Annotated in this window: 48 protein-coding genes and 3 pseudogenes (2 of these 51 only partly in view); 33 read left to right on the plus strand and 18 right to left on the minus strand. The window is 62.6% G+C overall.

The annotated features are described in order from the left end of the window. Window positions 1-161: the final stretch of an enoyl-CoA hydratase/isomerase family protein gene (locus IVB40_RS11400; protein ID WP_247290355.1), read on the plus strand. Its footprint begins 622 nt before the window's first position; 161 of the gene's 783 nt are visible here — the last part of the coding sequence; its start codon lies off the left edge, out of view; its stop codon occupies window positions 159-161. A gap of 398 nt (window positions 162-559) precedes the next feature. Here IVB40_RS11400 and IVB40_RS11405 read toward each other — a convergent pair whose 3' ends face one another. The 4 genes and pseudogenes from IVB40_RS11405 to IVB40_RS11420 all read right to left on the minus strand — a co-directional run. Next, the gene (locus IVB40_RS11405; RefSeq protein WP_247290353.1) at window positions 560-2,116 is read right to left on the minus strand and encodes an AAA family ATPase; all 1,557 of its coding nucleotides are present in this window, start codon (window positions 2,114-2,116) and stop codon (window positions 560-562) included. Window positions 2,117-2,281: 165 nt separating this feature from the next. Beyond that, window positions 2,282-3,244 carry a hypothetical protein gene (locus IVB40_RS11410; RefSeq protein ID WP_247290351.1) on the minus strand — a complete coding sequence of 321 codons (963 nt, stop codon included), beginning with the start codon at window positions 3,242-3,244 and terminating at the stop codon, window positions 2,282-2,284. A gap of 111 nt (window positions 3,245-3,355) precedes the next feature. After that, the gene (locus IVB40_RS11415; protein ID WP_247290349.1) at window positions 3,356-3,529 is read right to left on the minus strand and encodes a hypothetical protein; all 174 of its coding nucleotides are present in this window, start codon (window positions 3,527-3,529) and stop codon (window positions 3,356-3,358) included. A 442-nt stretch (window positions 3,530-3,971) separates the two neighbouring features. Further along, window positions 3,972-4,138 (minus strand): annotated as a pseudogene (locus IVB40_RS11420) (heme-binding protein); the annotation flags it as partial. 162 nt (window positions 4,139-4,300) lie between these two features. Here IVB40_RS11420 and IVB40_RS11425 point away from each other — a divergent pair. The 3 genes from IVB40_RS11425 to IVB40_RS11435 all read left to right on the plus strand — a co-directional run bounded on the left by IVB40_RS11425 (window position 4,301) and on the right by IVB40_RS11435 (window position 7,255). After that, a complete protein-coding gene (locus IVB40_RS11425; RefSeq protein ID WP_247818900.1) occupies window positions 4,301-4,723 on the plus strand; it encodes a tripartite tricarboxylate transporter permease in 423 nt (140 codons plus the stop codon). A gap of 328 nt (window positions 4,724-5,051) precedes the next feature. After that, on the plus strand, window positions 5,052-5,663 hold the full coding sequence (locus IVB40_RS11430) for a DUF3102 domain-containing protein (RefSeq protein ID WP_247818901.1): 612 nt from the start codon (window positions 5,052-5,054) through the stop codon (window positions 5,661-5,663). A gap of 188 nt (window positions 5,664-5,851) precedes the next feature. Beyond that, window positions 5,852-7,255, plus strand: coding sequence for a hypothetical protein (locus tag IVB40_RS11435; RefSeq protein ID WP_247818902.1), 1,404 nt, complete (start codon window positions 5,852-5,854; stop codon window positions 7,253-7,255). A 65-nt stretch (window positions 7,256-7,320) separates the two neighbouring features. Here the strand turns inward: IVB40_RS11435 and IVB40_RS11440 are convergent, their stop codons facing one another. Both IVB40_RS11440 and IVB40_RS11445 read right to left on the minus strand, forming a co-directional pair. After that, on the minus strand, window positions 7,321-7,749 hold the full coding sequence (locus IVB40_RS11440) for a heme-binding protein (protein ID WP_247290341.1): 429 nt from the start codon (window positions 7,747-7,749) through the stop codon (window positions 7,321-7,323). After that, window positions 7,742-10,753 carry an FAD-binding and (Fe-S)-binding domain-containing protein gene (locus IVB40_RS11445; protein WP_247290338.1) on the minus strand — a complete coding sequence of 1,004 codons (3,012 nt, stop codon included), beginning with the start codon at window positions 10,751-10,753 and terminating at the stop codon, window positions 7,742-7,744. Before IVB40_RS11445 ends, IVB40_RS11440 begins: the two co-directional genes overlap by 8 nt. Before the next feature lie 230 nt (window positions 10,754-10,983). Between IVB40_RS11445 and IVB40_RS11450 the strand changes: the two genes are divergently transcribed. From IVB40_RS11450 to IVB40_RS11470, 5 genes are all read left to right on the plus strand, one after another. Beyond that, window positions 10,984-12,183, plus strand: coding sequence for an aminotransferase class V-fold PLP-dependent enzyme (locus tag IVB40_RS11450; protein ID WP_247290336.1), 1,200 nt, complete (start codon window positions 10,984-10,986; stop codon window positions 12,181-12,183). 44 nt (window positions 12,184-12,227) lie between these two features. After that, window positions 12,228-13,025 (plus strand): enoyl-CoA hydratase/isomerase family protein, encoded by a 798-nt coding sequence (locus tag IVB40_RS11455; RefSeq protein ID WP_247818903.1) that lies wholly within the window; start codon window positions 12,228-12,230, stop codon window positions 13,023-13,025. Window positions 13,026-13,170: 145 nt separating this feature from the next. Further along, window positions 13,171-14,145 carry a tripartite tricarboxylate transporter substrate-binding protein gene (locus IVB40_RS11460; RefSeq protein ID WP_247290334.1) on the plus strand — a complete coding sequence of 325 codons (975 nt, stop codon included), beginning with the start codon at window positions 13,171-13,173 and terminating at the stop codon, window positions 14,143-14,145. 177 nt (window positions 14,146-14,322) lie between these two features. After that, entirely contained in the window at window positions 14,323-14,865 is a 543-nt protein-coding gene (locus IVB40_RS11465; protein WP_247290331.1) for a tripartite tricarboxylate transporter TctB family protein, read from the plus strand. Window positions 14,866-14,877: 12 nt separating this feature from the next. Beyond that, on the plus strand, window positions 14,878-16,395 hold the full coding sequence (locus tag IVB40_RS11470; RefSeq protein WP_247290329.1) for a tripartite tricarboxylate transporter permease: 1,518 nt from the start codon (window positions 14,878-14,880) through the stop codon (window positions 16,393-16,395). 88 nt (window positions 16,396-16,483) lie between these two features. Here the strand turns inward: IVB40_RS11470 and IVB40_RS11475 are convergent, their stop codons facing one another. Both IVB40_RS11475 and IVB40_RS11480 read right to left on the minus strand, forming a co-directional pair. Beyond that, a complete protein-coding gene (locus IVB40_RS11475; protein ID WP_027566732.1) occupies window positions 16,484-17,677 on the minus strand; it encodes a CoA transferase in 1,194 nt (397 codons plus the stop codon). A 134-nt stretch (window positions 17,678-17,811) separates the two neighbouring features. Further along, window positions 17,812-18,126, minus strand: coding sequence for a hypothetical protein (locus tag IVB40_RS11480; RefSeq protein WP_247290327.1), 315 nt, complete (start codon window positions 18,124-18,126; stop codon window positions 17,812-17,814). A 199-nt stretch (window positions 18,127-18,325) separates the two neighbouring features. On the opposite strand from IVB40_RS11480, the pseudogene IVB40_RS35885 reads away from it, so the two are divergent. The 3 genes and pseudogenes from IVB40_RS35885 to IVB40_RS11490 all read left to right on the plus strand — a co-directional run. Next, a pseudogene (locus IVB40_RS35885) lies at window positions 18,326-19,939 on the plus strand (M10 family metallopeptidase C-terminal domain-containing protein); the annotation flags it as partial. A 54-nt stretch (window positions 19,940-19,993) separates the two neighbouring features. Continuing rightward, a pseudogene (locus IVB40_RS35890) lies at window positions 19,994-21,586 on the plus strand (CARDB domain-containing protein); the annotation flags it as partial. Between the two features lie 120 nt (window positions 21,587-21,706). Further along, entirely contained in the window at window positions 21,707-23,230 is a 1,524-nt protein-coding gene (locus tag IVB40_RS11490) for a hypothetical protein (protein WP_247290321.1), read from the plus strand. Between the two features lie 42 nt (window positions 23,231-23,272). Here IVB40_RS11490 and IVB40_RS11495 read toward each other — a convergent pair whose 3' ends face one another. The 3 genes from IVB40_RS11495 to IVB40_RS11505 form a co-directional block, all read right to left on the minus strand. Further along, window positions 23,273-24,490, minus strand: a complete 1,218-nt coding sequence (locus tag IVB40_RS11495; protein WP_247290319.1) for a glycosyltransferase — start codon at window positions 24,488-24,490, stop codon at window positions 23,273-23,275. Between the two features lie 437 nt (window positions 24,491-24,927). Next, the gene (locus IVB40_RS11500) at window positions 24,928-26,106 is read right to left on the minus strand and encodes a glycosyltransferase (RefSeq protein ID WP_247290318.1); all 1,179 of its coding nucleotides are present in this window, start codon (window positions 26,104-26,106) and stop codon (window positions 24,928-24,930) included. Between the two features lie 4 nt (window positions 26,107-26,110). Then, the gene (locus IVB40_RS11505) at window positions 26,111-27,388 is read right to left on the minus strand and encodes a hypothetical protein (RefSeq protein WP_247818905.1); all 1,278 of its coding nucleotides are present in this window, start codon (window positions 27,386-27,388) and stop codon (window positions 26,111-26,113) included. A gap of 227 nt (window positions 27,389-27,615) precedes the next feature. On the opposite strand from IVB40_RS11505, the gene IVB40_RS11510 reads away from it, so the two are divergent. From IVB40_RS11510 to IVB40_RS11545, 8 genes are all read left to right on the plus strand, one after another. Next, on the plus strand, window positions 27,616-28,677 hold the full coding sequence (locus tag IVB40_RS11510) for a Gfo/Idh/MocA family oxidoreductase (RefSeq protein WP_247290314.1): 1,062 nt from the start codon (window positions 27,616-27,618) through the stop codon (window positions 28,675-28,677). 26 nt (window positions 28,678-28,703) lie between these two features. After that, entirely contained in the window at window positions 28,704-29,141 is a 438-nt protein-coding gene (locus tag IVB40_RS11515; RefSeq protein WP_247818906.1) for an acyltransferase, read from the plus strand. A gap of 3 nt (window positions 29,142-29,144) precedes the next feature. Beyond that, window positions 29,145-30,245 carry a DegT/DnrJ/EryC1/StrS family aminotransferase gene (locus tag IVB40_RS11520; protein ID WP_247290310.1) on the plus strand — a complete coding sequence of 367 codons (1,101 nt, stop codon included), beginning with the start codon at window positions 29,145-29,147 and terminating at the stop codon, window positions 30,243-30,245. A gap of 208 nt (window positions 30,246-30,453) precedes the next feature. Next, window positions 30,454-31,452 carry an NAD-dependent 4,6-dehydratase LegB gene (locus tag IVB40_RS11525; RefSeq protein WP_247290308.1) on the plus strand — a complete coding sequence of 333 codons (999 nt, stop codon included), beginning with the start codon at window positions 30,454-30,456 and terminating at the stop codon, window positions 31,450-31,452. A 5-nt stretch (window positions 31,453-31,457) separates the two neighbouring features. Further along, a complete protein-coding gene (locus IVB40_RS11530) occupies window positions 31,458-32,678 on the plus strand; it encodes a LegC family aminotransferase (RefSeq protein WP_247290306.1) in 1,221 nt (406 codons plus the stop codon). Beyond that, window positions 32,678-34,066, plus strand: a complete 1,389-nt coding sequence (locus IVB40_RS11535; RefSeq protein ID WP_247818907.1) for a hypothetical protein — start codon at window positions 32,678-32,680, stop codon at window positions 34,064-34,066. Before IVB40_RS11530 ends, IVB40_RS11535 begins: the two co-directional genes overlap by 1 nt. 62 nt (window positions 34,067-34,128) lie before the next feature. Further along, the gene (locus IVB40_RS11540) at window positions 34,129-35,454 is read left to right on the plus strand and encodes a polysaccharide biosynthesis C-terminal domain-containing protein (RefSeq protein WP_247818908.1); all 1,326 of its coding nucleotides are present in this window, start codon (window positions 34,129-34,131) and stop codon (window positions 35,452-35,454) included. A gap of 57 nt (window positions 35,455-35,511) precedes the next feature. Beyond that, window positions 35,512-37,080, plus strand: coding sequence for a hypothetical protein (locus IVB40_RS11545; protein WP_247290300.1), 1,569 nt, complete (start codon window positions 35,512-35,514; stop codon window positions 37,078-37,080). 2 nt (window positions 37,081-37,082) lie between these two features. Here the strand turns inward: IVB40_RS11545 and IVB40_RS11550 are convergent, their stop codons facing one another. Beyond that, window positions 37,083-38,042: an NAD(P)-dependent oxidoreductase gene (locus IVB40_RS11550; RefSeq protein WP_247290298.1), complete on the minus strand. Its 960-nt coding sequence runs from the start codon at window positions 38,040-38,042 to the stop codon at window positions 37,083-37,085. Window positions 38,043-38,207: 165 nt separating this feature from the next. Here IVB40_RS11550 and IVB40_RS11555 point away from each other — a divergent pair, with 165 nt between their 5' ends. Next, window positions 38,208-39,005, plus strand: a complete 798-nt coding sequence (locus IVB40_RS11555; RefSeq protein WP_247290296.1) for an FkbM family methyltransferase — start codon at window positions 38,208-38,210, stop codon at window positions 39,003-39,005. 2 nt (window positions 39,006-39,007) lie between these two features. On the opposite strand, the gene IVB40_RS11560 is transcribed toward IVB40_RS11555, so the two are convergent. The 3 genes from IVB40_RS11560 to IVB40_RS11570 form a co-directional block, all read right to left on the minus strand. Next, window positions 39,008-40,162, minus strand: coding sequence for a hypothetical protein (locus IVB40_RS11560; RefSeq protein WP_247290294.1), 1,155 nt, complete (start codon window positions 40,160-40,162; stop codon window positions 39,008-39,010). Window positions 40,163-40,252: 90 nt separating this feature from the next. Continuing rightward, window positions 40,253-41,446, minus strand: coding sequence for a UDP-N-acetylglucosamine 2-epimerase (neuC, locus tag IVB40_RS11565; RefSeq protein WP_247290291.1), 1,194 nt, complete (start codon window positions 41,444-41,446; stop codon window positions 40,253-40,255). Beyond that, window positions 41,443-42,189, minus strand: a complete 747-nt coding sequence (locus IVB40_RS11570; RefSeq protein ID WP_247290289.1) for an acylneuraminate cytidylyltransferase family protein — start codon at window positions 42,187-42,189, stop codon at window positions 41,443-41,445. Before IVB40_RS11570 ends, neuC begins: the two co-directional genes overlap by 4 nt. 182 nt (window positions 42,190-42,371) lie before the next feature. On the opposite strand from IVB40_RS11570, the gene neuB reads away from it, so the two are divergent. From neuB to IVB40_RS11610, 8 genes are read left to right on the plus strand one after another with little or no spacing between them, the layout of a single operon-like run. Further along, complete coding sequence (gene neuB, locus IVB40_RS11575; RefSeq protein ID WP_247818909.1) at window positions 42,372-43,454, plus strand: N-acetylneuraminate synthase; 1,083 nt, start codon at window positions 42,372-42,374, stop codon at window positions 43,452-43,454. Next, on the plus strand, window positions 43,451-44,071 hold the full coding sequence (locus tag IVB40_RS11580) for a NeuD/PglB/VioB family sugar acetyltransferase (protein ID WP_247290285.1): 621 nt from the start codon (window positions 43,451-43,453) through the stop codon (window positions 44,069-44,071). The genes neuB and IVB40_RS11580 overlap by 4 nt, the downstream gene beginning before the upstream one ends. Window positions 44,072-44,083: 12 nt before the next feature. Next, window positions 44,084-45,124: a nucleotidyltransferase family protein gene (locus IVB40_RS11585; RefSeq protein ID WP_247290283.1), complete on the plus strand. Its 1,041-nt coding sequence runs from the start codon at window positions 44,084-44,086 to the stop codon at window positions 45,122-45,124. Continuing rightward, window positions 45,121-45,933, plus strand: a complete 813-nt coding sequence (locus IVB40_RS11590) for an SDR family oxidoreductase (RefSeq protein ID WP_247290281.1) — start codon at window positions 45,121-45,123, stop codon at window positions 45,931-45,933. Before IVB40_RS11585 ends, IVB40_RS11590 begins: the two co-directional genes overlap by 4 nt. A 37-nt stretch (window positions 45,934-45,970) precedes the next feature. Next, window positions 45,971-47,152 carry an N-acetyl sugar amidotransferase gene (locus IVB40_RS11595; protein ID WP_247290280.1) on the plus strand — a complete coding sequence of 394 codons (1,182 nt, stop codon included), beginning with the start codon at window positions 45,971-45,973 and terminating at the stop codon, window positions 47,150-47,152. A 47-nt stretch (window positions 47,153-47,199) separates the two neighbouring features. Next, window positions 47,200-47,838, plus strand: a complete 639-nt coding sequence (gene hisH / locus IVB40_RS11600; protein ID WP_247290278.1) for an imidazole glycerol phosphate synthase subunit HisH — start codon at window positions 47,200-47,202, stop codon at window positions 47,836-47,838. A 10-nt stretch (window positions 47,839-47,848) separates the two neighbouring features. Beyond that, complete coding sequence (locus IVB40_RS11605) at window positions 47,849-48,625, plus strand: imidazole glycerol phosphate synthase cyclase subunit (RefSeq protein ID WP_247290276.1); 777 nt, start codon at window positions 47,849-47,851, stop codon at window positions 48,623-48,625. A 4-nt stretch (window positions 48,626-48,629) separates the two neighbouring features. Beyond that, window positions 48,630-49,295 (plus strand): hypothetical protein, encoded by a 666-nt coding sequence (locus IVB40_RS11610; RefSeq protein WP_247290274.1) that lies wholly within the window; start codon window positions 48,630-48,632, stop codon window positions 49,293-49,295. Here IVB40_RS11610 and IVB40_RS11615 read toward each other — a convergent pair whose 3' ends face one another. Then, on the minus strand, window positions 49,296-50,609 hold the full coding sequence (locus IVB40_RS11615) for an aminotransferase class III-fold pyridoxal phosphate-dependent enzyme (protein ID WP_247290265.1): 1,314 nt from the start codon (window positions 50,607-50,609) through the stop codon (window positions 49,296-49,298). Window positions 50,610-51,569: 960 nt separating this feature from the next. Here IVB40_RS11615 and IVB40_RS11620 point away from each other — a divergent pair. From IVB40_RS11620 to IVB40_RS11635, 4 genes are all read left to right on the plus strand, one after another. Then, window positions 51,570-52,787 carry a class I SAM-dependent methyltransferase gene (locus IVB40_RS11620; RefSeq protein ID WP_247290263.1) on the plus strand — a complete coding sequence of 406 codons (1,218 nt, stop codon included), beginning with the start codon at window positions 51,570-51,572 and terminating at the stop codon, window positions 52,785-52,787. A gap of 62 nt (window positions 52,788-52,849) precedes the next feature. Continuing rightward, the gene (locus tag IVB40_RS11625) at window positions 52,850-53,236 is read left to right on the plus strand and encodes a cupin domain-containing protein (protein ID WP_247290261.1); all 387 of its coding nucleotides are present in this window, start codon (window positions 52,850-52,852) and stop codon (window positions 53,234-53,236) included. Further along, the gene (locus IVB40_RS11630) at window positions 53,236-54,360 is read left to right on the plus strand and encodes a DegT/DnrJ/EryC1/StrS family aminotransferase (RefSeq protein WP_247290259.1); all 1,125 of its coding nucleotides are present in this window, start codon (window positions 53,236-53,238) and stop codon (window positions 54,358-54,360) included. Before IVB40_RS11625 ends, IVB40_RS11630 begins: the two co-directional genes overlap by 1 nt. After that, window positions 54,357-55,130 (plus strand): class I SAM-dependent methyltransferase, encoded by a 774-nt coding sequence (locus tag IVB40_RS11635; protein ID WP_247818910.1) that lies wholly within the window; start codon window positions 54,357-54,359, stop codon window positions 55,128-55,130. The genes IVB40_RS11630 and IVB40_RS11635 overlap by 4 nt, the downstream gene beginning before the upstream one ends. Window positions 55,131-55,192: 62 nt before the next feature. Here IVB40_RS11635 and IVB40_RS11640 read toward each other — a convergent pair whose 3' ends face one another. Then, window positions 55,193-56,860 carry a hypothetical protein gene (locus IVB40_RS11640; RefSeq protein WP_247290257.1) on the minus strand — a complete coding sequence of 556 codons (1,668 nt, stop codon included), beginning with the start codon at window positions 56,858-56,860 and terminating at the stop codon, window positions 55,193-55,195. 49 nt (window positions 56,861-56,909) lie between these two features. Beyond that, on the minus strand, window positions 56,910-57,671 hold the 3' portion of the coding sequence (locus IVB40_RS11645) for a lysylphosphatidylglycerol synthase transmembrane domain-containing protein (protein ID WP_247818911.1). Its footprint extends 216 nt past the window's final position; the window shows 762 of its 978 coding nt (coding positions 217-978); its start codon lies off the right edge, out of view — the gene reads right to left on this strand; the stop codon is at window positions 56,910-56,912.

Genomic DNA, 57,671 nt, shown 5'->3' on the forward strand with positions numbered 1-57,671 from the left:
GCCGCGGCAAATACGCCATGCGCGCGATTGCATCGATGTCCTTCGACGAGAGCATCGCCTACACCGAAAGCCAGATCGCACTGCTGGCGATGACCGAAGATGCCAAGGAGGGGCTGAAGGCGTTCAGCGAGAAGCGCAAGCCGGTCTGGATGGGGAGATGAGAGCTCGCGGATTCCACGCAAGCAGCATCCGTTGTTTAAACGAGATTAAGCAGGGCAGCGCACCGGCCGTGGGTACCGAAGACGATGGAGAGATGATCGCCGTGCTGAGGGATGCGGTGTCCGCGTTCCTACTACTCGCCCGCTCGGGTGGATGGTCAGACCGGAGCTCGATATGATGCAAGCCGCGGCGAAGATCGTCGTGCCGCAGAAGGACATTCCGCCGAACATTGAGATCGCGCAGAACGGGGACATCGAAGATGCGCGAGTTTCCGGCTGGAATCTTGGTGACGGAAGTTCATTGCGGGGCCGCGGAAAGCGTCCTCAGACGCAGGCCGATCCCGCGGCGGGACTTTGGATGACAACGTCTTTTGTAGCACCGGGCGAGCGGGCGCTATCGTTCAATGGCGGCTTGCGTTGCCTTCGCGCTGGCGCAACACGATCTCGACGAGGCGGCGGAGCCGTCGCACCGATCCGCCGCGCCAATGGTGCGCGATGGCGGTGGTTTCGCTCGGGCTCAGGCCCTGCATCCAGCGCCGGTCCATCCCCTGGTCGCGCAGGATATCGGAGACCACCACGGGGATTAGAGCCGGAAGGTCCGCCTCCGTCGGCTTGGGAAAGTCTATCTTGCGGAAGCGATCGAGCAAAGGAGAGGGCAGGTTGTCGATGAAATTCGCCGTTGCAACGTAGCAAACGTGCCGCAAGTCAACGGTGGTCTGCAGTGCGGGATCCGGATATTGCCGCGCCGAGTCGATTTCGAGGAAGCCAAGAAGGCAGTCAAACAAACGGCCATGGTCTCGCCCCGTCGCGGCCTTGTCGAGCTCATCAAGCAGGATAATTACGTTGGCATGCCGAGCGCGGGCGATCGCCAGAAGGGGATGGCACGGCTGCGCGGTCGCCCATCTGCGGTCGGTCCCGGAGAACGCGGCGCCATCGGCTCCACTTGAATCCGTCCGCCACATGCCCACACCGAGCAGCTGCTGCAGTCGTTGCGCGAAACGCGTCTTCCCGCTCCCGGGCGGACCCACCATCAGCAGGGGGCCGAAAGCGATCGTGGGGCGACCGACGAGATCGGATAGCACGAAATCGACGACATCGGCCGCGTAACTGAATTCCGCCATCAACTGGCGGCGCACTTCCCCAAGCGCCGGTGTCTTGATCAGCGGCAAGGGTACATCGATCAGGCCTTTCAAGGGCGTGATGATCTCCTTCGATTTATAGCCGGTCATAGTGACCGGATCCGTTCGCACCACGACGACATGCCCCTCGGGAACGTCCGGCAGCGGCCTTTCGGTATTGGCGTCGCTGTGCATGGCCTCCCGCTCGTCGGCTTTACGCAGACGCTCCCGCGAGCGGGCGAATGCCGTCTCCTCGGCTTCATCGATCCTGCGCCGCGCCATGCGGGCGCCGAGCATCGCCGCTGCCTGGATTGCAGGCGTCTGGAAGGCGCCCACCACATCGTGCGCGCAGACCGGCAGTGCCGCCCACCCATAAACTACGGCCTCCACCTCTGCGGCGAGCTCGAGGGAGATGGACTGCGGAAGTTTGCGAAAGGCAGCAACAAGCGCGCCGGCGACACGGCGGTGCTCTTCGCCGAGCCCCCTGTCGCGAGGTAGCGCCAGCGAGATGAGCCGCACGCAATCCGCAAGGCTCCGGCATTCGGACTTATCTTCGCGGACAGCCCGATGGTCGAGCTCGACGGCAAGCGCGCATCCGCTTCCGGCATCGGGCGTGTCGATCCATGTCTCCGTCAGAGTGATGTCGGGGCAGACCGTCTCGATTTCGGCGGCGAGGCGCTGGTAGACCGAAGGGTCGGCGCGCGAGGCCAGGACCGCGTAGCGCAGCACGCGCGGCAAGCTGGCAGTGGCTTGCTCTCCGGATGCGGAATCCTCGGCGGCGCCCGCGATGACATCTTCATCGAGGTCGCTCGGCCGCTGGTCATCCAGATCATCGATCATGAGATTGCTCGGTCGCGTCGGCGCCAAAACAGGGCGGCAGGCGTTCCTACTGCGAAAAATCGCGGATCGCTCTTGCCATTGCGGACGAGAACAAGGCCGCGCCCACGCAAACGACGAACATGGACGCCGCGGAAAACCTTCTGCGGCGTCCAGTCGCGCTTCGGTCTAGATCTGCATCACCGGGCGCTGCGTCGGATCGACCGGCCGCCACTTCGAGCTATCGACATGCGCCCCGCAGACGGCCTTGGCGGCGGTCGCCATCGAGGGAAAGGCGATGTCCACGGTGATGCGCATACGATCGATGGCGCCCGGGATCGGCGTCAGCACGCCGGCCTCGAACAAGGCGGCTCGACGCGCCCGGGTCACCGGGCTCGCGCTCGGATTGGTGGCGATGCGGAAATCCGAGCCGGCCGCCACGACGAAACGGTCGTTGGCGGGATAGCCGCGCGCCCAGATCGTCTCATCATAACGCAACTCGAACTCCGCGCCGCCAGGCGCCAGGTGCACATCGATCTCCATCGGGCCGCTCTCCACATCGTCAGTCGCCTCCGGCGACAGCGCCGGCGCGTCCACCTGCGGCACGCCGCCCGGCAGCGGTTCGAAGGCGGTCACTCCGGCATCGAACAGCAAGCGTTTGGCGTCTTCGAGCATCCGCTCATGCAGCGGCAGGTCCAGTGGATCGATCTCGGGCATCCGCGGCGGGCTGCCCGCGACCACCTTCATGACGCCGCAGCGATCGGCCGCATGCGTCAGCCAGAACTGCAGGTAGGCCGCGGTCTCCTTCGTGAAGCGCACCTCCTTCGATGTCCCGCGCACCACGACCATCAGGCGGGCCCACGCCTTCTGCGGATCGGCAAGGTGTTCGCCCAGCCGCCGGCTGAAGCAATTCGTCTCGCCGAGATAGATCGGAACGCTGCCGTCCTGAGCGTCGCCGGTCATGGCATAAAAGGCCGGGCAGGCGAGTTCGCTCGCGACGAGCTTGGGACCGAGGCTCATGGGGAAGACCAGAACCCTGACATGGGCGGCGCGGTCGATGATTTCGCGAACGTCTGCAACACCTCCATACGGGCGGTGCACATGGCTCGTGGTGCGCGTGCTGATGAGCGGCTTGTCCTTGAAGTAAGACATGTTGAAGAACTCCTGTTCGATGGAATGTCCGTTGAAATCCGAACCGCATGAGCCCTTGACACCTCAAGTGCCGAGAAGCTGTGCCGTTCGGAAAGCTCGATGGGACGAAGGCTAGCGGATCGCGATCCACGATAGCGAATGGCCGCCGTCCGTGCGCGCCGGACGGCCCAACGCGCCCATGAGCTCCCAGCGCGCTTGGCGCGACGGGACAGCCATCCGAGAGGGAACAGGAAGATCAAAAGCGAAATTCGCCGACGAATCGGCAATATACTGGCTGACAGCCATTGGTAGACTCCTTCACAGTCTGCTGTGGTTAGGTCGCCGTCCGATCTGATCCATCGGCGGCGGCCGCCCTGCGCTTCATCGCGCAAGCCGGACAAATATAGAACAAAATGTGGCCGTGCGCCACCGCAAAGTGAAAATTCGTTGATTTTCCCGAAATCGTCCCGGGCGATTTGCCTCGTCCTCGAACTGCGCAGCTCGCTCGACGAGGCGACATCCCGCTACCGGCCGGCCTTGGGATAGTGGGATCTTGGTCCGAGATATCTTTGCTCGCAATAGTGAAGACCGCGAACGAAGCTTTGAACGGCCATCCATCGCAATCACGATGGGCCCAACGACTCAGACAAGTCGAGCGGCCGGTCGCCCACCCGGCAGGAGTGGTAAACTCCCTTGAGGCAGGGGGAGGAGCTAGCGTCGTCTCGGCAAACTTTATCTGTGAAGTTTTTTAGTGTGTGCAGCGCTCGAGGGGACATCGCCACTCCGCGTTGGCCTCAAGGGCCGCGGCTTGGATGCCTGCAACGCACACGCCTCGTCATTGTCGGAGGAGTCGCCGGAGACGCCAACGGCGTCGAGGAGCGTGATGCCGTCCATGATCAGCACGCCGCCGGGCACGGCACAGCGCTAGTCCGAAGACGGTGAAGGACTTCATCGCGGCCGCAAAGGCGGCGAACGCGCCGTTCAAGATGGGTGGCACCCGCTCGCGACATCCTCCTTGGGCTATAATCTGGCCAAGCGTTTCGCCAAGCCCCCCGAGAGCTTCGGCAAGGGCCGCACATGGAGGGCGTGTTCGCGCCGGAGACGGCGGCACATGCCTCCTGCAGCTCGGCGCTGCTGCCGATGCTGGCGCTCGGCATTCCTGGCCTCCACCACGCCGCGATCCTGCTCGGCGGGCTGATGGTGTGGGAGCTCAATCTGGGGCCGCTGCTGTTCGTCGAGCACAAGGAACTTCGTCTGGGGCCTGATCGCCTCGATGTATCTCGGCAATGTCGTCGGCCTCGTGCTGGTGCTCACGACGTGCCGATCTTCGCCTCGATCATGGGCGTGCCGTTCGCTTCCGTCGCGCCGATGATCGTGTCCTGCGCGATCCGCGCCTATGCCATCCAGAATGCGATGTTCGACATCTGGCTGATGCTCGGCTTCGGGGTGGTCGGCTACGTCTTCAAGAAGATCGGCACTCCGTGGCGCCGCTCACGCTAGCGCTCGTGCTCGGTAAGCGTACCAAGGACGCCATACGCCTGTCGATGACCGGCTCCGGTGGCGACCCTTCCGGATCGGAGCTGTGTTGGCGGGCCAAATACGAAACGGTTTCGCTTTTGACGGCTTCCGGGTGATGGCTGGCGATGGTTATTTCGCTCACGCATTTAACCCTTGCAAGTTGGGATTTTATTCGGCAGCCTCTAATCGAGAGCTGCCTGCCAAGCGCTTCTCGTCGTGGTGTCGTAGGCGCGTTGTACCCCCGTAATTGCCTGTTTTTGCAGCGTCCCGCGGATTTTCCGCGTTGCAGCAGGCTCAGCGAGAGGTTGCCATGGGCACCACATTCGACTACTCGGCGATTTCGCCGAGCGACGCCGCAGATCTGCGGAAGATCGCAGCGGAAGTACGCGAGCTCGTAAACCGCATGACGCCGCTGCTCATCGATATTGGGGAGCGGTTGATTTCTGCAAAGGCGAAACTGCCCCACGGTACGTTCGGAACATACTGCCGGGCCGAAGCTCGGGTGAACCCCCGCAGAGCGCAGCTGTGCATGCGGCTCGCGCGCTTCGCGCGCTCGCACTCCCAGACCCATGCGTTCGCGGCACGGACGGGCTACATGCTGGCAAAGACGAACACGCCCCCGCAGGTGATCGCAGAGGTGATGACGGAAGCGTGCGCGGGGCGGCCGCCGAGTCACAGCGATGTCGAATCGCGTATCGCGGCCACTAAGTCCGAAAAGTCGTCCTCCTCCGTCCTGGATGTCGATAAGCTCGCAGCGCGCCTTTTGGACGCACTCGACGAGGACGATGTTCGTAATGTTATCCTCCTGGTCGGCAAGGGGACCAGAGCAATCACCTCGCTGTTCTGCGAGCGTCTCCGGGCTGGCCTGCAACAGCAGCGCAGCACCGATACCTCTGAAGTGACTTCGCAGAGCCCGCACTAACCCTGCGTCGCTCAATTGGACTTCGACGGCACAATCGCAACACGCCGATTGCGCCGTCGACACACACACTGCCGGGAAACTAGACTTCCTTCGCCTGACCTTACAACTGTTGCAAAAGGGGGGAAGTAACGGGGGGTGTCGATCCGAATGCGCCTACTCTACGTGCCCGTTGAAACCCTTGGCGTCAGATGAGCGAGCAGGAAACTCCCAAAAATCGCGACTTGCGGCTCCCCCCGCGACCGGTCGAGCCCCTGAGGCAAGCGCTCAATCTGCAGAAGTTTCCCAAGCCGACAGAGAATGATGCCGTTGGCACCCCCGCGGGGCAGCAGCTTGCTACTGCAAGCGAATTTACTTGGGAGCCATTTCCGACACCCATGGATTCCATATCCAATCCCGCCATCGCCTTGCCAGCGTGTCGATCCGTTCGCGATCACGTCAAACCTTGCGGTCCCCATCCTGAAGAGCTGAAGATGGTTGTGACTGCTATCACGCAGCGAAATTTGCGGCGGCGCGCTTCATGGCGCCTGCGCAATCTCGACCTAGGCGAAGAGGCTCAGGAAAATCAGGACGGACTTCTTGCCGGCGAGGGCCGAGTGAGTGAGGCGAAGCCCGATACTTACGCAGGATATCTGAGCCGCGGAATTGGACTGCTGGCGCGCTACAAACATGAGCTAAATATTCGTGCGCCAACCGAAGACGTCGACCCGCGTATTTTCGCCAATTGGGTCCTCGCATCGAAGTCCACATCGACCGCGGGGACATGGCGCAACTATCGTCAGGCGGCAGTAGCTGTCATTCGCACCATCCCTTCGATCCATATCGAGGAAGCGATTGGGTTGCTGAATGAAGATCTTCAGGTCGGAGCGGATGAAGGGCGTTCGCGGACCCCTTTGGACGGCGAGACCGACGGATGCTTCGCCAAGCGAATGGACCGCTTGCACTTCTTGCGGCTGAGGCAGGCGGCCCTTGATTTGAAGCCCAGCAAAGTGCGCTTCGCTTTGTGGAATTGGCTGAATGCCGGCATGCACACCGGCCTCCGACCGATGGAATGGGAAACGGCGTTTATCGAGAGGATCGCTCACAAAGACGGTTCGCAGATGTGGTTGCATGTCGTAGCCCTGCGAGGCGACGAGGAAGAGCATGCCTACCGGTCGTTGGATATCACGACCTTCAGTTCCGAAGCACAGCAAGCTGTCGAGCGTATGGTCGAGCTATCCAGGAGCTGGACCTCATTCAATCGATTCGCCATTTGGCAGAGAGAAGTAGCGAAGTTGCTGGGTTCGATCTGCGACGAGATCTTCCCACGGATGGCTCTGCCTTACACGCTCTGGAGCTTGCGTTACCAGTTTATCGCGAACATGGCATCGCGTTACGACCGCGAGGAGGTTGCTGCGTTAACCAACTATGTTCCTAGTGACAAAAAAGCCAAGCATTACCAGAAACGGCGTCCTTACTGGCTCAAGAACGAAATAGAGGAAGTGCCGGCTCCCTTGCTCGAACAGGTTACGCGCATCAGGAGCCGGTTGCAACTTGCCGACGAGAGACAGGCCATCAAGTCGATGAAACAGGCTGCAGCCAGGAGCAGGCGATAGTTCACGCTGCCGGTCTCGTGGCATTCGAACCTTCAAACAGGCCGGTGCTTCGATTTGGAGAACAGCTATCCCGCGTTGGCCTTCAGCCCCGCGGCCTGGATGCCTGCCACCGCACAGGCTTCATCATTGTCGGAGGTATCGCCAGAAATGCCGACGGCGCCGAGCAAGGTCGTGCCGTCCATGATCAGCACGCCGCCGGGAACCGGGACCAGCGCGCCCTTCGCAATCGTGTTCACGGCGTCGATGAAATAGGCCTGCTCCTGCGCGCGCTGGAACAGGGCGCGTGAACCCATGCCGAGCGCGAGCGCGCCATAGGCTTTGCCGTGGGCGATCTCAGCGCGCATCAGGCTGGTGCCGTCCTGCGCCGCGGCGATCTTGAGCACCCCGCGGGCGTCGAGGATGGTGACGACGAGCGGCTTCAGCTTCAGCTCCGTGGATTTCGCGAAGGCGGCGTCGAGGATCTTGCGGGCGGTGTCGAGGGTAAGGTCAGCCATGACTGGTTTCCTTTGCAAGGGGAGGGGTTGTGGATTGGGTCTGCGCACGATCGAGGCTCATCGCCAGCACGCGGGCGACGTGAAGCGCCTCGCGCTGGGCGCCGTCGTGGATCTGGTGTCGGCAGGAGGTGCCGTCGGCAATGACGAGCGTATTCTGGTCCGCGCGCCGCACGGCGGGTAGCAACGACAGCTCGGCCATCTCGATCGAGGCATCGTAGGTGTCCGCGCCATAGCCGAACGCGCCCGCCATGCCGCAGCAGCTCGACTCGATGGTCTCGACCTTCAGGCCGGGGACGAGGCGCAGCACCTGCTCGACCGTTTTGAACGCGCCGAAGGATTTTTGATGGCAATGGCCGTGCACAAGGGCTTTGTCGGCGACGGTGCCGAGCGGCAGTTGCAGCCGGCCCGCCTCGGCCTCGCCCACCAGGAATTCCTCAAAGGTCAGCGCGTGGGCGCCGACGGCCTTGGCGTCGTCGTCCTTGCGCAGCGAGGCGAGCTCGTCGCGCAGGGTCAAAAGGCAGCTTGGCTCGAGCCCGACGATCGGGACGCCGCGCGCGGCAAAGGGCGCGAAGGCGGCGACAAGACGATCGAGTTCAACTTTGGCTTCGTCGACGAGACCGGCGGACAGGAAGGTGCGGCCGCAGCACAGCGGACGGCTGCCGCTTGCGGGTTTCGGCAGATGCACGCGATAGCCGCCGGCCGCGAGCACGCGCAGCGCGGCCTCGAGATTTTCGCGTTCATAGATGCGGTTGAAGGTGTCGGCGAACAGCACGACCTCGCGGCCGGTCTCCGGCCCGACCGCTTCGGCCGGCGGCACGAACACGTCGCTGCGGAAGGCGGGCAGCGCGCGGCGGGCGCTGATGCCGGCAAAGCGCTCGAACAGTTTCCGCAGCAGCGGGCTGCGGTTGCGCAAATTCGCCAGCGGCGCGAAGCTCGACGCGAGGCCGGCATAGCGCGGGAGGTAGCCGACCAGCCGGTCGCGCAAGGTCAGGCCATGCGAGGCCGCGCGCGCGGCGAGCACCTCGATCTTCATCTTGGCCATGTCGATGCCAACAGGGCATTCGTGGCGGCAGGCCTTGCAGGACACGCAAAGCTTTAACGTCTCCATCATCTCGTCGGAGGAGAGCGTGCCAGCGCCAAGCTGGCCGGAGATCGCAAGCCGCAATGTGTTGGCGCGGCCTCGCGTCACGTCCTTCTCGTTGCGCGTCGCGCGGTAGGACGGACACATCACGCCGCCCTCGAGCTTGCGGCAGGCGCCATTGTTGTTGCACATCTCGACCGCGCCCTGGAAACCGCCGCCGGCCCCGGGATAAGCGGACCAGTCGAGTTTTGTCTTGATCTCTGCGACGCGATAGTCAGGCTTGAAGCGGAATAGCGAACGATCGTCCATCTTCGGTGCGTCGACGATCTTGCCGGGGTTGAGCACGCCCTCGGGATCAAAGCGCTGCTTCACTTCCCTGAAGTCGGCGACCAGGCGCTCGCCGAACATCGTTTCGTGGAATTCGGAGCGCACCAGGCCATCGCCGTGCTCGCCGGAATGCGAGCCCTTGTATTCGCGCACCAGTTCGAAGGCTTCCTCGGCGATGGCCCGCATCGCCTTGACGTCCTTGTCCAGCTTCAAATTCAGCACGGGCCGCACATGCAGGCAGCCTTCGGAGGCGTGAGCATACATCGTGCCGCTGGTGCCGTGCTTGGCGAACACCTCGCTCAGCCGTGCGGTGTAGTCGGCGAGATGCGGCAACGGCACGGCGCAGTCCTCGACGAAGGAGACCGGCTTGCCCTCCTGCTTCATCGACATCATGACGTTGAGGCCGGCGGCGCGGAAATCGGCGATCCCGCTCTGGAGCGCGGGCTCGGTGATGTCCACCACGCCGCCCCATTTGCGCTTGTCGTTGTTCCAGCCGAAGCCGAGATCGCCCATCAGCTCGCCGAGCTGCTTCAAGCGCACGAGGTTGTCCGCCTGATCCTCCTCGGCGAACTCGACCACGAGTACCGCATCCGGATCACCCTTGATCGCAGTGGAGATGATGGGTCGGAACATCGCGATGTCGCGGCCGAGTGCGAGCATGGTGCGGTCGACCAGCTCGACCGCGATCGGCTTGAGCTTGACCAGATGCTGGGCCGCGTCCATCGCCTCGTAAAAACTGCCGAAATGGCAGATGCCGAGCGCCTTGTTGCGGATCACAGGCCACAGCTTCAGCTCGACCTTGGTGGTGAAGGCGAGGGTCCCCTCGGAGCCGACGAGAAGGTGCGCCATGTTGTTGCGGGCATTGCGCGGCACCAGCGCATCGAGATTGTAGCCGCCGACACGGCGCTGCACTTTTGGAAAGCGTGCGGCGATCTCCCCGGCCTCGCGGGCGCCGAGATCGAGCATGTCGCGGAACAGGGCGCGGGCGCTGTCGTTCGCATCGAGATCGGAGAGATCGCGCGAGACCTCGCCGAAGCGGCTCAGCGTGCCGTCGGCAAGCGCGGCCTCCATCGACAGTGTGTTGTCGCGCATGGTGCCGTAGCGCAGGCTACGGCCGCCGCAGGAATTGTTGCCGGCCATGCCGCCGATTGTGGCGCGCGAGGCCGTAGAGACGTCGACCGGAAACCAGAGGCCGTGTTTCTTCAGCTGGCGGTTGAGGTCGTCGAGCACGATGCCCGGCTCGACCACGCAGGTGCGTCCTTCGACGTCGAGCGACAGGATCCGGTTCAGGTGCTTCGAGAGATCGACCACGAGACCGTCATTGACGGTCTGGCCGCATTGCGAGGTGCCGCCGCCGCGCGGGGTCACCTTCAGTCCCTCGTCGCGCGCGATCGCCAGCGCCCGCAAGGCCTCGTCCATGGTGCGCGGCACCACCACGCCATGGGGCATGATCTGGTAGAAGGAAGCGTCGGTGGCGTAGCGGCCGCGGCTGAAAGCGTCGAACAGGACGTCGCCGGTCACGTCCCGGGCCAGACGTGCCGCGAGGCCGTCCTTTTTGGCCGATTCCTGTGATTTCCCGGGCACTTCCGCCGCCATGGTCCGCTCTTGCCTGTTCGCCGCCCCGTCTTGCCTCCGGTCACGGCCCTTGGCAAGGCGAGCCCTGCTTCTTGTGCATTGACGGACCCCGCCCGGCGAGGGACAAGCCCGGCGAATAGTGATATTCGAGCGGCTCGCGCAGCCCCTTGAGACCAAAAGGCTGGAAGTCAAGCTGGGCTCAAGGCCAAGACAGACGCAAAAGACAGATTCAAAGACCGGGAAGGACGCCGATGACCGTGCATACTGGAAGGCATTTTCTCCAGATTCCAGGACCGACCAACGTGCCCGACCGGGTGCTGCGGGCGATGGACATGCCGACGCTGGATCATCGCGGTCCGGAGTTCGCCGAGCTCGGTTTCGCCGTCCTCGCCGGCATGCAGCGGGTGTTCCGCACCAAGCAGCCCGTGATCATCTTCCCCTCGTCCGGCACCGGCGCCTGGGAAGCCGCGATGGTCAACGTGCTCGCGCCCGGTGACAAGGTCCTGATGTGCGAGACCGGCCAGTTCGCCGTGCTGTGGCGCGGCATCGCCGACAAGTTCAAGCTCGACGTCGATTTCATCCCGAGTGACTGGCGCCATGGCGCCGATCTCGCCGAGATCGAGAAGCGCCTTGCCGCCGACAAGCAGCACACCATCAAGGCGGTCTGCGTCGTCCACAACGAGACCTCGACCGGCTGCGTGACGCCGCCGCTGGAGGTGCGCAAGCTGCTCGACCGGGTCAAGCATCCCGCGCTGCTGATGGTCGACACCATCTCCGGCCTCGGCTCGATCGAGTACGAGCACGATGCCTGGGGCATCGACGTCTCGGTCGCCGGCTCGCAGAAGGGCCTGATGCTGCCACCGGGCCTCGGCTTCAACGCCGTCTCGGAGAAAGCGCTCGCGGTGGCCAAGGCCAACCCCGGCATGCGCTCCTATTGGGACTGGCAGGAGGTCATCTCCTTCAACAAGCTCGGCACCTTCCCCTATACGCCCGCCACCAATTTGCTCTACGGCCTGCGCGAGGCGATCAAGATGCTGGAAGAGGAGGGGCTCGAGAACGTCTGGACCCGCCACAAGCGCCATAGCGCGGCGACGCGCGCCGCGATCAAGGTCTGGGGCCTGGAGACGCAGTGCGCCGATCCTGCCGCGCATTCGCCGGCGCTGACAGGCGTGCGCGTGCCTGATGGCCATGACGCCGATGCCTTCCGCAAGGTGGTGCTGGAAAACTTCGACATGTCGCTCGGCACTGGCCTGAACAAGGTCAAGGGCAAGGTGTTCCGCATCGGCCATATCGGCCATTTCAACGACCTGATGCTGATGGGGACGCTCGCCGGCGTCGAGATGGGCCTCGATCTTGCAAAGATCCCGCACCGGAGCGGCGGCGTGTTGGCGGCCATGGACGTCCTGAAGGGACGCGACGCGGTGCCGATGACCAAAGCTCAGGTGGCCTGAAGGCCCAGGTTGCCTGAACTAACCTAGAGAAAAGAGAGCGCGCGATGAACGCACCGACGACCGCCAACGAAGACCTGCTCTACTCCGTCACGGACGGCATCGCGCGGATCACCTTCAACCGCCCGCAGGCGCGCAACGCATTGACCTTCGCCATGTACGAGCGCATGGCGGAGATCTGCCAGGAGATTAACGCCGACCGCTCGATCAAGGCGCTGATCCTGACCGGCACCGGCGACAAGGCGTTTGCCTCCGGCACCGACATTTCTCAATTCCGTGCGTTCAAAACCGCGCAGGATGCGCTCGACTATGAGGCCCGCATCGACCGCGTGCTCGGTACGCTCGAGCAGTGCCGCGTGCCCGTGATTGCGGCGATCGCGGGGGCATGCACCGGCGGCGGCGCCGGAATTGCGGCTTGCTGCGACCTGCGCATCGGGACTGAAACGACGCGCATCGGGTTTCCGATCGCGCGCACGCTCGGCAACTGCCTGTCGATGTCGAACATCAGCCGCGTCGTCTCGCTGGTCGGCCCCGCCCGCACCAAGGATCTGATCTTCAAGGCACGCCTCGTCGAAGCGCCGGAAGCACTGGCGCTCGGCCTTCTCAACGAGATCGTCCCTGATGTCGAGACGCTGCAGCGCCGCGCCGACGAGACCGCCAAGCTCGTGGCGAGCCACGCCCCGCTGACGCTTGAAGCGACCAAGGAGGCAGTCCGCCGCATCCGCCGCACGCTGTCGCGCGAAGAGGGCGAGGATCTGATCCTCAAAGCCTATATGAGCGAAGATTTCCGCGAGGGAATGGACGCCTTCCTCAACAAGCGCACGCCGAACTGGAAGGGCAAGTAGCGCAGCTAGGCTGGCTTCGTCCGAAAGTCATAGGTAGCGGCATCCTCGCCTGCTTGAACTCGCTCGCAATAGTCCGCACAATGTGTCGATAAATTCCTGGCAAACAAAGCCAATAATCCAGGGGACGAAACTCGTGCGAATTCTAATGCAAGCTGTTGGCGTCGCAGCAGCGCTATCGTTGAGCACGCCGGCCTTTGCGGGATGGGAGCCGACCAAACCGGTCGAGATCGTGGTCGCGGCGGGCGCGGGCGGCGCCTCCGACCAGATGGCGCGGATGATGCAGGCCGCCATCCAGAAGAACAATCTGATGAAGCAGCCGATCGTGGTCTCGCTAAAGGGCGGGGCTTCCGGCGCTGAAGCGCTGATGTACATGAAATCCAGCGAGGGCGACCCCAACAAGGTGCTGATCGCCTATTCGCTGATCTACATGCTGCCGCTGTCGGCAAAGATCCCGTTCAACTGGCGTGAGCTGACCCCGGTTTCGGTGATCGCGCTCGACCAGTTTGTGCTGTGGGACAACAGCGCGGGTCCCAAGACGGTGAAGGAGTTCGTGGCAGCCGCGAAGGCGGCGAGCGCGCCGTTCAAGATGGGCGGCACCGGCTCAAAGCGCGAGGATCACGTGTTGACCGTGTTTCTCGAGCAGAAGACCGGCGCGAAATTCTCCTATCTGCCCTACAAGTCCGGCGGCGAGGCCGCGACCCAGCTCGTCGGCAACCACACCGAATCCAACGTCAACAATCCATCCGAAAATCTCGAGGTCTGGCGCGCGGGCCAGGTGCGTCCGCTCTGCGTGTTCGACAAGGAACGAATCTCCTACACCAGCAAGGTGACGGACACGCAGTCCTGGGCCGACATCCCCACCTGCAAGGAGGAGGGCGTCGATGTGCAGTATCTGATGCTGCGCGCGACGTTCCTGCCCGGCAAGGTCACGGCGGAACAGCAGGCGTTCTACGTCGAGCTGTTCCACAAGGTGACGCAGACGTCCGAATACAAGGACTACATGGAAAAGCAGGCGCTGAAGCCGATCTTCCTCACCGGCAAGGACATGGTACAATTCCTCGAGGAGGACGATGCAGTCAACAAGTCGCTGATGACGGAAGCCGGATTCGTCGCGAAGTGATTGCTTCACCTCGCCCCGCTTGCGGGGAGAGGTCGGATTGCATCGAAGATGCAATCCGGGTGAGGGGGGACTCTTCGCGAGTCCAACTCTCACCGTCCCCGCCGTGACTTCCCCTCACCCTAACCCTCTCTCCGCAAGCGGGGAGAGTGGATCAGCCGCAGCGGTTGTTGTCAGCTCATGCCCCAAACCGATCTTGAAATCGTCGTCGACGATCCGACCGCGCCCGAAGACGACTCGCCTTCCGTCGTCTCCTCCGGCACGATCGAGATATTCGTCTGTCTGCTGTTGCTCGCGTTGGCCGCCACGCTCGGCTACGACAATTGGCGCACCGGCGCCTCCTGGGATTCGACCGGGCCGGAGCCCGGCTATTTTCCCTTCTATCTCTCCGTCGTGCTCGGTGGTGCCAGCCTCTACGGCCTGATCGTGGCGCTGGTCGCGCACCGCGCGGCAGCTGAGACCTTCGTCACGCGCGCGCAAGCCCGCCGCGTGATGGCGGTGTTCGGGCCGACGCTGCTGTTCTGCGTGACGACGCAGTTTCTCGGCCTCTATGTCGCGAGTTTCCTCCTGATCGCCAGCTTCATGCGTCTGGTCGGCAAGATCGCGCTGTGGAAGTCGCTGCTCACCGCTGCTGTATTCACGGCGGTCATGTTCGTGACCTTCGACATCGCCTTCGACGTCATCATGCCGAAAGGGCCGCTCGAAGCGGCCTTCGGCCACTAAGGCGGGCCCGCGATGGAAGCTTTCGGTCTCTTGCTTCACGGCTTTGCGGTCCTGCTGACGTGGAAGACGCTCGCGCTGATGATGGTCGGGCTGGTGCTCGGCATCTTCGTCGGCGTCTTGCCCGGGCTCGGCGGACCCAACGGCGTCGCGATCCTGCTGCCGCTCACCTTCACGATGGATCCGACCTCGGCGATCGTGATGCTGTCCTGCATCTATTGGGGCGCGCTGTTCGGCGGCGCGATCACCTCGATCCTGTTCAACATCCCGGGCGAGGCATGGTCGGTCGCGACCACTTTCGACGGCTATCCGATGGCGCAGCAGGGCAGGGCGGCGGAAGCGCTGACGGCGGCGTTCACGTCCTCCTTCATCGGCTCGCTGGTCGCGGTGCTCCTGATCACCTTCCTCGCCCCGATGATCTCGTCCTTTGCGCTGAAGTTCGGTCCTCCCGAGTTCTTCGCGGTGTATCTCCTGACCTTCTGCTCCTTCGTCGGTCTCGGGCGCGAGGCCAAGCACAAGACTGTCATCTCGATGTCGCTGGGGCTGTTGCTCGCCGGCATCGGCATGGACACGGTGTCTGGCAATCTGCGCATGACCTTCGGCTCGTCCGAGCTGCTCCGTGGCATCAACTTCCTCGTCGCCGTCATCGGCCTGTTCGGCATCAGCGAGATCCTGTTGACGATGGAGGAGCGCCTTGCGCTGCGCGGACACGCGGCGAGCATTTCGCTGCGCGTCGTGCTGAGTGTGTGGAAAGGCCTGCCGAAATACTGGGTGACGCTGCTGCGCTCCTCCTTCATCGGCTGCTGGCTCGGCATTACCCCGGGCGGCGCGATCGCGGCCTCTTTCATGGGCTACAATCTCGCCAAGCGTTTCTCCAAGGATCCCGAGAGCTTCGGCAAGGGCCGCATCGAGGGCGTGTTCGCGCCCGAGACGGCGGCGCATGCCTCCGGCACCGCGGCGCTGCTGCCGATGCTGGCGCTCGGCATTCCCGGCTCCGGCACCGCCGCGATCCTGCTCGGCGGGTTGATGGTGTGGGGGCTCAATCCGGGACCGCTGCTGTTCGTCGAGCACAAGGACTTCGTCTGGGGCCTGATCGCCTCGATGTATCTCGGCAATGTCGTTGGCCTCGTGCTGGTGCTGACGACGGTGCCGATCTTCGCCTCGATCCTGCGCGTGCCGTTCGCCGCGGTGGCGCCGATGATCGTGGTGTCATGCGCGATCGGCGCCTATGCGATCCAGAACGCGATGTTCGATATCTGGCTGATGCTCGGCTTCGGCGTCGTCGGCTACGTCTTCAAGAAGATCGGCATTCCGCTCGCGCCGTTCACGCTGGCGCTCGTGCTCGGCAACCGCGCTGAGGATGCCTTCCGTCTGTCGATGATCGGTGCCGGCGGCGACCTCAAGGTGTTCTGGTCGAACGGCCTGGTCGGCTCAATCACGACCTTGGCGATCGTGCTGCTGTTTTGGCCTGTGATCGACGCCTTGCGGGGCTGCATGGGCTCGGCGCGGCGGGCGAAGCAGACGCCGAACTAGGCGGGCGAATCTATCGCCCCAGGTTCCCAGCGAAGGTATTATCATGCTGACAGGCCGCAGCGTGAGTGTTGCTGGTTGTTGAGTGGACTCACACCACTTTGGCGTCCCTGAGCTTGGCAATCTCGTCCGTGCCGAAGCCGAACTCCGTCAGCACTTCGTCGGTCTGCTCGCCGAATTCCGGCGGCCGCGCCACCATCCTGCTCGGCGTGCGCGACAGCGTCACCGGCTGGCCGACCAGGCGGATCTCGCGACCCTCTTCATTCGGCACCTCCTGCGCGATGCCGAGATGCCTGACCTGCTCGTCTTCGAACATCTGGTCGATAGCGTAGATCGGCCCGCAGGGCACGCCGGCCTCGTTGAGTTCACGGACCCACGTCTCGGTGGACTTCGTCAAGGTACGCTTCTCGATCTCGGCATTGAGCGCGTCGCGGTTCTTGGAGCGGGCGGGCGCGGTCAGATAGTCGGGATGGCTGTAGAGTTCCGGAGCGCCGATCGCCTGCGCGCAGCGCTCCCAGATCCGGCCGCCCGTGGTGGCGATGTTGATGTAGCCGTCCGAGGTCTTGAACACGCCGGTCGGAATGCTGGTCGGGTGGTTGTTGCCGGCCTGCTTGGCCACTTCCTTTTCCATCAGCCAGCGTGCGGCCTGGAAGTCGAGCATGAAGATCTGGGCCTGCAGCAGCGAGGTCTGCACCCACTGGCCCTTACCCGAAACCTCGCGCTCCAGCAGTGCGGTGAGGATGCCCATGGCACAGAACAGACCGGCGGTGAGGTCGGCGACCGGAATGCCGACCCGCATCGGGCCTTCGCCCGGCGCGCCGGTGATCGACATCAGTCCGCCCATGCCTTGCGCGATCTGATCGAAGCCCGGCCGCTTGTGGTAGGGCCCGTCCTGGCCGAAGCCGGAGATGCTGCCGTAGACGAGGCGGGGGTTGATCCTGGCGAGGCCCTCATAGTCGATGCCGAGCTTCTTCTTCACGTCGGGCCGGAAATTCTCCACCACAACGTCGGCCTTGGCAGCGAGGCGCTTGAACACGGCGAGCCCGCGCTCGTCCTTCAGGTTCAGCGTCATCGCCCGCTTGTTGCGATGCAAGTTCTGGAAGTCGGAGCCCCGCCGCGGCCCGCCCGGCTGTTCGCCGCCGGCATCCTCGGTGAGCGCGTCGATCTTGATCACGTTCGCGCCCCAATCCGCGAGCTGCCGCACGCAGGTGGGCCCGGACCGGACGCGGGTCAGATCGAGCACGGTGAAGCGTGACAGGGCTTCCGAGGCATGCGGAAAGGGCATCTTGATGGGCTCCGGGACAGATTGCGGGCCTACCATAGTGCCGAAAGACCATGCAGCAAGACGTCACGCGGCAGGTCAGGGCCGCGCGGATGCCACCTGTCGAAATGCAATGCCTGAGGGGCGCCCGCGAAGGATCAGCGCGCCAGCCGCTTCAGCTCAGTGCGCGCCTGCGCGGCCAGCGGGTCATCGCCGTGGCGCGCAATGAACAGCTCGAACGCCGCCCGCGTTCCCGTGCGACGGGCGGATTCGTACTCCTCCGCGACCGCAGCCGAGGGGTCGCGGGCCATTGGAACGGAGGGCGCGCGCCCCGCTGTGCCGCCTTGTTTGCCGCTCTCATCCGCGTTGGCTTTTCCGACCATGTCAGGCAGTCCTCCGAAGGGCAGTTGGCCCGGCCCTGCGAGCGCCACCAGGGCGCCGAACAGACCGGCCGAGAGGGAACGTGGTTTCATGATTTCACTCGCAACACGGCAGCTAGCCGGAACCGACGTCCTTGCCCTGGCCCGTATGAATACGGGATTTGATGGCTAACACGGCCTTACGGAAGGAGTCTGGACCGGTTCGCCAAAATTAAACCAAACGTTCAACTCTCAAGCTAGAATCACCTGTCGCGCCCCGAATCGAACGGGGTTTGCTGCTTCGGAGATTCCCTTGGCTACCGCCGTCAACGTCAGTGCCACCAACAACGCCGAGATCGACGGCCTGCTGTCGGGCTACAAATGGACCGGCACGATTACCTACAGCTTTCCGGACGCTGCAAGCGACTACGCCAGTCCCTACAGCGGCGGCAGCAGTGAGCCGACGACCTCGGGTTTTGCCTCGGCGCCGAGTCAGATGCAGGCGGCGATCAATTACGCGATCGGACTGATCCTCGGCTACACCAACGCCAACATCCAGTACGCCGGGACGAACGGCGCCGACATCATGGTCGCGCAGTCGCCGGCCGCCAGTCCGACCTCCTATGCCTATTACCCCGGCAACTATGCGTCCGGCGGCGACATCTGGTTCGGAACCGCCTACAACTATTCGCTGGCTGCGCTCGGCAATTATTATTTTGCGACTGCGTTGCACGAACTCGGGCACGCCCTTGGCTTGAAGCACAGTCAGGAGGCAGGCGGCCCCGCCAATGTCGCGGTGCCGAGCGCGCACGACGACAGCGAATACACCGTCATGAGCTATCGCAGCTATGTCGGTGCTTCGACCACGAGCGGCTACACCAACGAGGCCTATGGATATTCGCAGACCTATATGGCCAACGATATCCTCGCGCTGCAGACGATGTACGGCGCGGACTACACGACCCAGAGCGGGACCACCGTCTATTCATGGAGCTCCACCACCGGGCAGGAGTTCATCAACGGCGCTGGCCAGCCGGCCGACAATGGCGGTGCCGGTGGCTCGGCCAATCGCATCTACGAGACGATCTGGGATGGTGGCGGCGTCGATACCTACGACCTGTCGAACTACACGACGAACCTGACCATCAATCTCAATCCCGGCGCCTCGTCGGTGTTTTCCACCACGCAGCTGGCGTATCTCGGCAACGGCCATTACGCGTCCGGTAACGTCTACAACGCCTATCTCTACAACGGCGATACGCGCTCGCTGATTGACAACGCCACCGGCGGTTCCGGCAATGACATCATCATCGGCAACGCCATCGCCAATGTGCTGAAGGGCGGCGCGCGCAACGATACCATCACTGGCGGTGGCGGCAACGACACTATCGACGGCGGTCCCGGCACGGACACTGTCGTCTATTCAGGCAACAGGGCGGATTACCTCGTCACCTACAATGTGAGTTCAGCGACGTGGACCATCGCCGATCAGCGTAGCGGCTCCCCCGATGGCACCGACACCGTCACGGCGGTAGAGAATTTCAAATTTGCCGATGGCATTATCGACAGCACTGTTGTTGTACAGCCCCCTCTGCCAGATTTGACCGCGTCGTACGACAGCGTGAGCAGCACGACGATAGCGGCGGGCGGAAGCACTAACATCGACTTCTGGGTGGTGAATTTTGGCAAGGCGGCCGCCGCCGCGTCGATCTCGGGCCTCTATCTATCGACCGACGCAACGATCACGACTGGAGATACACTACTGACGACTGTGGCCTCGCCAGGGCTGTCGGCGAACGGGGCGACGGGCTATTTCGATCACCAGACGATCTCGCTGGAGCTGCCAGCCAATCTGGCGCCCGGCACCTATTACATCGGCGGAATCGCGGACTACAATAATGCAATTTCGGAAAGCAATGAGGCCAACAACAATCACAATGTTACGCAGATCACGGTGACTGCGCCGGCAAAGCCCGATTTGACCGCGTCGTTCGACAGCGTGAGCAGCACGACGATAGCGGCGGGCGGAAGCACTAACATCGACTTCTGGGTGGTGAATTTTGGCAAGGCTGCCGCCGCCGCGTCGATCTCGGGCCTCTATCTATCGACCGACGCAACGATCACGACTGGAGATATGCTACTGACGACCGTAGCCTCGCCAGGGCTGTCGGCGAACGGGGCGACGGGCTATTTCGACCATCAGGCGATCTCATTGGGGCTGCCCGCCAATCTGGCGCCCGGCACCTATTACATCGGCGGAATCTCGGACTACAATAATGCGATTTCGGAGAGCAATGAGGCCAACAACAATCACAATGTTACGCAGATCACGGTAACAGCGCCGGCAAAGCCCGATTTGACCGCGTCGTTCGACAGCGTGAGCAGCACGACGATAGCGGCGGGCGGAAGCACTAACATCGACTTCTGGGTGGTGAATTTTGGCAAGGCTGCCGCCGCCGCGTCGATCTCGGGCCTCTATCTATCGACCGACGCAACGATCACGACTGGAGATATGCTACTGACGACCGTAGCCTCGCCAGGGCTGTCGGCGAACGGGGCGACGGGCTATTTCGACCATCAGGCGATCTCATTGGGGCTGCCCGCCAATCTGGCGCCCGGCACCTATTACATCGGCGGAATCTCGGACTACAATAATGCGATTTCGGAGAGCAATGAGGCCAACAACAATCACAATGTTACGCAGATCACGGTAACAGCGCCGGCAAAGCCCGATTTGACCGCGTCGTTCGACAGCGTGAGCAGCACGACGATAGCGGCGGGCGGAAGCACTAACATCGACTTCTGGGTGGTGAATTTTGGCAAGGCTGCCGCCGCCGCGTCGATCTCGGGCCTCTATCTATCGACCGACGCAACAATCACGACTGGAGATACGCTACTGACGACTGTGGCCTCGCCAGGGCTGTCGGCGAACGGGGCGACGGGCTATTTCGATCACCAGACGATCTCGCTGGGGCTGCCAGCCAATCTGGCGCCCGGCACCTATTACATCGGCGGAATCGCGGACTACAATAATGCAATTTCGGAAAGCAATGAGGCCAACAACAATCACAATGTTACGCAGATCACGGTGACTGCGCCGGCAAAGCCCGATTTGACCGCGTCGTTCGACAGCGTGAGCAACACTACGATAGCGGCGGGTGAGAGCACCAACGTTGACTTTTGGGTGGTGAATTTTGGTAAGGCTGCCGCCGCCGCGTCGATCTCGGGCCTCTATCTATCGACCGACGCCACGATCACGACCGGAGACACGCTGCTGACGACGGTGGCCTCGCCAGGGCTGTCGGCGAACGGGGCGCCGGGCTATTTCGATCACCAGACGATCTCGCTGGCGCTTCCCGCCAATCTGGCGCCCGGCACCTATTACATCGGCGGAATCTCGGACTACAATAATGCGATTTCGGAGAGCAACGAGGCCAACAACAATCACAATGTTACGCAAATTTCTGTTATTGCCGCATCGTCTCAGGTGCAGGACACGACTGGCGGCAGGGGGGACAACCCCGACTCCGGTTTTCATTTTGTCGACCCGACAGGACACTTCATTATAGTCTGACCTCTTCGGGGGCCGATGACGGGTGATGGTCGCGGTTTGTTGCCCCGACTCAACTGCGATGACCAACGGGTGGCCGAGCTATGTCTCTGATCTATCGTTGATATGCAGCCTGAGAGCCGAATGAACGTCCCCGGCCGCCTTCGCCGCCTCATTCGTGGCTGGTCTGCGAATGTCGTCCAGATGCTGCTTGCCCTGACCCAGCAGCTCGTTCTGATTCCGGCGTTTTTGCATTTCTGGAGCAGTGACACACTTGCGGCCTGGCTCGCGCTGTATGCGGCCGGAAGCCTCGTTGTCGTCGCCGATGCCGGCCTGCAGCTTCGTGCCATCAACCGCTTTCTCGCGTTCAAGGCCTGCGTCGATTCCGATGGACGCACGGCAACTTTCTACGCGCGCATGATGCGGCTCTATCTGGTGATCGTCCTGGGACTCAGTGCCCTGCTGATTGCGGGAACCGAGCTGTTCCCGCCGGCGGCAGTCCTCGGGTTTCACGAAACGCCGAGCTTCAATGTCGCGATGATCGTCATCACTGTCGGCACGCTGCTCGCTCTGCCGGCCAATCTCGTCTCGGGGCTCTATCGCGTGCGCGGCAAATACAGTCGCGCGGTGTGGTCGCAGAATGTCGCGCTGCTAGTTGGACAGATCGGACAGTTCATCGCGGTTGCATGGCTCGGGAGCCTGCTTGCGGTCGCGATCACTTTCGTCGCGACGCAGATTCTGTTCGCGTTGTTCTTGACCGTCTACGACGCCCCGCGCCAGTTGCCATTCCTGCGGCGGGGACGCGCGATCGCCTCACGGTCCTGGCTATGGAACGCCGGGCAATTCCGTCTTGCGCTGCCATTCGCCGTGGCCAATCTGACGGAGATCGCGCTCGCCAATGCGCCGATGCTGCTGGTCAGCGCGATGGTTGCCGATCGCGTGGCGGTCGCGCAATGGGGCTTGATCCGCGTGATCTCGAGCTTCCTGCGCGGCATCAGCATCCAGATGACATTGCCCATCGGCGCTGAGCTCGGCCACGATTTTGCGATCGGCGACTTGGTACGGCTGCGCGGCCTCTACGCTTACGGATCGCTGTTCATCACCGCGATGGCCAGCTTGATCGTCGGCGGGTTGCTGCCGTTCTGGCCGGATTTCTTCACATTGTGGACGCATGGCAGTATTCCGAACGACGCCGCGCTCACCGTCACGCTGCTGATAGGTTCGGCTGTCGTTGCGCCTTCCCTGATGGCCCTTAGTTTCGCCAATCACAGCAATCGTGGTAATCTCCTGGTGCGGACCAAGGGAGTACAGCTGGGAGTTTTCCTGGTGTTGTCTGCCGTGCTGATTCCCCGGCTCGGTCCGCTCGGTGCCGCAATCGCGATCGTTGCGAGCGACCTGCTTACCCAGTTCGGAATCCTGACGCTCGTGATCGTCTGCCAGACGCTAAGCCATCCGGTCCGCCACGTTGTGGTCCTGATCTCAACCATGGCGACGATCGTGCTCGGCGGATGGGGTCTTGGCGCAGCAATCCGGGATGTCGTGCCGGGGGCGGGGCTGCTGCCTTTCATCGCGGAGTGTGCGATCTGGCTGGTCGTCGTTGCCATCGCGGCCAGTCCGCTTCTGATGGAGCGGGTGCGTGCGCGGGTGCTGGCGGCGGTGCCGAACTGATTTAGCACATCCGGCCAATCGTCTTTCCTGCTCCTGTGGAAGTCAGTAGATCTGGGGATAGCGGCGGTATCGAAGCCGCATCAGCTCCCGGGCGAGCTGGCGATGACCCTCGTCAATCCGCTCGGCGAAAAAACCGAGCCGCTCCTTGCCGGCCGCGGCGAGCCGGCTGCGCTCCTCCGCCGAGCCGACCTTGACGATGGCCTTGGCCAGCGATGCGGGATCGTCGTAGTCGAACAGGATTGCGGCATCGCCGGCTTGCGCCTTCAATGCTTCCGGATAGATTACGGGCGTTCCGACCGCCCAAGCTTCCAAGGGCGGGAGGTTGGTCGGGCCAAAATAGGTAGCCATCACCATCGCATTTGCAGCCCGATAGAGAGCGGCAAGCTCGGTGGAGGGGACGAAGCCAAGGATACGGACGGAATCTTCAAGCTTATGTTCGGTGACAAGTGCCTCGAAAGTGGATCGTGCACCAGGATCTGAGCCGCACAGCACCAGCCTATGCTTGTGCCCTTGATCTCTCAGCAGGCGCATGGCGAGCAGGATGGTCGCATGGTTCTTATGCGACCAAAACTGTGCAGGGTAAAACAGATAGCCTGGCTCCAAGCCGTATCTGCTTAAAATCGCAGAATCCTGTTCCCGTGTTGCCTCGTCCGCGTTCGCTCGGGTGACGTAAGGTGATGGCGAAAGAGGAATGCAGACGGCGCGGTCCCGCGTCATCGCATAACGAAAACATAATTTATCGATGAGCTCGTCGGCGTTCGTGATGACAAGGGCGGCTTTAATGCAAGCGCTGCGCCAAACGATTTCACGTCGCTCGAACTGGGCGAATTCGCGCACCTCGTCGAACTCGGGGCTGTCGCGGAAGCAACCGTCGAAAACCGTGATGATGAACGGCAGCTTGTAGAGCACCAGATTCCAGTTGGACGTGGTGGTGAAGTAGACGATATCGACCTCAGCGTTCCGGAGCTTTTTCTCGAACGGCGCGCAGGCGCGCAGGCTGTATTGCAGCAGATCGAACGGTCCCAGATATTTGAGGAACAAGAACAGGCGGTCGAGCCAGTTGAGTTTCAGATACACGCTGGTGATGCCGAGCTCGGCAAGGATCGCAACGTTATCGCGCAGCGTCGTGAATACGGTGACCTCCAGGCCGACGGTCCTGGCCCAGTCGTGCATCCATATGATGTCGGTGAGCGACTGCTGGAAACCGCCGCCGACGTCGAGCGGAAGTTCGAGGAACACACCAATGTGGTAGCGTTTCATCGTTCAGCGTCCACTCGTGTTTGTGGCTTCGGCAGCAAGTGATAGCGGCTGGTCAATCGAAACCCGCTGGAGTCTGACGTCGTGTCGACTTTGAATGGACACCCGTAGTACGTTCGGTGTGATTCGTAGGCAGACCACCTTGTCAAACGATCCTCTTCGTCAATGAGTATGTGGTTCACGCGAATGCTCGAGCTGATTTTCGACGCTTTGGGGTTGTGCGATCCGGCGCGAATTGAAGCGTCCCGTACTTGATCCGCTGGATGCGCGCTTGTTGAGAATGATCTTAGGTAAGGTTGCTCGCCGAATCTGAAATGACCAACGTATGCCATCCAGGCCCTTAAATAAAAAAGGCGCCATTAAACTGACATGGCGTCTATCAAGCGCAGGCACTTTGGCTATTTTGATTCGTACCGTCAAGGGCGAAGGACTCGCGACTTTCAGCTCACAAAGCGAAGAATGTCCTCGATCCGCCGCCTGAATGTATGGGTCGAAACTGTCCGCGCCTGTCCTGCGGCAGCAATTGCGCAGCGCTCGTCTTCGTTCCCAAGGTAGCGATCGATCAGCGTGAGACAGTCGTCGGCCGTGTGCCAAGCCGCGACCTCGCTGCCTATATCGAACAGTGTGTGGAGATTGTCCTTGAAATCGGTCAGCAGGAACGTGCCGGCGCCGGTCGCCTCGAACAGCCGCGCGTTGCCGGCCTCGCGGCCAGCCTGATCGATGTGCGAATTGAGCGTCAGGCGCGAGGCCCGGAGCGCCTGGTACATCTCCACGCCCCAGACCTCGCCTTGATAGCAGCGGTGCAGCGGCGACGAGGCGGGCAGGTTCTGCAGGCCGCTGCCGTAGAGCTTCAGGTCGTATTTCCAAGCCACCGCTTCGAGCTGTGCGACCCGCTGCTGGTGATCCGCCGACACCGCGCCCACGAAGGAGATGTCGATGCTGCGCTCGGGCGCCGGCGGAAGACGGTCGAGGATATCTGGTTCGAAGGCCAGATGGACCACCTCGGACCTGACGCCAACGCTGCGGAAGGACTCAACGACCCGGAGAAGCTGCGAGATCATCAGATCATAGGCCGACCAATCCTCGCCGCGCGAGGGGACGATGCCGACCTGCCCGATCAGTATCGGCCGCCCGATGCCCTTGATCTGCCGCGCCAGGCGCGCATCGATGTGGAAGACGTCCTGGTTCAGGACGACGTCCGGCTTGAATCCCTCGATCTGCGCCAACAGGATCTCTTCCGCCTGCGCATCGAGCCGTGGGCTCAAGCCCACTTTTCGTGCCAGTGGCCTGAGGATCGGCTTGAATGGCGCGATCATGCGTTGAAGCGAGCCGGGGATCGCTCGCCGTTGAGCCTCGTTTCCCGGCTCCGGTGGCTGTTCGAAAGCAAGCCCGTGTTCGCGCGCCCAAGCTGCGCGCATCCAGGGATTGTTGATGTGAATGTCGGCGGCGACATGCCCAGCGGCCGCGAAGTTGCGTGAGTAGAAATCGGCAACGCCGAACAGGCTGGCATTGCGCGCCGCCATCTGCGTCGCGTAAGTCGCGCGGGCAAGATCGGGCGTGCGACGGTACAGCCAGGTCAGAAAGCGTGGGTAGTCGGCGTTGAGGATGAGGACGCGCATCGCGTTAATCCGCTCGTTCGGTTGTGTCTCGCGGCATCACATACCACAGGAGAAACAACACGACGGCTCCATGGGTCAGCATCACAGTCGTGAATGGCACGTTCAGCAGGGTCTGCGGCAACAGTGCCGAGGAAACCAGAACAATGCGCTGGGATGCGCCCGCGGACATGCCGTTGGCGATGGCGACGACGATGCCGCATACGAGTGCAGAGATCGGGGCAAGCAGCGGGCCGACCGACGCAACGCCTTCGGTGGCGAAGAGCGAGGCGTTCATGTAGCCACCGATGCCAAACCAATTGTAAATGACAACTGCCAGTGGCTCCCGATAGTGGCAAGGCATGATTGGCTTCAAATAGCTGATCTGACAGAAGTGCGTCTGTTCGTGGTTGAAAAAGAACGCGTTGTAATAGTCCATCGCAAGCGAGGGTATGGCCACCATGCGAAGGTTCACCAGCTGGAATACCGGCATCGCGGACCGCTCAGGCAATAGGCCGCTCTGGTAAAGGCTGAACAGAACCAACCCTGTCGCAGTCGGGAGCAGGAGGGACAGGATGACGGTGAGCCGCAAGCCGATGAACCGTGTCACCACGAACATGAGGACGAGCCATGCCGGGGCAAAGAAAGCCTGCTTGCTCAATGTGACCGGATAGAACAGCAGCAGCAGGATGACGACGGCGCCGGCCCGCCAGAGTTTTCCATGCACGGCGTAGCATGCGAATGCGAACGGCAAGAGGGCCGTCATTGTGATCCCAACCAGGTAGTTCACCAGTGCCGGTGCGGTCAAAGCTTCGCGATACGTGTAGATGTCTCCGAGCGAGACCAGCCTGAAGTTGTAATACGCCCCGATCGCGGCGACGGCGGCCCCGATCAGAACGATCCAGCCCAATAGCCGCTCTAAAGCCTGCGGGGACAATTCCAGCAATCGCGGCAAGGTTGGCTGGTGAAGTGCTGGCAACAGGAATGCCACGGCGGAGGCCGCCGCAGAGAGGCCGCTCAGGCGATGGTTGTAATCGAACTCGGTGAAGTTGTTGAGCCAGAGATAGCCGGCAATCATGACGAAGAGGTAGTAGCCGGCAAAATAGCCGAAGCTGAACCGGGCGCGGACGAACAAGATGGTCAGGACGGCGAACGCTGCGACCGTAGCAATCGCGGTGGGTAGCCTCTCGTTGTCGAAGATAATGCTGTAGACCGGGTAGATGCGCGCCACGCAGATCAGCGAGATGCTGCCCAGGACCAGGTGGCACAGGATGAGCAGCGCTACGCCGCGATCGTTGCCGCGCAAACGAAATCCGTCCGCGGCCCTGTGATCCGTGAAGTTCGTGGGAGGCACCATGTGGCGGATCGGATATCCCATTTGAGGAACGCAGGCAATGTCCAAGGCACGCCCGAATGGGGATATTGAACTGTCTAAAGCCTTGATTTATTCGGGCTTTTGTTAATATAGGTCAGCCTGACCGGTGCGCTCAGACCCTTTCGTCACGAGCCATCAACGGGAAAGATCGAGGTCTTATGGTTAGGTTCGGCCTGCTCGGATGCGGGCGTATCGCCAAGCGCCACTCCGAGATCCTCGGCGGCGGCATCATTGAAGGCGCTCGCCTTGTCGCGGTGTGCGATTCCGATCGCGCACGGGCGGATGCGATCGCCGCGAAGTTCAAGGTCGCCGCGTATGCCGCTCTCAACGAGATGCTCGCACGCGACGACATTGACGCTGTCGCGGTGCTCACGCCGAGCGGGATGCATCCGCAGCATGCGATCGCCTGCGCGCGCGCGGGCAAGCATGTGGTGGTCGAAAAGCCGATGGCGCTGCGGCTGCAAGACGCCGACGACATGATCCGCGCCTGCGATGAAGCCGGCGTCAAGCTCTTCGTCGTCAAGCAGAACCGCTTCAACGTGCCGATTGTCAAGGCGCGCGAGGCGCTCGATGCCGGCCGCTTTGGAAAGCTCGTGCTCGGCACGGTTCGCGTGCGCTGGTGCCGGGACCAGGCCTATTACAATCAAGACGCTTGGCGAGGGACCTGGGCGCAGGACGGCGGCGTGCTGACCAACCAGGCCAGCCATCACATTGACATGCTGGAGTGGTTCTTCGGCGACGTGGTCAGCGTTCATGCGCGCAGCGCGACCGCGCTGGTGAAGATCGAGACCGAGGACACGGCGGTTGCTACGCTGAAGTTCCGCAATGGGGCACTGGGAATCATCGAGGCCACGACCGCGGTGCGTCCGGCTGATCTCGAGGGGTCGCTCTCGATCCTGGGTGAGAAGGGAACGGTCGAGGTCGGCGGCTTCGCCATGAACCACATCCGCCACTGGCGTTTCGTCAACGAGTTGCAGTCTGACAAGGAGGTGATCGAAAAGTTTTCGGTCAACCCGCCGAACGTCTATGGCTTCGGCCACCAGGCCTATTATCAGCAGGTCGTCGAGTGTCTCGCTGACCGCGGCGCAGCTCTGGTCGACGGGCTGCAGGGCCGCAAGAGCCTGGAACTGATCTCGGCGCTCTACGAATCGATCGAGACGGGGCAGGAGGTGCCGCTTCACTTCGTGCCTCGCCGCAGTCGGCTGGGTGTTGCTTCGTGAGTGGCCCCGAGCGCCATCAGGTCGGAATGCGAGACGTCAGCTTCGGTATCGGCGTCAAGATCGTCGAGCCCTGCAATCTCTACGGTTGCACGATCGGCGATGACTGCTTCATCGGCCCCTTCACCGAGATCCAGAAGGATGTCGTCGTCGGCGCCCGCACGCGCGTGCAATCGCACAGTTTCGTCTGCGAGCTCGTCAGCATCGGTGAGGACTGCTTCATCGGCCACGGCGTGATGTTCATCAACGACACCTTCGCGGGCGGTGGTCCGGCGCGCGGTCGCAAGGAGCTGTGGCGTGAGACCCGGATCGGCAACAGGGTGTCGATCGGCTCGAATGCCACGATCATGCCGGTCACGATCGTGGACGACGTCGTGATCGGCGCGGGCTCGGTGGTGACCAGGGACATCACCGCGGCCGGAACCTATGCCGGCAATCCGGCGCGCCTATTGACCTTGCGGAAGTGACTGATGGCCGTACCCTTCGCTGATCTCCAGCTCCAGTACCAGAACATCAAGGGCGAGATCGACGCTGCGATTGCGGTTGTCATCCGCGACAACGCCTTTATCCGCGGCCCATTTGTCGATGCGTTCGAGCGCGACTTTGCCAAGGCCGCATCCGTCAAGCACTGCGTCTCCTGTGCCAACGGGACGGATGCGCTTTATCTGGCGATGGCCGCGCTCAAGGTGAAGCCGGGCGATGAGGTGATCACGACGGCACATTCCTGGATATCGACCTCGGCAATGATCACTCACGCCGGCGCTGTCGTGAAGTTTTGCGATACCGATGGTGTGACGTTTACGATCGATCCCGCGGCGATCGAGGCTGCGATCACACCGCGCACCGTCGGCATCATTCCAGTGCACCTCTATGGTCAGCCTGCCGAGATGGACGCGATCATGGGAATCGCGAGCAACCATGGTTTGTGGGTGATCGAGGATTGTGCCCAGGCGCATCTGGCCCGCTACAAGGGGCAGATGGTGGGAACGTTCGGCGCGGCCGCAACCTACTCGTTTTATCCGGGCAAGAATCTTGGCGCGATGGGCGATGCCGGCGCCGTCGTCACCAATGACGCCGGGCTTGCCGAGCACATGACGCGGCTCGCGCGTCACGGCGGCCTGGTGAAGCATCAACATGAGATCGAGGGCGTCAACAGCCGGCTCGACGGAATGCAGGCCGCGATCCTGTCGGCAAAGCTTCCGCATCTGGCGGCCTGGACCGAGGCGCGGCAGCGTGCGGCCGCGGTCTATGATTCCGGCCTCAACCGGATCGAGGGGGTGAGCGTACCGCAGGTCGCGCCTGGTCGCCACCACGTCTATCACCTTTATACCATCCGGCATCCGCGACGAGATGCGCTGGCGGCTCACCTCAACGCTAACGGCGTGCAGACCGCAATCAACTATCCGACCGCGCTGCCGCTGCTTCAGGCCTACGCGCGATTCGGTCACACGGCGGCGGAATTTCCACATGCATACCGGGACCAGACCAGCATCCTGTCGCTGCCGATTTTTGCCGAAATCACGCCCGCGCAGCAGGAGAGCGTGATCCGGCTCGTGCGCGAATTTGCATAGCCCCGGTGGCGCGCCTGTCGCGCAAGAGATTTGTTGATCTTTCTCAAAGACTTGTGCAACAGGGACGGTTGTATTTCGTGCCGGGGTCCCGAGCCCATTGCGGGCCTGCAGTGCATTCAAAACTGGCCTCCAGCGGCGGGAATGATTAGAAGCTGCCGTATCAGGTGGGCAGGCAGGTTGGGTGGCCTGCCAGAGGGGAACCGGAACTTTGCGAAAAGTACTTTTGACGGGTGCGGGTGGGTTCATCGGATCGCACCTCGCCGAAGAGCTGGTCCGACGCAATGTCGCAGTGCGCACGTTCGTGCACTACAACAGCGCGGGTTCGTACGGATGGCTCGATTCCTCGTCGCCCGAGATCCGCAAGGAGTTTGACGTCTTCGCGGGCAATGTTTGCGACCCCAACGGCGTGCGAACAGCGATGAAGGGATGCGATGCGGTGCTGCATCTCGCCGCGCTGATTGCCATTCCCTATTCGTATCACTCGCCCGACACGTATGTGGAGGCCAACATCCGCGGCACCCTCAACGTTCTGCAGGCAGCGCGCGATCTCGGCGTCGAAAAGGTCATCCATACCTCGACCAGCGAGGTCTACGGCACCGCGCAATTCGTTCCGATCACCGAAGAGCATCCGCTGCAGGGCCAGTCGCCTTACTCCGCGACCAAGATCGGCGCCGACCAGCTTGCGTTGTCATTTGAGCGATCGTTCGGCACGCCGGTGATCGTGGTGCGGCCCTTCAACACGTATGGCCCGCGGCAATCGGCCCGCGCGGTGATCCCGACCATCATCACCCAGATCGCGGCAGGCGCGCGCAAGATCAAGCTCGGCAGCATTCATCCGACCCGCGACTTCAACTTCGTCGCGGACACCGTCGGCGGCTTCCTGGCGGCGCTTGATTCCAAGGCCGGCAAGGGCGAGGTCATCAATATCGGCAGCGCCTTCGAGATCTCGATTGGCGACACCGTGAACCTGATCGCCGAGCTGATGGGAGTCGAGATCGAGATCGAGCATGACGACGTTCGTGTGCGCCCCGAGCGCAGCGAGGTCGAGCGGCTATGGGCCTCCAACGCCAAGGCGCAGAAGCTGCTGGGCTGGTCGCCGCGTTTCGGCGGCGTCGACGGCCTTCGTAGGGGTCTTGAGCAGACCATCGCCTGGTTCACCAAGCAGGACAATCTCGCCCGCTATCGCGTCAATACCTACACGTTGTGAGCACCATGAGCATGTCCTCCGCGCAAGCGACCCCGAATCGTCCCGCCATGCTTGACGTCAAGCCGGTGCTTGACGCCGTCGATGCCGCGCTCGGCTCAGCCCAGCGTCCGGTCGAACTGCATGAGCCGCGGTTCGGGGGTCGCGAGCGCGAGCTGGTGCTCGACTGCATCGACACCAACTGGGTGTCGTCGGCCGGCAAATACGTCACACGTTTCGAGGAAATGGTGGCGGAGGCGACCGGCTCGCGCCACGCGGTTGCGATCGTCAACGGCACCGCGGCGCTGCATGCGGCGTTGGTGCTGGAGGGCGTCGAGCCTGACGACGAGGTGCTGCTGCCTTCGATCACCTTCGTCGCCACCGCCAACGCCATCAGCCATGCCGGCGCGGTGCCTCACTTCGTCGACTCGACCTGGGACACGCTGGGGCTCGACCCGCGTGCGCTCGAGGCCCATCTCGATGCAATCGCCGTGCAGCAGAACGGCGCCTGGGTGAACAGGCACACGGGGCGCCGGCTTCGCGCCGTCGTGCCCGTGCACATTTTCGGGCATCCCGTCGACATGGCTGCGCTCGGCGCGGTTGCGGCCCGCTACGGCCTCGTCATCGTCGAGGATGCGACCGAGTCGCTGGGCTCGCGCCTGAACGGCAAGGGCTGTGGCACGTTCGGCCATTCCGCGGTGCTGAGCTTCAATGGCAACAAGATCGTCACGACGGGCGGCGGCGGCATGATCGTGACCGACGACGAGGCGCATGCCCGCCACGCCCGGCATCTCACGTCGACGGCAAAGAAGGCCCACGCCTGGGCGTTCGAGCATGACGAGATCGCGTACAACTACCGCCTGCCCAACATCAATGCCGCGCTCGGCTGCGCGCAGATGGAGCGGCTGGGGGGAATGGTCGCGGCCAAGCGTGTCCTCGCTCAGCGCTATCTCGATGCCTTCCGTGATTTTCCCTCGGCGCGCATCTATCGCGAGCCGAAGGGGTCCGAGAGCAATTATTGGCTCAATACGCTGGTGCTCGACCGCGACTATGCCCCCGAGCGCGACCGCTTGCTTCAGGCCCTGCACGGCCACGGCATTCGTGCACGCCCGCTGTGGACGCCGATGCACCTGTTGCCGATGTACCGCGACTGTCCGCGCGCGGCGCTCCCCGTGGCCGAGGACATGAATACCCGCTGCATCAACTTGCCGAGCAGTCCGTTCCTGGCGGAAAGCGCGAACGAGCGCTGATGCCCCGGATCGTTTTCTTCACGATTCACAGCACGACGGCCTGGTGGAAGTACCTGGCCTCGCGCATGGAGTTTGCCGACGCCGTCGTGCTCAGCGATCTGCGCGACGACGGCGACCATTCGCTGGTCGACGACTTCTATCGCTTCGTCGACAGGGGCGATGCCGCTGCCGCGGCATTCGACCGGTTCGGCCAGGACGGATGTGCCGATATCATCCTGCGCTGTCGCGTGCTCAGGAGCCTCGATCGCGATGTCGCGCTCAGGATGATCGGCGGCATGACGCAGGCGATCGAGCAGGCTTTTGACAAGCTTGCCCCCGAGCTGGTCATGACATTCACCATCGACCGCTACGTCATGGACGTGATGGAGCGCATCGCGCGGCGGCGTGGCATCGACTTCCTGGAGATGACGACCTCGATCATCCCGGATCAGGTCATGCTGATGCGCCGGGGAAAGCCGGTCTGGTTGCGCGAGCCGTCCGCGGAGGACATCGCCGCGGCCGTCGGCCAGCTCTGCAGGGAGGATTTCGCGCCGGCCTATGTGCGTGACGCCAAGCGTTTTTCGCTCGCCAGGTTCTGGCGGATCTTCGGCTACTATGCACTGCGCGGGGCCTACTTCAACATCTGGCGGTTCATCAAGCGCGATCGCTACAATTGCCACTATCTCGACGCACTGAAGCGGCTGAAGCACAAGGTGCGTATGCGCGACGTCGCCGTGGTCGGGTTGCTCGATCACGGCTGGGACAAGCGGCTCGCCGGAGTCGAGCGCGAGCGCCGGGTATTCGTCGGGCTTCAGCTCTTCCCCGAAGCTTCGATGGACTACTGGCTCGAATCGCAGGGTATGCTCGCGCATGACGACGTGCTGGTGCGCTATTGCGAGGTGCTCGGCCGTGCAGGCTACCGCATCTTCGTCAAGGACCATCCGCTGCAATTCGGTTTTCGTCAGCGCGAGCTGTTGGAGCGCCTGGCGAAGCTGCCGGCCGTTGTGCTGGTGCCTTACGACGTGCCTGCGAATCTGCTGATCGGGAAGTGCGCGGTGTCGGTCACGTTCACCGGTACCATCGGCTTCCAGGCGGCGCTCGCCGGGTTGATTTCCGTCGCGACCGAGCCTTACTACGCAACCGAGCAGCACTTCCTGCATGTCCGCGACACAAGCGAGATCGACGGTCTCGCCGAGCGGCTTGCAAAATGGCAACCGCCTGACGATCTCGCCGCGACGCGTCGCGCAATCATGCGGCACCTGGCGTCGATCAGCGTCGAGGGCGACTATTTCGGCTGGCGCAAGTTCGATCCCGAGAACGAAGCCGTGCGGGCTTCAGTCGAGCCGCTGGCACGCTCGTTGAACGCGCACCTGCCGCAATTCATGAAGTCCTGCAAGGCCGTCGCTTGACGATCCCGCGGGGAACGCACTTGCAACCGATGTCGTCGTCCGGCGGAGATGGAAACAGCGCGATGCGACTTCGTCTGCTTGATCTCGTGACGCGTCCGGCGGTTGCCGGCACGGTCGCGGCGCTGGTGCTGCGCGCGCTGACGCTGGCGAGCCGCTTTCTGCTGTCGTTGCTGCTGGCGCGCATGTTGTCGCCAGCGGAAATGGGACAGTACGGCCTCTTGACCGCGACGCTGGCCTTCGCGCTGCTCGCAGTCGGTCTGGAGTTCTACTCCTACACCTTGCGCGAACTGGTGCCGGCCACGCCTGAGCGGCGCGCGCGCATCATCGCCGACCAGATGGTGCTTGGCACGGCCGCGCTCGTGGCGGTCGGCATCGTGGTTGCCGTCGCGATCGCCGCGGGCTCCTTTCCGGCGCGTCTGGCGCCGTGGTTCATCCTGATCCTCGTCACCGAACACGTCTCGCTGGAGGCGACGCGGATCCTGATCATCACCTGGCGGCCGGTGAGGGCCTATATCGGCGTGTTCCTGCGCGGCGGGATCTGGGTGTATGCGATCGCCGTTCTGATGTTCGCGGCGCCCTCGACGCGGACGTTGGAAACAGTGATGGTCTGGTGGGCGCTCGGTGGTATGGCGGCGATTGCCTTTTCTGCGTTCTCGCTCTCCGAATTGCCGTGGCGCGAACTCGGGGGATACCGGCCGGACCTCAAGAACATCCGGCAGGGCCTCTGGATCGCGCGTCCCTTCATGCTGACGGCCGGGGGAGCGCTGGTCATTTCCTATGTCGATCGCTTCGTCATCGACGCCTTCGTCGGCCGCGATGCGCTCGGCATCTACACGTTCTATTCCACGATCCTGATCGGCCTGCTGTCACTGGGCGCCTCGGTGTCGCACCAGTTCCTGCCGAAGGTTATTGCGGGCTATACGGCGGGCAGGGATGCCTATCGCACGGCGCTGCGCTCGTTGTTCTGGTCCATGCTGGCACTCGTCTGTGCCACGATGATCCTGTCGGCCTTTGCGATGAGGCCCATGCTCGCGCTGCTCGGGCTGTCGACTTACGCAGCGAGCATCGGTGTGTTTTACGCCATGCTGCCAGGAATATTCCTGCGCATGCTGGCGGATGTTCCCTCCTATGCGCTCTATTCGGCGCGGTCGGATAAGTATCTTCTGATCTGCAATCTCGGTTCCGCCGCGGTATCGACGGTGCTTAACGTGACGATGATCCCCGTACTCGGCATCTACGGTGCGGCGCTTGCCGGCGGAATCGCCAGCGCGGCGCTGTTCGTGTCCCTGACCGGCTTTGCCGTCCACAGGATGCGCGAGAGCTTCAGGGAACCCGCCGCAACCGAGACGGTCGGCCTTCCCACCGATCCAGACATGCTCTACCCCTGAGGGCGGTTCATAGATAAACGTCAAGACAATCTCACGTCTTAACCCGAGGGGCGCTTCTTGGACGGCAAATTGCAGCAGCGGCTGCTTCCGTTGGTCGGCGCTCTCGCGTCGCCCGCGATTCTGATGACCGTAATCTGGTTCGGGGCGCTTTTCGCTGTCGCCGTCGGGCCGATCGACTATCCGGGACAGCCGTCGATGGCAGTGCTGACCGTGGTTGCGATCGGGCTGGCGGTCTTCTTGCTGTCCTATCGGGGCGGCAAGCTAGCCTTCGATCGCTGGTTCGCAGGCCACGACCGTTCCCCGCCGGCCTCTGCACGACTGCTCAACAACGTCACCTTAGCCGCGTCGCTGTTCGGCATCGTCGGCATCGCGCTGGTGGCGCTTGACCGCACGTTCCTCAGCGGCGTGAGCAATTCCAGCTATGCCGAACTGCTCCGTTGTGCGCCTGGGCTCGTCGACACGGTTGCGATCAGACGCACGCCGCTGCTCTATGGCGGTTACGTGATGTTCTCGTTTGGCTTCGCCTCCCTCGTGCTGTTCTTGCTCAGGGGAGAGGAGATCAGGGGATGGGCAGCGGCATTGGCGCAACTATCCATCATCTCGCCGGTCGGTTATGCGCTGCTTTATTCCGGACGCATGCCGATCCTGTTCGTTCTCGTCTTGGTCGCGATGGCGATGCTGGTGCGCCTCGCACAGGGACGAACGCTTCTGCCGCGGGGCCATTATCTCCTGCCCAAGACCGTGATCGCCGTGGGCGTGTTCGCGGTCTATTCGAGCGCGATCTGGTCCAGCCGGCAGAACTTCTGCATCCTGATGTCGCCCCTGATCGCCGAATTGCAGCAGGAGACAAACCAGCTCGACACGGCCGCGGCAGCCGGCGCGCCCGCGGCATCAAGCAAAGCCCACCGCTCCAGGCCCGCGGAGGCGATCACCGCAGCCGAGCTCAACAAGCGCGTCGCTGAGACGAAGGCGGTACCGTCACAGGCCACCGGTACGACCTCGATGGAAGCCGTTCTGGCCACGATGCTCGATGCCTGGAACGTCAAGCCGCGCGGCTATGTTGCGTCGGCGATCCAATCTAGCCGTGTGTCGGCGCGCAGCGCGATGATTGGGTTGAGCACGTATTTTTATCTGACACACGGCGTGCGAACGGTCGATATCGTCTGGAAGTCGCGCGACAAGTTCACGCCCCAATGGGGCGTTTACGAGATCGGCGCGCTGTCGCCTTTGCTGCGGATATTCTTCCCGGAGAGCGATCAGGTCGCAATCATGGAGGCCGAACTGCGGGAAGCGCTGATCTATGGCTTCTTTCCGAGCGTCTGGGCCGCCGCCTTCATCGATTTCGGCCTTGTCGGCGCGATCGTCTACGTCGTGATCTGGGGAGGGGTGGCCGGCTGGAGCACGGCAGGAAGCCGGCACTCCGGTCTGATGACGCCGCTGCTGCTGCTCGTGTTCGCGCTCGCCAGCGTCCTGCTCAGTCCGGTTCAGGGACCTCTCGGCGTGGCCAATTCGGCCCTGGTGCTGGTGTCGATGGTGGCGACCGGGCTGGTGCTGGATCTCGCCAGGCTGCGCGCGAAGGCACCACAGGAAGCCGGCGGAGTCGGGCTTAACAGGCCGGCGACTTGATCTCAGCGCGCGGAGATGTTGCGCAGCCAGGCAACGGTTGCTGCGACGCCTTGCTCCATATCGCACGGAAGCGGGCCGCAGACCGCGGCGGTCTGTGCCAGATCGAACTGATACTGCGTGAGCACGTTGTTCAGGCGAAACGAGTTGAACGGAAACCGCTTCAATCCCATCGCGTTCACGGCGTCGCCGCAAAGCGCCAGCGTGTGGGCGACGCCGGTCGGCAGATGCGGGATCGGACGCGAACCGAAGGCGCGTTGGAATGCGTCGCTCCACGCGATCAGATCGATCGGCGTGTAGTCGGCGAGATAGAACGTCCGGCGGTGGATCTGCTCCGCCGGAACGCTCAGCAGACGCCAATACTGGAAGGCGATGTTTTCGATATAGCTGTAGGACTTCCAGAGCGGGTCGTGCCCGACATGGAAATAGTGGCCGCGCTCGATCATGTGCAGGAAGCGCTGGTAGTGCGCGCTCATGCCGGGGCCCCAGACGGTCGTGGGGCGCACCAGGCACCATTCGCGCTCTGCGCCGTCGGCGCTGCGGACGATCTCCTCGGTCCGCACCTTGCTCTTTCCGTAGAGCGTGTCGGCCTTGTAGTCGGTGTCGCTGGTCGGCACATAGCCGACGCGGCAGACGAGCTGCGACGAGGTCCAGATCGCTCGCCGCACCGACGGCGTGCGCCGCACGGCCTCGACCAGGTTTTCGACGCCCTCGATATTGGCGGTGTAGCCGGCAAGGTCGGTCTTCTCGTCGAGGTCGATGCGGGCGGCGAGATGAACCACCCCATCGGGTGCGGCGCCGGTGACGGCTTTCGTCAGGCCGCCGGCATCGAGGATATCGCACACGATATCGGTGGTCTCGGCCGGAACCTTGTCGAGCCCCACGACCTCGCAATGCTCGGCGCGCAGTCGCCGCACCAATGCCTGGCCGATGAAGCCGGAGCTTCCGGTCACGAGTACTTTCATGCTGATGTCGCTGTCTTTGCCGACGGGGCGGTCGCTTGACCGGCTTGCCGGGCTGATCTACCAAACCGACCAGTCGATTGCAAACTGTCGCAAATTCATTGTGAGCAGGGGCATTTTGCGATCGCGATCCTCCACCTCGGCTTCTGCCCAACCGGCGCTCGCTTCATGAAGGCATTCGTCTCTGCCGCGTTTCAGGCCATCAATAACGTCCTGGAACCGATCGGCCTGCGCCTGATGCGTACCAACGCGCCGGTCAGGAATTTCAGTCTGTTCTTCAAGCATCTGAAGTCGCTCGGCTTCAATGTGAAGACGGTGGTCGACGTCGGCGTCGCATTCGGCACGTCGCCGATCTATGATGCATTCCCGCGCGCCAAATACTTCTTGGTCGAGCCGGTGGCGGAATGCCGAACGCTGCTGGAGCAGCTCAAGCAACGGCTCAACGCCGAGTATTTCCTGGTCGCGGCCGGTGCCGAGAACGGCGAGATCACCTTCAACGTCCATGACGACATCTCGGGCTCCAGCATCTTCGCACAGGTCGAGGGCAAGGCGCTCGACGGCGAGGCGCGCAAGACGCCGATGCGCCGGCTCGACTCGCTGTTGCCGGAGACGCTCGAGCACCCGGTGTTCCTCAAGGTCGATACGCAGGGCGCCGAGATCGAGGTGTTGAAGGGGCTCGGCACGCGGATCAGCGAGATCGATCTCATGATCCTCGAAACCACCATGATGCCCATGCGGCATGGCATTCCGCAATTCGCCGACGTCGTGCGCTTCTGCGACGACGCCGGCTTTGCAGTCTACGACGTGCTGGAAGGGCATATGCGCTCGCTCGACGGCGCGCTTGCCCAGATCGATCTTGCTTTCATCCGCAAGGACAGCCCGCTGCGCAGCCAGGCGGCTTATTTCAGCCCCGAGCAGCTTGGCGAATATCTCAAGCGTCCGAGCAAGCTGCAGCGGCAAGCTTGACGTCAGATTTCCGCGAGCAGGATGAACAGGCAGCGGCGCTCGCCCTTGTTGACCATGCCGCCGCGATGCATGCCGTTGCCGTCGAACAGCACGCAATTGCCGTAGTTCGAGGTCGCGGCGAAGTGGCCCTCGCGCAGGCGCGCCACGTCGGGCGAATTGTCCGGCAGGTCGCCGCCGAAGTCGGCCTTCTTGCGCAGGAAAGCCGGCAAGGCCATGAACTTCTTGCGCGCGTCCGGCCGGCGGCCGGAGAAGCCGGAGAAATCGTTGGTGCGGCGGATCATGCCCTCGAACCAGCCGATCTTCGCGTTTTGGCTGCCGCGGATGTAGCAGAACGGGCCGCCATCCGGGCCGATGTCATGGACGTAAATCGCGCATTTCAGCATGCCGTAGGTGGCATCGATGTGCAGATAGCTGCCCCAGGGGTCGGCAAGCTGCGTATCCGGGAACACACGCTTCCAGAATGCTAGATCTTGATCGTTAATCTGCGCATTGACGTGCTTCACGCCGGCGGGGCGGCCCAGATAGGCGCTTGCCGCTTCCATGATGCCGTAGCGCTTGAAGATGGACTCGACGGTCGCGAACGCCTGCGGATCGGCGGAGCGCGTGCACCAGTAGACGTTGTCGTCGAACTTACGCTTCTCCGGCGAAATGTTGGCGCGGCGCTCGTCGAGCTTGGCGAAGCCCGGATTTGTCACGTTGCGGATCTGCTCGATCTCGTCGGGTGTGAGGTTCAGGCAGACGATGCCGTCGGATTTGATCTTGTTGAGCAGCGCCGGGTTCACCGGCTTCGCAGGACGGCGCGTACCGGTCAGCCAGCTGATCGCGCGGCTCGCACGGATTCTCGCGAACATCGAGACGTAGCGCAGCGCTGTCCGCGCATTGAGACCGCTGAAACCAGCCTCCTTGGTGAGCAGCGGCATGTTGTCGTAATCGACGATGCGACGAATGGTGACGAAGGCGAAAGTGCGCGCAAAAACGTTCAGGGCATAAAGCCGCTCACGCAAGGTGGGCTTCGGGAACATGCCGCCATAAGCCGGGTGCGCATCATAGTCGATCGCAGGAATCGTGTTGCCGCGATAGGGCGGAATCGGAAGTTCACCGATCTCGACGGCGCGGGTCGCCGGCGTCACGTCGGAAAGTGATTCGATCGTCGTCATGTCGCGTTCTCCCGGAACGAGCGCCGTTCGTCTCCGGCGCGCCCCCATTTATACAGCCTGGGGTGCTGCGCAGGCAACAATGGACGGGACTTATACGGCCAATCCAGAGGGTTTCGGTGGAGGTGCTAAATCATGGAAATGCTTGGGGAAAGCGCGCCGAAGCTCGATCTTTCGAAGGGTTCCGGCAATGGCCTCTGAGGCCCCGCCGCGGCCGTAGGGCGGATCAACGCCCGGATCGGGCTGGAACCGGCCGTCGAGGACACGTTGGAGACTTGCGAGAACGGCAGCCGAATCGGCCGGGCAGTCGATGATTGAGGCGGCGCGCAGCCGGCCCTTCTGGCGGTCGCCGATGTTGATTGAGGGCACGCCGACGGCCGGCGCCTCCAGGATACCGCTGGAGGAATTGCCAACCACGGCATCGGCGAGCCGCAGTGCAGCCCAGTAGCGTTCACTGCCGAGTGAGGCGAAAAGGTGAGCGCGTCCGGGTCGCGCCGCGACAAAAGCCGAGATCGCGTCATCGATCGCGCGATATCCAGGATCGGCGTTGACGCCGGTGAAGATGATGCTGCGGTCCTCGACCTCGGCGAGCGCGCCAAGGGTCGCGGCAAGATTTGCGGCGTCCGCCTCGGGCTGCGCGGTGGTCGGGTGCAGCGTCACCAGCAGGAAGCGCTCCGGACCGCCGATGCCGAGCTTTGCGAACAGCTCGGCGCGGGTCAGTGTCGGCGTGCTGTCCGCCAGATCGAGGCCCGGCGCGCCGACGTTGAAAACAAAATCGGACTGCTCGCCCATCTGGATCACGCGCTGGCGATAAGGCTCTGCCGCAACGAAATGCAAGCAGGCCATTTTCGTGATGGCGTGCCGGATCGCATCGTCGAATGCACCGGCGGTGATCTCGCCGCCATGAATATGAGCGATCGGAATATTGAGCAAAGTTGCCGCGACCGCGGCGGCCAACACCTCGTAACGATCGCCCAGCACAACAAGGATGTCGGGGGCGAGCTTCGGCAGCACCTCGGCAAATCCGGTTACGCCGATGCCGGTGCCGCGCGCTACAGACTCGGCGCGGTCGTCGGCGAGCGCGAGATCGACTTTCGCGGCGATCTGAAAACCGTCAGCCTCGATCGCCCGCCAGGTTTCGCCGAAGCGCGGCACCAGATGCATCCCGCAGGCGATGATGCTCAGCGCGACGTCGTCGGCCGCCTTTAGCCGCGTCAGGATGCCCCGCAGCAATCCGTAATCGGCGCGCGAGCCCGTGACGACAGCGATGCGGCGGCGTGCGCTCATGTTCGCTGCTGCCACCGCGAAGCATCGAGCATCCCGTGCTCGATGACGTAGGAGGCATAGGCGAGGTCGGCCGCACTCTCGATCTCGATGGAATGCATGCGATCCATCATGATGCCGTAACTCGCGGACGGATCGGCGTAGATCTTGCGATGCCTGCGCATCGCGTCCCAGCCGACCAGGTAGAGTGCGCCGTTCATGGTGACTTCGACGGCCTGATCCTGCCGTCGCTGCGCCGTCGTGGTCAGCATTTTCTCGACGATGCCTCCGATGGAGCCGTCCTTGCCGAGCGTCCCGACGAAGATCGAGGAGACCTCGGTCTCGCGCATGCCGACCACGAGGCTCGCTTTGCGCGCGGCGAAAAGGTCGACGGCCTCGTCAAAATGCGCCGGCGTGGCGAAGGGCGAGGAGGGTTCCAGCAGCATGATCGCGTCGTAGCGCCGCTTCTCGTGCGTCTCGATCCAGTCCATCGCGTGCAGCACCACGTCGTTGGAGGAGGCGGTATCGGTCGCAAGCTCGGCCGGCCGCTCGAACAGCACCTCGGCACCATGCCGCTCGGCCTCGGTCCTGATCTCGGCGCTGTCGCTGGAAACGATCAGGCGCGAGCAGTAGCGGGACTGCCGCGCAGAGATTGCCTTGTAACCGGTCAGGCTGAGGCCGCCGATCTCGCGCAGATTCTTGCCGGGCAGACCCTTCGATCCACCGCGGCCGACCAGCAGGAACAATATCTCAGGCGTTTGCGTCATTGGCTCTCGATGATCCGGCTTCTGTGTCCTTGCGAATCGGCATGATTCGTCGTCCAGCGGGACACCCGCGGGGCCTTTGGACACGCCGCGAGCCGCCCGCCTGCGTTGCTTTTACCAGCGTGCTCGACTAAGACAACCGCTTGATTGGCGGGCGATTTCGCTGCGCCGCGCGACGAAACCCCATGCACCGCCGAACCCTGATCATTGCTGAAGCTGGCGTCAACCACAACGGCGACCGCGCGCGCGCGCTGGCGCTGGTGGAGGCAGCTGCGCGGGCCGGGGCCGACGTGGTCAAGTTTCAGTCGTTCCGCGCCGACAAGCTCGCGACAGCCGAGGCCGCGAAGGCGAGCTACCAGCAGGCGACGACCGGGAAGGCACAGTCGCAGCTCGACATGCTTCGTGCGCTCGAGCTCAGCACTGACGACGAGGTCCAGATCGCGGCGGCCTGCGCGGCCGCTGGGATCACCTACATGTCGACGCCGTTCGACGCAGACAGCGCCACCCATCTGGTCCGCCAGGTCGGGGTTTCAACGTTGAAGGTCGGTTCAGGCGACCTGACCAATGCGCCGTTGCTGCTGCATCTGGCGCGCTTCCGCCTGCCGATCATTCTGTCCACCGGCATGGGGACACTTGCCGAAGTGGAGCAGGCGCTCGGCGTCGTTGCCTTCGGCTATCTCCGCGATGCATCGGCGCGGCCGACGCCTGCGGATTTCGCAAATCTCCTGCTGGATCGCGCGACCTGGACAGAGTTGCGCGCAAAGGTCACGCTGCTGCATTGTACGACCGAATATCCGGCTGATCCGCAATCGATCAATCTGCGCGCGATGGCGATGCTAAACGGTGCGTTTGGCCTGCCTGTCGGCTTCTCCGACCACAGCCGCGGTATCCACATCGCGTCGGCTGCGGTGGCGCTGGGTGCAACCGTGATCGAAAAACATCTGACGCTCGATCGCAATTTGCCGGGGCCCGACCACCGGGCCTCGATCGAGCCGGACGAGATGGCGGCAATGATCGCCGCGATCCGCGACGTCGAGACAGCGCTGGGAGATGGTCGCAAGGTGCCGGCGCCGGAGGAGATTCCAAACCGCGTGGTGGCACGCCGCAGCCTCGTTGTGCTCCAGCCGGTGCGCGCCGGGGAACGCTTCACGGAACGCAATCTTGGCGTCAAGCGCCCGGGCAGCGGTATTCCGCCGATCGAATATTGGAGCTATCTCGGCAAGACCGCCCAGCGCGACTACGCGGCCAATGAGGCGCTGGAGCCATGAGTCTGATCGTGCTTTGCGCCGGCGGTCACGCCCGTGTCGTCATCGAGGCGTTGCTGAGCCGCGGCATACGTCCGATAGCCGCGGCCGACGCCGCGCGCATCGGCGAGGTTATTGGCGGCGTCCGGATCACGGTATCGGACGACGACGTCCTGAAAATGTCCGCTGATGAGATCGAGCTCGCCAATGGTCTCGGCAACCGCGCCTCGCGCCGCAATTCCGGATTGTCCGACCGGCGCGCCCTGTTTGAGCGGTTCGCCGGGCCGGGCTACAGATTTCCGGTGATTGCGCATGCTTCCGCCGTAATCGCCTCCGATGTACAATTTGGCGACGGCGCGCAAGTGATGGCCGGTGCCGTGATCCAGCCCGCGGTGCGCATCGGACGGAACGCCCTGATCAATACGCGCGCAGTGGTCGAGCACGATTGCATCGTGGGCGATCACGCGCATGTTGCTCCGGGGGCGGTGCTGTGCGGGGGCGTGTCGGTAGGCGAGAGCGTTCATATCGGCGCCGGCGCCGTGGTGCTGGGCAGCATCAAGGTGGATGCCGGAGCCGTCGTTGCCGCGGGCGCGGTGGTTAGAAAGGATGTCGCGGCCGGCGGATTCGCCGGCAACGAATAGGATGAGTTTGTCATGAAGGGTGCATTCGTCGTCGGTGAAGGTACGCCATTGATCGAGACGCTGCGGCGGATCGATCAGGGCACGCTGCAACTCGCCGTCGTCGAGCGCGACGGCAGGATCGTCGGTACCGTCACGGACGGCGACGTACGGCGTGCGCTGCTGGGCGGCGTCAGCCTTGATGCTGCCGTCAGCCTCGTGATGAACCGTTCGCCGGTCACGGCCTCCGTCGGCATCTCGAATCCCGCGGCGCTCAATGTCATGCGAAAGCATTCCATCCATCAGCTTCCGCTGGTCGATGCGGAGGGACGGGTGGTCGAGGTCAAGCTGATCGACGACCTTGCGCTCGCGCAACAATCCGATCATTGGGTCGTGCTGATGGCCGGCGGCCTCGGTTCGCGGCTGAAACCACTCACGGACGACATTCCCAAACCGCTGATCCGCGTCGGCGACAAGCCGATCCTGGAGACCGTGCTCGGCGGTTTCGTGAAGGCCGGCTTTGGCAAGTTCTTCATCTCGGTCAACTACAAAGCCGATATGATCCGCGACTATTTCGGCGACGGTTCGGCCTGGGGCGTGGAGATCGACTATCTCCAGGAAAGCGAGCGGCTCGGCACTGCCGGAGCCTTGTCGCTGCTGCCGGAGCGGCCGACGCAGCCATTCTTCGTGATGAATGGCGATCTGCTGACGACGGTGAATTTCGAGCAGATGCTGAAATACCATCGCGAGCACCAGGCTTTCTCCACGGTCTGTGTGCGGGAGCATTCGGTGACCGTGCCGTTCGGCGTGATCGATTTCGACGACCATCGGCTGCTCGGCATCCGCGAAAAGCCGACGCAGAAATTCTTCGTCAATGCCGGCGTCTATCTGCTCGACCCCGGCGTGCTGGATCATCTCGATGCCAACGAGGCCGTCGACATGCCGACGCTGATCGAGCGCACCATCGCGAAGGACAAGCCTTCGGTCGTGTTTCCGCTGCGCGAGTACTGGATCGATGTCGGCCGCCTCGACGATCTGCAGCGTGCGTCCGACGAATTCCAGAGGATATTTGGATGAGCACCGAACGCTCGCTCCGCGAGATGATGTCGCTTAACGGCCGCATCGCTGTTGTCACCGGCGGCGCCGGCCACATCGGTCGCGCGATCGCGGCAGGTCTCGCCGAACTCGGCGCCGCCATCGCGCTGGTCGATATCGCGGCGTCCGCGGGCATCGAGGCCGCGGCGAAGCTCGCCGCCGATTACTCCGTCAAGGCTACGATGTTCGATTGTGATTTCGAGCAGGGCGACGCCGTAAAGGATCTGCCGCGCCGGGTGCGCGAGGTCTTCGGGGGCATCGACATCATCGTCAATTGCGCAGCCTTCGTCGGCACCAGCGGGCTCGAGGGTTGGGCGGTGCCGTTCGAACAGCAATCGGATGCGACCTGGCGCCGGGCGATCGAGGTCAACCTCACCGCGCCCTTCGTGCTGATCCAGGCCGCGGCGGAGGACCTCGCCAAATCGGGCCATGGCAGTGTGATCAATATTTCCTCGATCTACGGCCTCGCCGGGCCCGACTGGCGGCTCTACGAAGGAACGGCGCTCGGGAACCCGGCCGCCTATGCCGCGAGCAAGGGGGGGCAGATCCAGATGACGCGCTGGCTGGCGACCACGATGGCGCCAAAAGTGCGGGTCAATGCGGTCGCGCCCGGGGGGGTCTTCAGGGCCACGCCGGAGCCGTTTTTGAGCCGCTATGTGGCCCGGACGCCGCTTGCCCGCATGGCACGCGAGGACGATATGAAGGGCGCTGTGGCCTACCTTGCGAGCGACCTGGCAGCCTACGTCACGGGCCAGTGCATTGCGGTCGACGGGGGGTGGACGGCGTGGTAAGCCAGCAGCAAATCATGCAATTGCAGGAATTTCCGAAATGTTGAGCTGTAGTAAGTGCTTACTGCCGGAAACGGCAGAGGCAACATCGTTCGACGAGACCGGTTCGTGCAGCGTCTGCGCCCAGATCGAGGTCCGTGACACCCAGATCAATTGGGACGAGCGCCACGCCCAGATGATGGAACTGGTTGCGCAATACCGTGACAAGGGTCTGTACGACTGCATCGTGCCCTATTCGGGAGGCAAGGACAGCGTCTTCCAGCTCTGGTACGTCGTCAAGAAGCTCGGTCTCAAGCCGTTGGTGGTGCGCTTCGACCACTGGTTCTACCGTCCGCTGATCGAAGAGAACAACACCAGCGTGTTCAAGCAGCTTGGCGTCGACGTGCTGAACTTCACGCCGAACTGGCATGTCGTGCGTGAGCTGATGCTGGAATCGCTGAAGCGCCGTGGCGACTTCTGCTGGCACTGTCATACCGGCATCTATGCGCACACCATGCAGATCGCGATCCGCTACGAGACGCCGTTGCTGTTCTGGGGCGAGAGTCTGGCCGAATACCAGTCGTTCTATTCCTACGACGAAATGGAAGAGGTCGACGAGAAGCGCTTCAACCGCGCGATGAATCTCGGCATCACCGCCGACGACATGTACGAGTTTTTGGGGGGCCGCGTCGCCAAGCGCGACCTCTATCCCTTCGTCTACCCGCCGCGCAAGGAGTTGATGCGGATCAAGTGCCGCTCGATCTGTCTCGGCAGCTACATCAAGTGGGACACCAAGAAGCACGTCGAAATCATCAAGCGCGAGCTCGGCTGGAAAGGCCAGGAGGTCGAGGGCATTCCGCCGGAGTACGATTACGAGAAGATCGAGTGCTTCTTCCAGGGCGTGCGCGACTACCTGAAGTACATCAAGCGCGGCATGGGCCGGACCAACCATCTCGCCAATATCGACATCCGCAATAAGCGCATGACCCGCGAGCAGGGGGAAGCGCTGGTGCGCGAGTTCGACGGCAAGCGGCCGCCGAGCCTCGATCTGTTCCTCGACTATCTCCAGCTCACGGAGGAGCAGTTCCTGGGGATAGCAATCAAGCACGAGGTCAGCCCGTGGCAGTTCTCGCCGAATACGGTCGAGCCGGGTCGCCGCATGCCGGACATGGACAAGTGGAACAACACGCAGGTGCCGTGGCCGAACCATCCCGGCGTCGAGATCGGCGGCGGCAAGGGATAGGCAAAGGTTGATGGGAGGCGCGGAGACCGCGCCCGGGGGAGCAGGCGATGTCAGGCGTAGCGATCGTCGATTACGGCATCAACAATGTACGCTCGGTGAAGAACGCCGTCGAATATTGCGGCTTCGATCCGGTCGTGACCCATGACGCCGACGCGATCGCGGATGCTTCCCACGTCATCCTCCCCGGCGTCGGCGCGTTCGGCGACGCGATGAGCAACATCCGCGCCCGTGGCATCGACGAGATGCTGGAGCGCCAGGTCCGCGAGAAGGGCAAGCCTTTCCTTGCGGTGTGCCTCGGGATGCAGCTGCTCGCCAACACGTCGGAGGAACATGCCGACGACGGCGTGGCGCATCGTGGGCTCGGCTGGTTCGATGCCGACGTCTGGCGGCTGTTGCCGAACGATCCCGCTTTGAAGATCCCGCATATGGGCTGGAACATGGTGGCGAAGGAGCGTGACCATCCGATCCTCGCCAACATCCGCGAGAGCAATCTGGCGTTCTATTTCGTGCACTCCTTCGCGATGCGTTGCAGGGATGCGGGCGACGTGGTCGGCTTCGCCCAATACGGCCAACCGGTGACCGCGGTCATCGCGCGGGACAATATCGCCGCCACGCAGTTCCATCCCGAGAAGAGCCAGGACACCGGGATCGAGCTGATGAGCAATTTCCTGCGCTGGAATCCCTGAAGCCTTTGCGATGCTGAAGAAGCGCCTCATCCCGAAATTTCTGCTGCGCGACGGCAGGCTCGTCAAATATGTCCGCTTCTTCGAGAACGAGCGCGTTGCTGGCAATCCGGTGACGACGGCGAAGGTCTATAACGACTACGGGGTCGACGAGTTGATTGTGCTCGACATCGTGCCGAGCGCGGCCTCGCGCGGCCGCGTCGTCGACATCATCGAGCGGATGTCGGAAGAGATCTTCATGCCCTTCACGGTCGGCGGCGGGGTCAAGACACTCGACGACGTCAACATGCTGCTCCGTGCCGGCGCCGACAAGGTCTCGGTGAATTCGGAGGCGGTGCGGCGCCCGGAATTTCTACGCGAGGCTGCACGCACCTTCGGCGACCAGTGCATGACGGTGTCGATCGACTACAAGAGGATCAGTCCCAATCACGCCAGCGTATTCATCGACGGCGGCCGCGAGCATGCCGCGCTCGATCCGCTCGAATGGGCGCAGCGCTGCGAGGACCTGCATTGTGGCGAGGTGCTCCTCGGCTCGATCGATCGCGACGGCACCATGAGCGGTTACGACCTCGAACTGATCCACAAGGCGGCAAGCGTCCTGAGCGTGCCGCTGATCGTCTCAGGCGGCTGCGGTTCGCTCCAGCATGCGATCGACGCGCTCGAGGCCGGAGCGTCGGCGGTAGCGATCTCCTCGATGTTCCTCTTTACTGACCACAGCCCGATCAAGCTGCGCAGTCATCTGTTCTCGCGCGGTCTGGACGTGCGCGCCAGCTTCTCGAGCAGGAATTAGGACGATGCAGCTTTCGCTGGCCCGTACCGATCTTGTCCACTATGTGCGAAAGCAGTTCGAGAACTTGTTTCCTGATGGCGCACACCTCGGCGATCTCCCGAAATTCGTTGAGCTTGCGCTCGGCCGGATCGATCATTGCTTTTCGCGGGTGCGGCTGAAGGGATTCTTTGCGAACGGCGAGGCGCGATTCTCGCACTGCCACTCCGACCAGTACGCGATCTTCCTTTACTATCTCGCCAATTCGGCCTTTCGCGAACGGCCCGGCCACCCCATCGCGGACAAGGCCTACGCCTTGAACAAGGCGCTGCACGCGCTTGACGCGTTCTACGAGGTCGAACTTCCCGACGTGTTTGCGGTCCAGCATCCGGTGGGCACCGTGCTCGGTCGCGCCACCTACTCGGATTACTTCATCTGCTACCACAATTGCACGGTGGGCGCGAACCTCGACATTGACTATCCCTCGTTCGGGCGCGGCATCGTGATGTATGGCGGCAGTCGCGTCATCGGCAAGACCGAAGTGGGCCAGAACTCTTTCGTCTCGACGGGCGCGATCGTAATCGACGGCGGCACGCTTGCCGCCGACAGCGTCTTGCATGGTATTTATCCGAAGGCAGCGCGCTCGCCGACGTCGCGCAACGTGGTGCGCGATATCTTCGGGGTGACGAGCTGATCAGGTCAGACGCTTGAACCCGGAGTGAGCGACGGGGCCGCGCAGCAGTTGCCTGACGGCCTGCTGATCCACCGCCGTGCGCAGCTCGCGGAATACCTCGCCCACCGTTTCCAGGTAACGGTCGATATGGGCGTCGGTGTGCGACCACATCGCGTAGAACGAGCCGGTGGCGAGGATGCCGCGGTCCAGCATCATCTGCGTGAACAGCGTGCGCACCTCCTGCGCGTCGGGCAAATCGAAGGCGAAATGGCCGAGCGGCGAGATGCCGAAGACATGCAGCGGCAGGCCGGTGGCCTGTGACGCCTCGGTCCAGCCCTTCTGGATGCGCGTGCCGATCCGCATCAGATGCCGCGCGACGTTTTGCTCGCGATGCTTGCGCAAGGTGGCGAGCGCCGCGACCGGGCCGACGCGCTCGGTCCATGCCGTCGAGCTGACGAAGGTTTCCTGCGCAGCGTCCATCACCGAGGCGCGGCCGATGATCGCGGCCATCGGGAAGCCGTTGGCGATGGCCTTGGCAAACACGGCCATGTCAGGATCGACGTCATAGGCGAGATGCGCACCGCCGGAATTGATGCGGAAGCCTGAAGTCACCTCGTCGAAGATCAGTGCAGCGCCGCAGCGGTCGGCGAGCGCGCGGATACCCTTGATGAAGGCCGGTTCGGGCTCACTGGAGCGCACCGGCTCCATCACGATAGCGGCTAGCCGTTCGCCATGGGCGGCGACGATCGCCTGGATCTCGTCGAGCTTGTTGAAATGGAATGGATGCATCAGGCCGGCGAGACTACGCGGCACACCCTTGGTATCGAGGCCCGGCAGCAGATGGCCGTCGAGCGCTGTCGTCTCGCCAAGATTGGCGCTAAGATACCAGTCGTGCCAGCCGTGATAACCGCAGAACGCCACCATGTCGCGGCCGGTCGCGGCGCGCGCGATGCGAACCGCAATCGCCATGGCCTCGCCGCCGGCGCGCCCGAAGCGCACCATGTCGGCCCAGGGATGCAGCTCGACCAGGAGCTCCGCCAGCTCGATATCCTCGGCGCAATTCAAGGTCGACATCGAGCCCATGTCGATTGCCGACTTCACGGCGGCGTCGACGTCGGGATCGGCGAATCCCAGAATGGTGGCGCCAATGCCGCAATAGCTCATGTCGAGATAGGTCTTGCCGTCGAGGTCTGTGACCTCGGCGCCCTTGGCCGATTTGAAATAGGTCGGCCATTGACCGGGAAGGAACATCTCCGGACGCTTCGATAGCAACTGGGTGCCGCCGGGCATAACGGCACGGGCACGCTCGTAGAGCGCTCGAGCGGAATTAGACATTGCGCTTCTCCAATACGGTCGTGCGATCTAGATCGATACCTCAAAGCGACACCGGCTTGCAAGGAGCTCTGGTGCCTTAGCAGAAGGGGCGCGTTGCAACGTTAAGGTGCCGCAAGCCGGGCAGGTGAAGCGCGGCTCAAGATCCGATAGCCGCAGTCGTCAGACGATCCATCTGCGCTCAGGACCGCGTCGTGGCCGCAGCGATAGTCGGCGCTGTTAGCGAGGACGTCGCGCTCGTCCATTGCGCGCATCTGCCGAGAGTGATCCTCACCGGGCAACCGTCAGCGCGTGCCTGCCGGAGTCGAGTTGAGATCATCGCGTCATCGACGACTCGCGATCTCGTCGGCGGAAAGTTGATAGTTCCCCGGCAATCCAATAGCGCATCAATGCGGATGCTGAGGCCCACTCACGGGCAGTGGTTCATCTCGCGAAGCTCGACCGCGAACCTCGGACGGCGGGCCGACGCTGCCTTTAACCCAACTGGCTTTTCTCTCACCAGTCATGGTTTCCGGCGTTAGTGCGAGGATATTGGGGGTTGCGTGTCTCAAAACTAGGACCATTGCGTGAGCGCCTGATTACGGTGTTTAAATACCAACTGGTGAGAATTTAGTTCGCGTCTTAGAGATTTTATGTTCTTGAAATGTTCTAGTGATACGCCACTTGATCCATCGGATCGTTGTCCTAGGGAGTAGACCGGAACCGAATGCGGAGGCCGCACTAAGCGGTTGTCAGCGCCAATTGAGAGCGGTGGAGGTCAGCTGAACCGGAATTGGCATCCTACGGCATTATTTGGGCGATCCGCGAGGCTAGAGTTTGGGCCAATCCAGGCCCTCCAACCCTCTCGATTTTACGGAGGAAGTGTGTTCTTAGAGCCCAGTCCCCCCGGCTGGAGTCGCGGAACTGGCGACTGCCTTCAACCCCTGAATGATGGGCCGACCTATGTTTGTAAAGAATTGCCGCATGTGCGCGAGCGAGCGTCTCGCGCTCTTTCTCGACTTGGGAGAGATGCCGCCGGCCGACCAGTTCCTGCACAAACACCAGCTGAGCGAGCACCGGGATGCGTACCCACTGCAGGTCGCGGTCTGCGAAGACTGCGGGCTGATCCAGCTCAACTATGTCGTGCCGCCCGAGATTCTCTACTGCGACGACTATCCCTATGAATCCTCAACCACCTCGGCCGGCCGCCGGCATTGGGGGGAGTTTGCTCGCACCACGACGCGCCTGCTCGGGCTAACCAAGGATGATCTGGTCGTCGATATCGGCAGCAACGTCGGCGTGCTCCTGCAGATGTTCAAGGGGGAGGGCACTAAGGTGCTCGGCGTCGACCCGGCCGCCAACATCGCGGAGATCGCCAACAAGAACGGCATCGAGACTGTCGCCGCGTTCTTCAACAGCGAAAGCGCCAAGAAGGTCGTTGCCAGCAAGGGGCAGGCCTCGGTCATTACCGGAACCAATGTCTTCGCTCATGTCGGCGATCTGCATGATTTGATGCAGGCCGTCTCTATCCTGCTCGCCGAGCGCGGCACCTTCATCATCGAGGCTCCTTATTTCCTCGAACTGCTGCACAGCCTCGAGTACGACACCATCTATCACGAGCACCTGTCCTATCTGTCGGTGAAGCCGCTGGTGCGGTTCTTCAAGCAGTTCGGCATGGAGATATTCGACGTGCAACTGCGCGACATCCATGGCGGTTCGATCCGCCTGTTCGTACGCAGGATCGGCGTCTCGTCCAGCCCGGTCGCTCCGATCGTCGAACAGATGCTGGCCAACGAAGAACGCGAGAAAATCTACGAGCTGGATACCTTGCGGAAGTTCGCGCAGGGCGTCGCCAACAACCGCCTGGCGCTTCGGGCGATGCTGACCGGCCTCAAGCAAAGCGGGAGCAAGATCGTCGCCGTGAGTGCGCCGGCAAAGGGAATGACTCTGCTGAATTATTGCGGACTGGGCGGCGATTTCCTCGACTTCGTCACCGAGAAGTCGAGGCTGAAGCTCGGCCGTTACACGCCGGGGATGAGCATTGAAGTCGTTTCGGACGATATGTTACTGAAGCACCAGCCTGATTATGCGCTTCTGCTGGCCTGGAATTTTGCCGAAGAAATCATGAACAATCTGAAGGAGTTTTCAGATCGGGGCGGCAAGTTCATCATCCCGATTCCGACGCCCAGGATCGTCGGCTGACATCTTTCCAACTAGTTCCTGCCAGGCAACTCAACTTGCCGTCGGCAGCAGGGAGTCATGAGATGAATTTAAAAAAGCTTCCGATTTCCTTTGCGGATACGCGCGGGGAAATCATCGACGTGCTGCAGCGGGAGCCCATCGAGTATGCGACCATCATTCACAGCCGGAAGGACGCGGTTCGCGCCAACCACTATCACAAGGAGACGTGGCAGTGGCTGTACGTGCTGTCGGGGAAGCTTCGCACCGTTTCGCAAATGCCGGACCAGGCGCCAGTCGAGGCGATCATGGGGCCTAACGATCTCATCCTCAGCGTTCCCCACGAGCGGCACGCTTTTGAGGCGCTGGAAGACACAACCTTTCTGGTGCTGACGCGCGGCCCGCGCGGCGGCGAGGAATACGAGAAGGACACCTTTCGTCTCGACATCCCCCTGATCGCACCGAGGTCGTAATGGAAGCGGCCCCGTTCATTCCAGTCTCCGAGCCCCTGATCGGAGACAACACGGCTCCCCTCGTCAACGAGTGCATCGAAACCGGATGGGTTTCTTCGGAAGGGCGTTTCATCCAGGAGTTCGAGCGGAAATTTTCGCAGTTTTGTGGCGCCGCGCACGGTGTGGCGGTCAGCAATGGCACCACAGCCCTTCAGGTCGCCATGAAGGCATTGAGTCTCGAGCCCGGCTCCGAGGTCGTCATGCCCTCCTACACCATCATCTCCTGCGCTATCGCGATCCTGGAAGCCGATTGCGTGCCGGTGCTGGTGGATTGCGATCCCGAAACCTGGTGCATGGATCTCGATCAGGTTGAAGCCGCGATCACGCCGCGGACGCGCGCGATCATGCCGGTGCACATGTTCGGGCATCCCGTCGACATGCGTCGCGTCATGAAGCTTGCCGCCAAGCACGATCTGCGCATCATCGAGGACGCCGCGGAGGCTCACGGTGCGGAAGTCGAGGGCCGTCGTGTCGGCAGTTTCGGCGACATGGCCTGCTACAGCTTCTACGCCAATAAGATCGTGACCACAGGCGAAGGCGGGATGGTCGTTACCAGCAGCGACCACTATGCCGGCCGGCTGCGCTCCCTGCGCAACCTTTGCTTCCGCCCGGAGCGACGGTTCTATCACACCGAAATCGGTCACAATTATCGCCTGACCAATCTGCAGGCTGCGATCGGCGTGGCTCAGGTCGACCGCGTCGAAGATCATATCCGGCGCAAGCGAAAGATGGCCGTCGCGTATTATGAACGGCTGTCCGATCTGGCGCAGATCAAGTTGCCGATCGAGCGGGAATGGGCAAAGAACGTCTACTGGATGTATTGCCTGATCCTCGCCGATGACGTTGGCTTTGACGCCGTCGAGTTCGCGAAGCGCCTGCGTGCAAAGGGGATCGACACGCGGCCGCTTTTCCTCGGCATGCACGAGCAACCGGTCCTGCGCGAACGAGGCCTTTTTGCCGGAAGCAGCAGCTATCCGGTGACGGAGCGGCTGGCGCGCCGCGGCCTGTATGTTCCCTCTGGACTTGGCTTGACCGAGGCGCAGATCGATCGCGTCAGTGCCGCGGTTCGTGAGGTTCTTTCGTGACAGGCGTCTTCAACGACTCGTATGCGGCGACCTATGACACTGTCTACGCCGAAAAGAACTACGCCGCCGAATGCGAGGCGGTGGAGAACTTAATCGCGAAATTCAGGCGCGGCGAGATCAGAAAATTGCTCGATCTTGGCTGCGGAACCGGCAAGCATGCCGTGATCTTCGCAGGCCATGGTTTCGACGTCACCGGCGTCGATCAATCCGAACCGATGGTGGCGCGCGCGCGCGATCGCGCATCGCACATGAAACTTGGCGCCAACCCGAAATTTTTTTCCGGCGATATCAGGAATTTCTCGGGCAAATCACCGTTCGATGCGGCCCTGATGAATTTCAATGTCATCGGTTATATGACCAGCAATGACGATGCGCTGGGCGCGCTCGGCGCGGCGCGGAAAAATCTGCGGCAGGACGGATTGCTGATCGCAGATTTCTGGTACGGGCCAGCCGTGGTCGTGGATCCGCCGGGTGAGAACACCCGAAGGTTCGAGTCTGGCGACGCGGTCGTCGTCAGGTCGTCTTCAGGCCTGCATCTGCCTGACAGCCAGCGCTGCGAAATCACGGTCAAGGTCACGCGCTCGCAAGATGACACGGTCCTTGAACAAGCAGAAGAGACCCATCAGGTTCGGTATTTTTTTCCGCTGGAGCTCGAACTGATGCTTCGGATCAGCGGATTCAAGCTGCTGGCGCTGACCGGTTTCCCGGACATCAATGCGCCCGCGAGTTGCCGTAAATGGGCTGCAGTGATGGTCGCGGTCGCGGTCTGATGCTTTTGCCGAGCAGGCCATTTAGGAAAGCGACCGGATCTCTGCTCGTCGACAGACTCGACTTACTCGTGCTTACGGTAGACCTCGAACGTCCGCTCTCCGACCGCGAAGCTGGCCGTGAGCGCGAAATGCTTAGCCACCACGTCGCCGAACGGAATGCCGTCGCGCACTGTCCCGACAAGCGTGTCGCCATAGTTCTTGCGGCGCTCGATCAGCAGCGTCTGGTAGTCCCGGGCCAGCGCTAGCCGCATGCTGGCCTCGCTCCAGAAGCCGGCTTCCCAGATCACCGCGTTGACCCTGTCGCGCTGGTCGTTCGTCAATCCGGTCTTGGGCTCGCGTAAGACCGTGGGCAGGTACAAGGATCGTGGCTCGATCACGCCGCCGGCCAGCCAAACCGCTTGTGCGACCTCGACCCGATCGCTCAGGACGAAAACGCGGCCTGTTGGAGGGAGGCACGGCCGCAACTGGCGCGAAATCTCCGTCGCCGCTGTCCGCAGTTTTTCAGTTTGCGGGCGCAACAGAGTGGGGAAGGAAGGAAAGACCTGCATCACTGCGGCTGCGATGCAGAGGCCGCCGAGCGCGACATAGACTAGGTGGCGATTGCGCCCAAGCCTGGATATCTCCCCAATCAAGGCCGCCGCGGCGAGCGCGCCAACTGGCAGAAAGTAGTTCGTGTAGGGAATAATGCAGTCGACGCAGTAAGACAGCGACAGCATGTAATGCAGGATGGCGGTGATCCAAAAATAAGCGAGGATCAGGTCGATCGGTTTCAGGCGACGGTCCTCACTCGAGCGCCTGGCTGAATAAATCCGCAGCCCGATCATCGCCAGCGTGATCACGGACACAACAAAATACGGCCGAAAAAAATATGAGTTGAAATAGACAGGGATTTCACGGAGCCGAACCACGGGGTCCAGCGGTGACACCGTAAGCGGCAGGAGGTTGGAGGTTGGGGCCGCCGGCACCCCCAGCGCCATTGCAATCTGCGCCAACCCCGGCGTGTCCAGAACGACATCCACCAAACCACTTCCGAATATCCAGAGTGTTGCCATGGATGCGGCGAGGAACGTCAGAAAGCCGATCGTGAAGCACTGCAGCTTGCGCCTGGGTTCGATCAGGAGGCTCCAGCCGGTCGGGATCATGGCAAACGGCAGCATGTCGGGCCGAGCGAACAACAACGCCCAAAGAATAACGCCGGCAACCGCATAGGCGATCCGTCGTGCGTTTGCAGCGAGCAGAATATGGATCATCGCCAGCGACAGACAACTCACCATCGCATAGGGCGTAGCGGTAGCAAAATAGGTCAGGGTTACGGGATACCCCACGACGAGGATGGCCGCGCCAACACCGGCAAGGCGAGTACGGCCGATCCGCGCGCCGGCCAGGTAAACTAGCACCAAGCATCCGATTGCGAACAGGAGCATCAGAGCGCGGCCGGGAAGATAACCGGTGCCGAACAAGCGCTCCATCGAACCGACGGAGTAGAATGGCAGCGGCATGTACCAAGTCGGATCCAGCGCAGAATAGGGTGCGATCTGACCGGTAAGGTACCAGTAGCCCTTCATCAGGTACTTGCCCTCGTCCATCCAGGTGTCGAGCGTAAGGGCATTGAATACGAGCTGGCCAATTGCAAACAGCAGACAAGCCAGCAGCATCCAGCGGGCGAGACGATTGTTGGCTTCTCCGACAATATCGACGGCCGGATGCGATGTTTGGTCGCGTGCCTGCATCGTCAAATCGTCGCAGCTGGAAGGTCGACAGTCGGTCTTAGGCGCGAGATCATGATGGACTCGATATTCCGTCCGTGGCAGATGGCGCAGGCACCGCGTCCCGAGCGTGTAAGCGATGCCATTCGAGAATACTTCCGATGACCGCAAGCAGGCAAGTGACGGCCACGACAAGGGTCGCAAGCGCCAGTGCATCGACCATTGAAACATCTTGCAGACGAAGCAGTGCCACCAGCGCACCTCCCGCAGTTACTTGGCCGACTGTGATCGGAATGAGCCCCGCAATGCTTACCAGTCCGGCGATCCAGCACCAATCGGCGAAGTCGATTTTGATGCCGATACCGACCGCCAGAACAATGAATGTCAGAACGTTGACGATGTGCACCAGCGCCCCGATCGATACGCCCATCACCACCCGCCACCACTGACTGACCGCCACATGCCATTGCCGAATAGCGTTCCGCAATTCCCTGGCGAGTGCGACCGAATAGCCGTTCGTCGAACCTTCGGTCCACGTCACAACGCGTTCGGCCCAACGGAAGACAGCGTCGTGACGCAGCGCAATCAAGGTCCCGATCAGCAAGACCAGGCTCGCCAGCGCAATGTGCTGAAGTCTCGGTGGGTAGTGACTGGAGGACATCCCAAAGCCGATCACCGAGACAGACAGCATCCCGATGAAGGATGTCAGCCGATCGGTGAGGACCGAGACCGCCGCACCGCTGACGTTACCCGAACCGCGGGAAATCAGGTAAATCTTGGCGGCTTCTCCGCTAGCCTGTCCGAGAAAGAAAAAGCTGTAGAACTGACCGATAAG

Origin of the sequence: Bradyrhizobium sp. 40, assembly GCF_023100925.1 — a bacterium.
Taxonomy (GTDB): domain Bacteria; phylum Pseudomonadota; class Alphaproteobacteria; order Rhizobiales; family Xanthobacteraceae; genus Bradyrhizobium.

Bases quoted from the DNA above. Each gene is read 5' to 3' on its own strand.
- IVB40_RS11405 (WP_247290353.1), bottom strand. From the start codon at position 2,116: ATGATCGATGATCTGGATGACCAGCGGCCGAGCGACCTCGATGAAGAT.
- IVB40_RS11410 (WP_247290351.1), bottom strand. From the start codon at position 3,244: ATGTCTTACTTCAAGGACAAGCCGCTCATCAGCACGCGCACCACGAGC.
- IVB40_RS11415 (WP_247290349.1), bottom strand. From the start codon at position 3,529: ATGGCTGTCAGCCAGTATATTGCCGATTCGTCGGCGAATTTCGCTTTT.
- IVB40_RS11425 (WP_247818900.1), top strand. From the start codon at position 4,301: ATGGAGGGCGTGTTCGCGCCGGAGACGGCGGCACATGCCTCCTGCAGC.
- IVB40_RS11430 (WP_247818901.1), top strand. From the start codon at position 5,052: ATGGGCACCACATTCGACTACTCGGCGATTTCGCCGAGCGACGCCGCA.
- IVB40_RS11435 (WP_247818902.1), top strand. From the start codon at position 5,852: ATGAGCGAGCAGGAAACTCCCAAAAATCGCGACTTGCGGCTCCCCCCG.
- IVB40_RS11440 (WP_247290341.1), bottom strand. From the start codon at position 7,749: ATGGCTGACCTTACCCTCGACACCGCCCGCAAGATCCTCGACGCCGCC.
- IVB40_RS11445 (WP_247290338.1), bottom strand. From the start codon at position 10,753: ATGGCGGCGGAAGTGCCCGGGAAATCACAGGAATCGGCCAAAAAGGAC.
- IVB40_RS11450 (WP_247290336.1), top strand. From the start codon at position 10,984: ATGACCGTGCATACTGGAAGGCATTTTCTCCAGATTCCAGGACCGACC.
- IVB40_RS11455 (WP_247818903.1), top strand. From the start codon at position 12,228: ATGAACGCACCGACGACCGCCAACGAAGACCTGCTCTACTCCGTCACG.
- IVB40_RS11460 (WP_247290334.1), top strand. From the start codon at position 13,171: ATGCAAGCTGTTGGCGTCGCAGCAGCGCTATCGTTGAGCACGCCGGCC.
- IVB40_RS11465 (WP_247290331.1), top strand. From the start codon at position 14,323: ATGCCCCAAACCGATCTTGAAATCGTCGTCGACGATCCGACCGCGCCC.
- IVB40_RS11470 (WP_247290329.1), top strand. From the start codon at position 14,878: ATGGAAGCTTTCGGTCTCTTGCTTCACGGCTTTGCGGTCCTGCTGACG.
- IVB40_RS11475 (WP_027566732.1), bottom strand. From the start codon at position 17,677: ATGCCCTTTCCGCATGCCTCGGAAGCCCTGTCACGCTTCACCGTGCTC.
- IVB40_RS11480 (WP_247290327.1), bottom strand. From the start codon at position 18,126: ATGAAACCACGTTCCCTCTCGGCCGGTCTGTTCGGCGCCCTGGTGGCG.
- IVB40_RS11490 (WP_247290321.1), top strand. From the start codon at position 21,707: ATGAACGTCCCCGGCCGCCTTCGCCGCCTCATTCGTGGCTGGTCTGCG.
- IVB40_RS11495 (WP_247290319.1), bottom strand. From the start codon at position 24,490: ATGAAACGCTACCACATTGGTGTGTTCCTCGAACTTCCGCTCGACGTC.
- IVB40_RS11500 (WP_247290318.1), bottom strand. From the start codon at position 26,106: ATGCGCGTCCTCATCCTCAACGCCGACTACCCACGCTTTCTGACCTGG.
- IVB40_RS11510 (WP_247290314.1), top strand. From the start codon at position 27,616: ATGGTTAGGTTCGGCCTGCTCGGATGCGGGCGTATCGCCAAGCGCCAC.
- IVB40_RS11515 (WP_247818906.1), top strand. From the start codon at position 28,704: ATGCGAGACGTCAGCTTCGGTATCGGCGTCAAGATCGTCGAGCCCTGC.
- IVB40_RS11520 (WP_247290310.1), top strand. From the start codon at position 29,145: ATGGCCGTACCCTTCGCTGATCTCCAGCTCCAGTACCAGAACATCAAG.
- IVB40_RS11530 (WP_247290306.1), top strand. From the start codon at position 31,458: ATGAGCATGTCCTCCGCGCAAGCGACCCCGAATCGTCCCGCCATGCTT.
- IVB40_RS11535 (WP_247818907.1), top strand. From the start codon at position 32,678: ATGCCCCGGATCGTTTTCTTCACGATTCACAGCACGACGGCCTGGTGG.
- IVB40_RS11540 (WP_247818908.1), top strand. From the start codon at position 34,129: ATGCGACTTCGTCTGCTTGATCTCGTGACGCGTCCGGCGGTTGCCGGC.
- IVB40_RS11550 (WP_247290298.1), bottom strand. From the start codon at position 38,042: ATGAAAGTACTCGTGACCGGAAGCTCCGGCTTCATCGGCCAGGCATTG.
- IVB40_RS11555 (WP_247290296.1), top strand. From the start codon at position 38,208: ATGAAGGCATTCGTCTCTGCCGCGTTTCAGGCCATCAATAACGTCCTG.
- IVB40_RS11560 (WP_247290294.1), bottom strand. From the start codon at position 40,162: ATGACGACGATCGAATCACTTTCCGACGTGACGCCGGCGACCCGCGCC.
- neuC (WP_247290291.1), bottom strand. From the start codon at position 41,446: ATGAGCGCACGCCGCCGCATCGCTGTCGTCACGGGCTCGCGCGCCGAT.
- IVB40_RS11570 (WP_247290289.1), bottom strand. From the start codon at position 42,189: ATGACGCAAACGCCTGAGATATTGTTCCTGCTGGTCGGCCGCGGTGGA.
- neuB (WP_247818909.1), top strand. From the start codon at position 42,372: ATGCACCGCCGAACCCTGATCATTGCTGAAGCTGGCGTCAACCACAAC.
- IVB40_RS11580 (WP_247290285.1), top strand. From the start codon at position 43,451: ATGAGTCTGATCGTGCTTTGCGCCGGCGGTCACGCCCGTGTCGTCATC.
- IVB40_RS11585 (WP_247290283.1), top strand. From the start codon at position 44,084: ATGAAGGGTGCATTCGTCGTCGGTGAAGGTACGCCATTGATCGAGACG.
- IVB40_RS11590 (WP_247290281.1), top strand. From the start codon at position 45,121: ATGAGCACCGAACGCTCGCTCCGCGAGATGATGTCGCTTAACGGCCGC.
- IVB40_RS11595 (WP_247290280.1), top strand. From the start codon at position 45,971: ATGTTGAGCTGTAGTAAGTGCTTACTGCCGGAAACGGCAGAGGCAACA.
- hisH (WP_247290278.1), top strand. From the start codon at position 47,200: ATGTCAGGCGTAGCGATCGTCGATTACGGCATCAACAATGTACGCTCG.
- IVB40_RS11605 (WP_247290276.1), top strand. From the start codon at position 47,849: ATGCTGAAGAAGCGCCTCATCCCGAAATTTCTGCTGCGCGACGGCAGG.
- IVB40_RS11610 (WP_247290274.1), top strand. From the start codon at position 48,630: ATGCAGCTTTCGCTGGCCCGTACCGATCTTGTCCACTATGTGCGAAAG.
- IVB40_RS11615 (WP_247290265.1), bottom strand. From the start codon at position 50,609: ATGTCTAATTCCGCTCGAGCGCTCTACGAGCGTGCCCGTGCCGTTATG.
- IVB40_RS11620 (WP_247290263.1), top strand. From the start codon at position 51,570: ATGTGCGCGAGCGAGCGTCTCGCGCTCTTTCTCGACTTGGGAGAGATG.
- IVB40_RS11625 (WP_247290261.1), top strand. From the start codon at position 52,850: ATGAATTTAAAAAAGCTTCCGATTTCCTTTGCGGATACGCGCGGGGAA.
- IVB40_RS11630 (WP_247290259.1), top strand. From the start codon at position 53,236: ATGGAAGCGGCCCCGTTCATTCCAGTCTCCGAGCCCCTGATCGGAGAC.
- IVB40_RS11640 (WP_247290257.1), bottom strand. From the start codon at position 56,860: ATGCAGGCACGCGACCAAACATCGCATCCGGCCGTCGATATTGTCGGA.